At 65.5% G+C, this 54636-nt stretch carries 61 protein-coding genes and 1 pseudogene (2 of these 62 cut by a window edge); 32 read left to right on the top strand and 30 right to left on the bottom strand.

The features are described from left to right. From H1S04_RS16180 to H1S04_RS16160, 5 genes are all read left to right on the top strand, one after another. A protein-coding gene (locus H1S04_RS16180; protein WP_255435658.1) for a sodium:alanine symporter family protein crosses the window boundary here: on the top strand, positions 1-757 show its 3' portion. The gene continues 680 nt to the left of window position 1, outside the view; only the last 757 of its 1437 coding nucleotides appear in the window; the start codon falls outside the window, past its left edge; the stop codon is at positions 755-757. Between the two features lie 129 nt (positions 758-886). Beyond that, positions 887-1969, top strand: coding sequence for a phenylalanine--tRNA ligase subunit alpha (gene pheS, locus H1S04_RS16175; RefSeq protein ID WP_181746546.1), 1083 nt, complete (start codon positions 887-889; stop codon positions 1967-1969). After that, positions 1966-2640: a hypothetical protein gene (locus tag H1S04_RS16170; RefSeq protein ID WP_181746545.1), complete on the top strand. Its 675-nt coding sequence runs from the start codon at positions 1966-1968 to the stop codon at positions 2638-2640. The genes pheS and H1S04_RS16170 overlap by 4 nt, the downstream gene beginning before the upstream one ends. 133 nt (positions 2641-2773) lie before the next feature. Beyond that, positions 2774-3253 carry a hypothetical protein gene (locus H1S04_RS16165; RefSeq protein ID WP_181746544.1) on the top strand — a complete coding sequence of 160 codons (480 nt, stop codon included), beginning with the start codon at positions 2774-2776 and terminating at the stop codon, positions 3251-3253. A 68-nt stretch (positions 3254-3321) separates the two neighbouring features. Further along, a complete protein-coding gene (locus H1S04_RS16160) occupies positions 3322-3768 on the top strand; it encodes a DUF6173 family protein (protein ID WP_181746543.1) in 447 nt (148 codons plus the stop codon). Here H1S04_RS16160 and H1S04_RS16155 read toward each other — a convergent pair. Next, the gene (locus H1S04_RS16155; protein WP_181746542.1) at positions 3765-4019 is read right to left on the bottom strand and encodes a hypothetical protein; all 255 of its coding nucleotides are present in this window, start codon (positions 4017-4019) and stop codon (positions 3765-3767) included. The genes H1S04_RS16160 and H1S04_RS16155 overlap by 4 nt on opposite strands. Before the next feature lie 78 nt (positions 4020-4097). On the opposite strand from H1S04_RS16155, the gene H1S04_RS16150 reads away from it, so the two are divergent. Both H1S04_RS16150 and pheT read left to right on the top strand, forming a co-directional pair. Further along, a complete protein-coding gene (locus H1S04_RS16150; protein WP_181746541.1) occupies positions 4098-5450 on the top strand; it encodes a sodium:alanine symporter family protein in 1353 nt (450 codons plus the stop codon). Between the two features lie 104 nt (positions 5451-5554). Then, positions 5555-7960 (top strand): phenylalanine--tRNA ligase subunit beta, encoded by a 2406-nt coding sequence (gene pheT / locus H1S04_RS16145; RefSeq protein ID WP_181746540.1) that lies wholly within the window; start codon positions 5555-5557, stop codon positions 7958-7960. Between the two features lie 109 nt (positions 7961-8069). On the opposite strand, the gene H1S04_RS16140 is transcribed toward pheT, so the two are convergent. The 6 genes from H1S04_RS16140 to H1S04_RS16115 form a co-directional block, all read right to left on the bottom strand. Continuing rightward, positions 8070-8243 (bottom strand): hypothetical protein, encoded by a 174-nt coding sequence (locus H1S04_RS16140; RefSeq protein ID WP_181746539.1) that lies wholly within the window; start codon positions 8241-8243, stop codon positions 8070-8072. Next, positions 8240-8566 (bottom strand): hypothetical protein, encoded by a 327-nt coding sequence (locus H1S04_RS16135; RefSeq protein WP_181746538.1) that lies wholly within the window; start codon positions 8564-8566, stop codon positions 8240-8242. Before H1S04_RS16135 ends, H1S04_RS16140 begins: the two co-directional genes overlap by 4 nt. Positions 8567-8676: 110 nt before the next feature. Next, positions 8677-9300, bottom strand: a complete 624-nt coding sequence (locus H1S04_RS16130) for a glycosyltransferase family 29 protein (RefSeq protein WP_181746537.1) — start codon at positions 9298-9300, stop codon at positions 8677-8679. Next, on the bottom strand, positions 9297-10337 hold the full coding sequence (locus tag H1S04_RS16125) for a glycosyltransferase family 4 protein (RefSeq protein ID WP_181746536.1): 1041 nt from the start codon (positions 10335-10337) through the stop codon (positions 9297-9299). Before H1S04_RS16125 ends, H1S04_RS16130 begins: the two co-directional genes overlap by 4 nt. After that, the gene (locus H1S04_RS16120) at positions 10330-11517 is read right to left on the bottom strand and encodes an MFS transporter (RefSeq protein WP_181746535.1); all 1188 of its coding nucleotides are present in this window, start codon (positions 11515-11517) and stop codon (positions 10330-10332) included. The genes H1S04_RS16125 and H1S04_RS16120 overlap by 8 nt, the downstream gene beginning before the upstream one ends. After that, positions 11517-12164 (bottom strand): carbonic anhydrase, encoded by a 648-nt coding sequence (locus H1S04_RS16115; RefSeq protein ID WP_181746534.1) that lies wholly within the window; start codon positions 12162-12164, stop codon positions 11517-11519. The genes H1S04_RS16120 and H1S04_RS16115 overlap by 1 nt, the downstream gene beginning before the upstream one ends. A 147-nt stretch (positions 12165-12311) precedes the next feature. Between H1S04_RS16115 and H1S04_RS16110 the strand changes: the two genes are divergently transcribed. The 3 genes from H1S04_RS16110 to H1S04_RS16100 are packed head-to-tail and all read left to right on the top strand — an operon-like array spanning position 12312 to position 14969. Further along, the gene (locus H1S04_RS16110) at positions 12312-12689 is read left to right on the top strand and encodes a hypothetical protein (protein WP_181746533.1); all 378 of its coding nucleotides are present in this window, start codon (positions 12312-12314) and stop codon (positions 12687-12689) included. Between the two features lie 58 nt (positions 12690-12747). Beyond that, positions 12748-14130 carry a M17 family metallopeptidase gene (locus H1S04_RS16105; protein WP_181746532.1) on the top strand — a complete coding sequence of 461 codons (1383 nt, stop codon included), beginning with the start codon at positions 12748-12750 and terminating at the stop codon, positions 14128-14130. After that, positions 14127-14969, top strand: coding sequence for a C40 family peptidase (locus H1S04_RS16100; RefSeq protein WP_255435657.1), 843 nt, complete (start codon positions 14127-14129; stop codon positions 14967-14969). Before H1S04_RS16105 ends, H1S04_RS16100 begins: the two co-directional genes overlap by 4 nt. Here H1S04_RS16100 and H1S04_RS16095 read toward each other — a convergent pair. The 4 genes from H1S04_RS16095 to rbfA are packed head-to-tail and all read right to left on the bottom strand — an operon-like array spanning position 14959 to position 17581. After that, on the bottom strand, positions 14959-15459 hold the full coding sequence (locus H1S04_RS16095) for a GNAT family N-acetyltransferase (protein ID WP_220185261.1): 501 nt from the start codon (positions 15457-15459) through the stop codon (positions 14959-14961). The two genes, H1S04_RS16100 and H1S04_RS16095, sit on opposite strands and share 11 nt — an antisense overlap. Beyond that, a complete protein-coding gene (truB, locus tag H1S04_RS16090) occupies positions 15459-16361 on the bottom strand; it encodes a tRNA pseudouridine(55) synthase TruB (RefSeq protein ID WP_181746531.1) in 903 nt (300 codons plus the stop codon). Before truB ends, H1S04_RS16095 begins: the two co-directional genes overlap by 1 nt. A 52-nt stretch (positions 16362-16413) precedes the next feature. Further along, a complete protein-coding gene (locus H1S04_RS16085) occupies positions 16414-17178 on the bottom strand; it encodes a phosphodiester glycosidase family protein (protein ID WP_181746530.1) in 765 nt (254 codons plus the stop codon). Beyond that, positions 17162-17581 carry a 30S ribosome-binding factor RbfA gene (gene rbfA, locus H1S04_RS16080; protein WP_181746529.1) on the bottom strand — a complete coding sequence of 140 codons (420 nt, stop codon included), beginning with the start codon at positions 17579-17581 and terminating at the stop codon, positions 17162-17164. Before rbfA ends, H1S04_RS16085 begins: the two co-directional genes overlap by 17 nt. 73 nt (positions 17582-17654) lie before the next feature. Here rbfA and dapB point away from each other — a divergent pair, with 73 nt between their 5' ends. Further along, a complete protein-coding gene (dapB, locus tag H1S04_RS16075; RefSeq protein WP_181746528.1) occupies positions 17655-18464 on the top strand; it encodes a 4-hydroxy-tetrahydrodipicolinate reductase in 810 nt (269 codons plus the stop codon). Between the two features lie 9 nt (positions 18465-18473). Here dapB and H1S04_RS16070 read toward each other — a convergent pair whose 3' ends face one another. Both H1S04_RS16070 and H1S04_RS16065 read right to left on the bottom strand, forming a co-directional pair. Beyond that, complete coding sequence (locus H1S04_RS16070) at positions 18474-19226, bottom strand: metallophosphoesterase (RefSeq protein WP_181746527.1); 753 nt, start codon at positions 19224-19226, stop codon at positions 18474-18476. Continuing rightward, on the bottom strand, positions 19226-20194 hold the full coding sequence (locus H1S04_RS16065) for a diacylglycerol kinase family protein (RefSeq protein ID WP_181746526.1): 969 nt from the start codon (positions 20192-20194) through the stop codon (positions 19226-19228). Before H1S04_RS16065 ends, H1S04_RS16070 begins: the two co-directional genes overlap by 1 nt. 112 nt (positions 20195-20306) lie before the next feature. On the opposite strand from H1S04_RS16065, the gene H1S04_RS16060 reads away from it, so the two are divergent. Both H1S04_RS16060 and H1S04_RS16055 read left to right on the top strand, forming a co-directional pair. Next, a complete protein-coding gene (locus H1S04_RS16060; RefSeq protein ID WP_181746525.1) occupies positions 20307-23399 on the top strand; it encodes a valine--tRNA ligase in 3093 nt (1030 codons plus the stop codon). Next, positions 23399-23722: a DnaJ family domain-containing protein gene (locus H1S04_RS16055; protein ID WP_181746524.1), complete on the top strand. Its 324-nt coding sequence runs from the start codon at positions 23399-23401 to the stop codon at positions 23720-23722. Before H1S04_RS16060 ends, H1S04_RS16055 begins: the two co-directional genes overlap by 1 nt. 56 nt (positions 23723-23778) lie before the next feature. On the opposite strand, the gene H1S04_RS16050 is transcribed toward H1S04_RS16055, so the two are convergent. Then, the gene (locus H1S04_RS16050; protein ID WP_181746523.1) at positions 23779-24480 is read right to left on the bottom strand and encodes a response regulator; all 702 of its coding nucleotides are present in this window, start codon (positions 24478-24480) and stop codon (positions 23779-23781) included. Continuing rightward, a complete protein-coding gene (locus H1S04_RS16045; RefSeq protein WP_181746522.1) occupies positions 24477-25001 on the bottom strand; it encodes a MarR family winged helix-turn-helix transcriptional regulator in 525 nt (174 codons plus the stop codon). Before H1S04_RS16045 ends, H1S04_RS16050 begins: the two co-directional genes overlap by 4 nt. A gap of 146 nt (positions 25002-25147) precedes the next feature. Between H1S04_RS16045 and H1S04_RS16040 the strand changes: the two genes are divergently transcribed. Beyond that, positions 25148-26017: a branched-chain amino acid aminotransferase gene (locus H1S04_RS16040; protein ID WP_181746521.1), complete on the top strand. Its 870-nt coding sequence runs from the start codon at positions 25148-25150 to the stop codon at positions 26015-26017. A 105-nt stretch (positions 26018-26122) separates the two neighbouring features. Then, positions 26123-27247 carry an alkane 1-monooxygenase gene (locus tag H1S04_RS16035; protein WP_181746520.1) on the top strand — a complete coding sequence of 375 codons (1125 nt, stop codon included), beginning with the start codon at positions 26123-26125 and terminating at the stop codon, positions 27245-27247. Positions 27248-27347: 100 nt separating this feature from the next. Here the strand turns inward: H1S04_RS16035 and H1S04_RS16030 are convergent, their stop codons facing one another. Both H1S04_RS16030 and H1S04_RS16025 read right to left on the bottom strand, forming a co-directional pair. Next, positions 27348-28463, bottom strand: a complete 1116-nt coding sequence (locus H1S04_RS16030; RefSeq protein WP_181746519.1) for a site-specific DNA-methyltransferase — start codon at positions 28461-28463, stop codon at positions 27348-27350. A gap of 89 nt (positions 28464-28552) precedes the next feature. After that, entirely contained in the window at positions 28553-29200 is a 648-nt protein-coding gene (locus H1S04_RS16025) for a ribonuclease HII (protein ID WP_181746730.1), read from the bottom strand. A 250-nt stretch (positions 29201-29450) separates the two neighbouring features. On the opposite strand from H1S04_RS16025, the gene H1S04_RS16020 reads away from it, so the two are divergent. Genes H1S04_RS16020 through H1S04_RS16010 form a run of 3 tightly spaced genes read left to right on the top strand, consistent with a single transcriptional unit; the run spans position 29451 to position 32477 of the window. Next, positions 29451-30203 (top strand): GntR family transcriptional regulator, encoded by a 753-nt coding sequence (locus tag H1S04_RS16020; protein WP_181746518.1) that lies wholly within the window; start codon positions 29451-29453, stop codon positions 30201-30203. A gap of 38 nt (positions 30204-30241) precedes the next feature. Beyond that, entirely contained in the window at positions 30242-31546 is a 1305-nt protein-coding gene (locus H1S04_RS16015; protein WP_255435656.1) for a L,D-transpeptidase, read from the top strand. Position 31547: 1 nt separating this feature from the next. Continuing rightward, complete coding sequence (locus H1S04_RS16010) at positions 31548-32477, top strand: extensin family protein (protein WP_181746517.1); 930 nt, start codon at positions 31548-31550, stop codon at positions 32475-32477. Positions 32478-32483: 6 nt separating this feature from the next. Here H1S04_RS16010 and H1S04_RS16005 read toward each other — a convergent pair whose 3' ends face one another. Continuing rightward, positions 32484-33212 carry a Crp/Fnr family transcriptional regulator gene (locus H1S04_RS16005; RefSeq protein ID WP_181746516.1) on the bottom strand — a complete coding sequence of 243 codons (729 nt, stop codon included), beginning with the start codon at positions 33210-33212 and terminating at the stop codon, positions 32484-32486. Between the two features lie 112 nt (positions 33213-33324). Next, positions 33325-34644 (bottom strand): FliI/YscN family ATPase, encoded by a 1320-nt coding sequence (locus tag H1S04_RS16000; RefSeq protein WP_298948200.1) that lies wholly within the window; start codon positions 34642-34644, stop codon positions 33325-33327. A 147-nt stretch (positions 34645-34791) separates the two neighbouring features. On the opposite strand from H1S04_RS16000, the gene H1S04_RS15995 reads away from it, so the two are divergent. From H1S04_RS15995 to gph, 12 genes and pseudogenes are all read left to right on the top strand, one after another. After that, positions 34792-35142 carry a FlgB family protein gene (locus H1S04_RS15995; RefSeq protein ID WP_370470481.1) on the top strand — a complete coding sequence of 117 codons (351 nt, stop codon included), beginning with the start codon at positions 34792-34794 and terminating at the stop codon, positions 35140-35142. Positions 35143-35145: 3 nt separating this feature from the next. After that, positions 35146-35538 (top strand): flagellar basal body rod protein FlgC, encoded by a 393-nt coding sequence (flgC, locus tag H1S04_RS15990; RefSeq protein WP_181746513.1) that lies wholly within the window; start codon positions 35146-35148, stop codon positions 35536-35538. A gap of 11 nt (positions 35539-35549) precedes the next feature. Further along, positions 35550-35834, top strand: a complete 285-nt coding sequence (locus H1S04_RS15985; RefSeq protein WP_181746512.1) for a flagellar hook-basal body complex protein FliE — start codon at positions 35550-35552, stop codon at positions 35832-35834. Then, positions 35815-36102, top strand: a pseudogene (locus H1S04_RS15980) (flagellar biosynthetic protein FliQ); the annotation flags it as partial. The gene H1S04_RS15985 and the pseudogene H1S04_RS15980, both read left to right, overlap by 20 nt. A gap of 2 nt (positions 36103-36104) precedes the next feature. Further along, on the top strand, positions 36105-36824 hold the full coding sequence (locus H1S04_RS15975; protein WP_181746510.1) for a flagellar hook-basal body complex protein: 720 nt from the start codon (positions 36105-36107) through the stop codon (positions 36822-36824). Positions 36825-36835: 11 nt separating this feature from the next. Further along, positions 36836-37621 (top strand): flagellar basal-body rod protein FlgG, encoded by a 786-nt coding sequence (flgG, locus tag H1S04_RS15970; protein ID WP_181746509.1) that lies wholly within the window; start codon positions 36836-36838, stop codon positions 37619-37621. After that, the gene (gene flgA, locus H1S04_RS15965; protein ID WP_181746508.1) at positions 37621-38052 is read left to right on the top strand and encodes a flagellar basal body P-ring formation chaperone FlgA; all 432 of its coding nucleotides are present in this window, start codon (positions 37621-37623) and stop codon (positions 38050-38052) included. The genes flgG and flgA overlap by 1 nt, the downstream gene beginning before the upstream one ends. Then, a complete protein-coding gene (gene flgH, locus H1S04_RS15960; RefSeq protein WP_181746507.1) occupies positions 38049-38783 on the top strand; it encodes a flagellar basal body L-ring protein FlgH in 735 nt (244 codons plus the stop codon). Before flgA ends, flgH begins: the two co-directional genes overlap by 4 nt. Before the next feature lie 9 nt (positions 38784-38792). Continuing rightward, complete coding sequence (locus H1S04_RS15955; RefSeq protein ID WP_181746506.1) at positions 38793-39338, top strand: hypothetical protein; 546 nt, start codon at positions 38793-38795, stop codon at positions 39336-39338. A 251-nt stretch (positions 39339-39589) separates the two neighbouring features. Then, the gene (locus tag H1S04_RS15950; RefSeq protein WP_181746505.1) at positions 39590-40522 is read left to right on the top strand and encodes a glycosyltransferase; all 933 of its coding nucleotides are present in this window, start codon (positions 39590-39592) and stop codon (positions 40520-40522) included. Positions 40523-40705: 183 nt separating this feature from the next. Next, a complete protein-coding gene (rpe, locus tag H1S04_RS15945; RefSeq protein ID WP_181746504.1) occupies positions 40706-41404 on the top strand; it encodes a ribulose-phosphate 3-epimerase in 699 nt (232 codons plus the stop codon). Between the two features lie 7 nt (positions 41405-41411). Beyond that, complete coding sequence (gph, locus tag H1S04_RS15940) at positions 41412-42056, top strand: phosphoglycolate phosphatase (RefSeq protein WP_181746503.1); 645 nt, start codon at positions 41412-41414, stop codon at positions 42054-42056. A 2-nt stretch (positions 42057-42058) separates the two neighbouring features. On the opposite strand, the gene rfbA is transcribed toward gph, so the two are convergent. The 5 genes from rfbA to H1S04_RS15915 all read right to left on the bottom strand — a co-directional run bounded on the left by rfbA (position 42059) and on the right by H1S04_RS15915 (position 47321). After that, positions 42059-42931 (bottom strand): glucose-1-phosphate thymidylyltransferase RfbA, encoded by an 873-nt coding sequence (rfbA, locus tag H1S04_RS15935; protein WP_181746502.1) that lies wholly within the window; start codon positions 42929-42931, stop codon positions 42059-42061. Then, positions 42928-43776, bottom strand: coding sequence for a dTDP-4-dehydrorhamnose reductase (gene rfbD, locus H1S04_RS15930; protein WP_181746501.1), 849 nt, complete (start codon positions 43774-43776; stop codon positions 42928-42930). The genes rfbA and rfbD overlap by 4 nt, the downstream gene beginning before the upstream one ends. A gap of 173 nt (positions 43777-43949) precedes the next feature. Beyond that, a complete protein-coding gene (gene rfbB / locus H1S04_RS15925) occupies positions 43950-44987 on the bottom strand; it encodes a dTDP-glucose 4,6-dehydratase (RefSeq protein WP_181746500.1) in 1038 nt (345 codons plus the stop codon). A 3-nt stretch (positions 44988-44990) separates the two neighbouring features. Beyond that, on the bottom strand, positions 44991-45545 hold the full coding sequence (gene rfbC / locus H1S04_RS15920; protein ID WP_181746499.1) for a dTDP-4-dehydrorhamnose 3,5-epimerase: 555 nt from the start codon (positions 45543-45545) through the stop codon (positions 44991-44993). A gap of 66 nt (positions 45546-45611) precedes the next feature. Beyond that, positions 45612-47321, bottom strand: a complete 1710-nt coding sequence (locus H1S04_RS15915) for a glycosyltransferase (protein WP_181746498.1) — start codon at positions 47319-47321, stop codon at positions 45612-45614. A 189-nt stretch (positions 47322-47510) separates the two neighbouring features. Here H1S04_RS15915 and H1S04_RS15910 point away from each other — a divergent pair, with 189 nt between their 5' ends. Next, positions 47511-50549 carry a calcium-binding protein gene (locus H1S04_RS15910; RefSeq protein ID WP_181746497.1) on the top strand — a complete coding sequence of 1013 codons (3039 nt, stop codon included), beginning with the start codon at positions 47511-47513 and terminating at the stop codon, positions 50547-50549. A gap of 84 nt (positions 50550-50633) precedes the next feature. On the opposite strand, the gene H1S04_RS15905 is transcribed toward H1S04_RS15910, so the two are convergent. Next, complete coding sequence (locus tag H1S04_RS15905; RefSeq protein ID WP_181746496.1) at positions 50634-51146, bottom strand: CAP domain-containing protein; 513 nt, start codon at positions 51144-51146, stop codon at positions 50634-50636. A 219-nt stretch (positions 51147-51365) separates the two neighbouring features. Between H1S04_RS15905 and H1S04_RS15900 the strand changes: the two genes are divergently transcribed. Continuing rightward, positions 51366-51971: a L,D-transpeptidase gene (locus H1S04_RS15900; protein WP_181746495.1), complete on the top strand. Its 606-nt coding sequence runs from the start codon at positions 51366-51368 to the stop codon at positions 51969-51971. Between the two features lie 60 nt (positions 51972-52031). Here the strand turns inward: H1S04_RS15900 and H1S04_RS15895 are convergent, their stop codons facing one another. The 5 genes from H1S04_RS15895 to H1S04_RS15875 all read right to left on the bottom strand — a co-directional run. Continuing rightward, positions 52032-52586 carry a hypothetical protein gene (locus H1S04_RS15895; RefSeq protein ID WP_181746494.1) on the bottom strand — a complete coding sequence of 185 codons (555 nt, stop codon included), beginning with the start codon at positions 52584-52586 and terminating at the stop codon, positions 52032-52034. A gap of 132 nt (positions 52587-52718) precedes the next feature. Next, the gene (locus H1S04_RS15890) at positions 52719-53096 is read right to left on the bottom strand and encodes a DUF488 domain-containing protein (protein WP_181746493.1); all 378 of its coding nucleotides are present in this window, start codon (positions 53094-53096) and stop codon (positions 52719-52721) included. Between the two features lie 23 nt (positions 53097-53119). Further along, on the bottom strand, positions 53120-53458 hold the full coding sequence (locus H1S04_RS15885; RefSeq protein ID WP_181746492.1) for a 4a-hydroxytetrahydrobiopterin dehydratase: 339 nt from the start codon (positions 53456-53458) through the stop codon (positions 53120-53122). Positions 53459-53503: 45 nt separating this feature from the next. Beyond that, positions 53504-54520 carry a ferrochelatase gene (gene hemH, locus H1S04_RS15880; protein ID WP_181746491.1) on the bottom strand — a complete coding sequence of 339 codons (1017 nt, stop codon included), beginning with the start codon at positions 54518-54520 and terminating at the stop codon, positions 53504-53506. Beyond that, on the bottom strand, positions 54517-54636 hold the final stretch of the coding sequence (locus H1S04_RS15875) for a methyltransferase domain-containing protein (RefSeq protein ID WP_181746490.1). Its footprint extends 726 nt past the window's final position; only the last 120 of its 846 coding nucleotides appear in the window; its start codon lies beyond the right edge, outside the window; its stop codon occupies positions 54517-54519. The genes hemH and H1S04_RS15875 overlap by 4 nt, the downstream gene beginning before the upstream one ends.

The following is a 54636-nucleotide window of genomic DNA, read 5'->3' as shown; positions in this document are numbered from 1 at the left end:
GGCGGCGATCATCGTGATGATCCTGAACATCGACCGGGTGCCGGGAATCCTCAGCGGGATCGTGCTGAACGCCTTCGGCCTGCAGGAGACCGTGGGCGGGGTGGCAGGTGCGGTGACCGCCGCGATGCTGAACGGCGTCAAGCGCGGTCTGTTTTCCAACGAGGCCGGCATGGGCTCTGCTCCCAATATCGCCGCCGTGGCCACGCCCGCGCCGCACCACCCGTCGAGCCAGGGCTTCGTGCAGGCGCTGGGTGTGTTCATCGACACCATTCTGGTCTGCACGGCGACGGCGGTGATGATCCTGCTGGCCGATGTGATCCCGTCCAAGGACCTGACCGGGGTGAACCTGACCCAGGCAGCGCTGTTCGACCATTTCGGCAGCTTCGGGCCGCTGTTCGTGGCGGTGGCGATCTTCTTCTTTGCCTTCACCTCGATCATCGGGAACTATTCCTATGCGGAGAACGCCGTCGTCTATCTGGGCGGTGGCCGCAGCGGCATTCTGGTGCTGCGGCTGGCGGTGATGGGCATGGTCATCTGGGGCGCGGTGCAGGCGGTTCAGACGGTGTTCGACTTTGCCGATGCGTCGATGGGGCTGATGGCGACGATCAACCTTGTGGCGATCGTGCTTCTGTCGGGCACGGTGGTGATCCTGACCCGCGATTACCTGTCCCAGCGCAAGGCCGGGATCGAGCCGCGTTTCCATATCGACAAGCACCCCGACATCGCGCCGGGCGTGAACCACGAGATCTGGAATTAAGCTTCTCCTCATCACGAGGATGATCCCGATGACCCGCGCCTGATCCGGCGTGGGCCATCGCATATTCCCCCCACTTTCCCCATCCCCGATCCCATGCTAAGCCGCCCGCATAACGCAGGATGACCGCCGATGACCGATCTCGACACGCTTCGCTCTACCTATCTGGCCCGTGTGGCCGATGCCTCTGACGCCAATGCCCTGGAGGAGGTGCGCCTTGCCGCCCTTGGCAAGAAGGGCGAGATCAGCCTGAAGATGCGCGAACTGGGCCAGATGTCGCCGGAGGAGCGTCAGACCACCGGCGCCGCGCTGAACCGGCTGCGCGACGAAATCGACGCGGCACTGCGCGGCAAGAAGGTCGCGCTGGAGGATGCGGCGCTGGATGCCCGCCTGCGTGAGGAATGGCTGGACGTGACCCTGCCGGGCCGTCCGCGTCCCGCGGGCACCATCCACCCGGTCAGCCAGGTGACCGAGGAAGTCACCGCCATCTTCGCCGATATGGGGTTTTCGGTGGCCGAGGGTCCGCAGGTCGAAAGCGACTGGTTCAACTTCGACGCGCTGAACATCCCGCCCGAACACCCGGCCCGGCAGGAACACGACACCTTCTTCATGGCCCGCGCGGCAGGCGATCCACGCCCGCCGCATGTGCTGCGCACCCATACCTCGCCGGTGCAGATCCGGGCGATGCAGGATCAGGGTGCGCCGATCCGGGTGATCGCGCCGGGCCGCGTCTACCGCATGGACATGGACCAGACCCACACACCGATGTTCCATCAGGTCGAGGGGCTGACCATCGGGCAAGGCATCTCGATGGCGAACCTGAAATGGACGCTGGAGGAATTCTGCCGCGCCTTCTTCGAGGTGGATGAGGTCGAGCTGCGCTTCCGCGCCAGCCACTTCCCCTTCACCGAACCCTCCGCCGAGGTCGACATCCGTTGCAGCTGGGAGGGTGGCACCCTGAAGATCGGCCAAGGCGACAGCTGGCTGGAGATTCTGGGGTCCGGCATGGTGCATCCGAAGGTGCTGGAAGCGGCAGGCGTGGACCCGAATGTCTGGCAGGGCTTCGCCTTCGGCATGGGCATCGACCGGATTGCCATGCTGAAATACGGCATCCCCGACCTGCGCGCCTTCTTCGAAAGCGACCTGCGCTGGCTGCGCCATTACGGCTTTGCTGCGGGTGATGTGCCGAGCGTGGCGGGCGGGTTGTCGCGTTGATTGATTGGGGAGCGATTGGGGCGATTGCTACTATTGTAGGAGTGGTTATTACTATTTTCCTCAGCATTCGAAGACGGTCTATTTCAGACCGTGCCGACATTCAGATGACTAAGGAAAAGACGATAAGCCAAGTGGCGCAGCAATCGCAGGTTGTTAACTTCAATGTGCCTGTCGGTCCCCTGTATTCCCCGGCGCAGCTTCAACTTGCCGAAGCACTTGCAGGGTATTCGGCAAGATTGCAGCGTCTCCTGAAGGCTAACCGGACGCTACTTCCAGAAGCTCCTGCTGGAGATGATCGCTGGACCGATCCACCAAGCTTTCAGCAGCGTCGAGATAACTATCGAAGCGCTACAGCCGATATAGAAGAGTTTCGGCGGATCGCACGTGAACTTGCCTATTCCATTGAGGAATCGTTTATCGAGGACGCAGCTGACAAGATTGAAAGCCTGATAACACAGGTAAAGTTAGCAAATGAACGGCTTATTGGGCGCAGTATTCAAGAAGTTTATGAAAGTAAGGACCATATGACCCAAGCCTTACTTGCGGTCGCAGCTCCGATGGGAGTTTTGATGGTTCGTGACTGCTTGGCGCAGGATATTTCCGCGGCATTCTCTCAAATTGATTATGTGATTGGTGATATTCGGGCCCAGCGGGAGCTTCATCGGCTTTAGTGAGCGTGGAGTGCGTGCTCGCACGCACTGCCGTAGGCCCCCCTGATAACCCCCCACCTCACGATCTTTCAACATGACCGCAGCCCCCATCCTCGGCTAGTCTGCGACAAAGCGCGCTGGGGGGGGAAACGCGGTGGGGAACGATACGGCCAGGCTCAATCTGATCGGCTATTTCACGACTTTTATCGTCACGCTGGGCCTGCTGGCACTGGTCAGCGCGCGGCAGGCGCCGGGCGCGGCCCCGGCGACCACCACCTATCTGCTGCCGCTGCTGGTCATCACCTGCCTGCTGTTTCTGGCGCTGACGGTGATCGTGCTGTCGCGCGGCGTCCTCTCGGGCGGGCGGCGCTGGAACAGTGCCCATGCCGAGGAAACCCTGCTGCTGAACGGGATGCTCGTGGCCTGCGGGATGGGGGCGCTGGCGCTGGCGGGATATGCTTTGGCGGCGCTCGGGCTGGTGAATATGGCGCTGTGGCTGGTGAAAAGCTGGGCGCTGATCTACGCGCTGTGCTTTGGGGCCCTGGCCTATTTCAGCCGCCCGGCGCGGCGCGGGGGCTTCATGGCGATTGCGGCGGTGTTCCTGACCTTCGCGATTTTCGGGATGCTGTTCTAGGCCCGCGCCTTTCCCTTTTGGGGCGATCCGTGCATGCTGCCGGAAAACCGGAAGGGGGGCAGCGCACTATGACCAAGTCGCCGAAATCGAAGTCCAAGGCGAAAAAGGCCGAACCCAAGCCGGTGAAGGTGGAAACGCCGCCTGCGATCATGTCTCCGGTTCCGGCGATTTCCGAAGACCTCTGGCCGCAGGAAGACGCCGCCGATCAGGCCACGCTTCATGCGGCCGAGGAAGTGTTCAACCACCTCATCGCCCGCGTGAAGGATTTTCAGGAAAACCTGCCCAAGGATCACGAACTGGGCATCCAACTGGCCAATTTCGGGGCCGAGCGCGCCGTCCATGTGCGCGGCATGGGCTATCGCAATCCCAATATCATCGAATTTTACGGGCTGCTGGACGGCCGCGCGCAGGTGGCGGTGCTGCAGCATGTTTCACAACTGAATTTCATGCTGGTTGCGGTGCCGCCGGTGGCGGAACAGCCGCCCTACAGGATCGGCTTTCAGGCCAAGATCTAGCGCCGCCAGTCGTCAGAGCGTTCCCAGACCGCATAGAGGAAAAGCGCTGCCATTGCGGTCGCCGCCGCGACGCCGATATTCCACGGCCAGCCGAGGATCAGCCCGGCCAGCACCAGAACCAGCCATAATCCGCCGATCAGCCGCGCCGCCTTGGCCGACCGGTCGGACCACAGCCACAGCATGCCCGCGCCGCCACACATGGCGATTGCGGTCAGGATGACGATGGTGGCTTCGTAAGTTTCGGGGTGCATGTCGGGCTCTCGGATGGGCGGTGCCCTCGACAAGCGGCGCCGGGTCTGCATAGCTTAACGAAAACGTGAGGGACAGCGATGGACACCATCCAAAATTTTGTCAGCTGGCTGAACGGCATCGTCTGGGGCGTGCCGATGATCGTGCTGATCCTGGGGACCGGGCTTTATCTGCAGATCCGGCTGAACTGGCTGCCGCTGCGCAAGATCGGCTATGGCTTCCGCATGATCGCCAAAAGCCGCAAGGCCGATGACATGGCGGAAGGCGAGATCACGCCCTTCGCCGCGCTGATGACGGCGCTGTCGGCCACCATCGGCACCGGCAATATCGCGGGCGTGGCCACGGCCATCGCGCTTGGCGGCCCCGGCGCGGTCTTCTGGATGTGGATGACCGCTTTCGTCGGCATGGCCACCAAATATGCCGAGGTGGTCGTCGCCGTCCATTACCGACAGAAGGACGATCAGGGCGAACATGTCGGCGGCCCGATGTATGCGATCAAGAACGGCCTCGGGCCGCGCTGGGGCTGGCTGGCGGTGGCATTCGCAATCTTCGGCGGCCTCGCGGGCTTCGGGATCGGTAATATGGTGCAGTCGAACTCGATCGCCGAGGCGATGGAGACCGCCTTCGGCCTGCCGCGTTGGGCGGTGGGGCTGGTGCTGGCCGGCCTGACCGGGGCGGTGGTGCTGGGCGGCATCCGCCGCATCGGCGCGGTGGCCGAGAAACTGGTTCCGGCGATGGCCGTCTGCTATATCATTGCCGTGCTGATCGTGCTGGCGCTGAACTTTTCGGCGCTGCCGGGGGCGCTGATGACCATCATCACCTCGGCCTTCACGCCGACGGCGGCAACGGGCGGCTTTCTGGGCGCGACCGTCATGATGGGGATCCAGCGCGGCGTCGCCCGCGGCATCTTCTCGAACGAGGCGGGCCTGGGCACCGCCGGCATCGCGCAGGCGGCGGGGGCCACCCGCGATCCGGTCTATTCCGGCATGATCGGAATGATGGGCACCTTCATCGACACCATTGTCATCTGCACCATGACCGCGCTGGCGATCATGGTCACCGGGGTCTGGACCAGCGGCGAATCCGGCGCGGCGCTGTCGGCTGCGGCTTTCGAATCCGCCATGCCGGGCGTGGGCAAGGAAATCCTCGCGCTGCTGCTGGCGGTCTTCGCCTTCACCACCATCCTCGGCTGGGCCTTCTACGGCGAGAAATGCTGGGAATTCCTGTTCGGCAGCAAGATCGAAACCCCGTTCCGCGTCCTGTGGACCGTCTCGGTCTTCGTGGGCACGGTGGTCAGCCTCGATTTCGCCTGGCTGGTCGCCGATACGCTGAATGCGCTGATGGCGATCCCGAACCTGATCTCGCTTCTGGTGCTGACGCCGGTGGTGCTGATGCTGACCCGCGAATATCTGGCCAAGCACCGCAACGACTGAGGTTTTCGGCGCGCGGGGCTTGACGCCCCGGCCTCTGTTGGATTGAAGAACCACAAACCCCTCACCCGCCCCCGCAAGGGCGGGTGCTGACATGAAGGTGTGCCATGAAATTCACCCTGTCCTGGCTGAAGGACCATCTCGACACGGATGCCTCGGTCACCGAGATCACCGAGGCGCTGACCGATCTGGGTCTCGAGGTCGAGGAGGTCGTCGATCCCGCCGCCAGGCTGGGCAGTTTCACGCTGGCACGTGTGACCCATGCCGAGCCGCATCCCGATGCCGACCGGCTGCGTGTGCTGAAGGTCGATACGGACGAGGGCGAAAAGCAGATCGTCTGCGGCGCGCCCAATGCCCGGACCGGGATCATCGGCGTGCTTGCCAAGCCCGGCGATTACGTGCCGGGCATCGACACTACGCTGGGCGTCGGCAAGATCCGCGGCATCGAAAGCCACGGCATGATGGCCTCCGAACGCGAGCTGGAACTGTCGGACGAGCATAACGGCATCATCGAGCTGCCCTCGGGCGAGGTCGGCCAGCGTTTCGTCGACTGGCTGGCCGAGAACGCGCCCGAGAAGATCGACCCGATGATCCATATCAAGATCACCCCCAACCGCCCCGATGCGCTTGGCGTGCGCGGTGTGGCACGCGATCTGGCGGCGCGGGGGCTCGGCACGCTGAAGCCCCTGCGCGAGGTGGAGATCGAAGGCCGTTTCGACAGCCCGATCGACGTCACCATCGATGCCGAGGTGCTGGCGAAAGCGCCCTTCTTCGCCGGCCGGGTGGTGCGCGGGGTCAAGAACGGCCCGTCGCCCGACTGGCTGCAGAAACGCCTGCGCGCCATCGGGCTGCGACCGATCAACACGCTGGTCGATATCACCAATTTCTTCACCTATGACCTGAACCGCCCGCTGCATGTCTTCGATGCGGCCAAGGTCTCGGGCGATCTGAACCTGCGTGCCGCACGGCCGGGCGAAACCGTCGTGGCACTGGACGACAAGACCTATACGCTGCCCGAGGGCGCGGTGGTCATCACCGATGCCCGGGCCATCGAATCCATCGCCGGCGTCATGGGCGGTGCGGCCTCGGGGTCGTCGGACGAGACCACCGAAGTCTTCATCGAAGCGGCGTTCTTCGACCCGATCGCCGTCGCGGCGACCGGCCGGGCGCTGAAGATCAATTCGGACGCGCGTTACCGCTTCGAACGCGGCATCGACCCCGAATTCACCCTGCAGGGGCTGGAACTGGCGACGCAGATGGTGCTGGATCTCTGCGGCGGCGAGCCCTCGCATATCGTCGTGGCGGGCGAGGTGCCGGATCATTCCCGCGCCTATCGGCTGGACACCCAGCGTGTCGTCAGCCTGGTGGGGATGGAGATCGACGCCGACGTTCAGCGCGACACGCTGCAAAATCTGGGCTTCCGCATGGACGGCGACATGGCCCATGTGCCCAGCTGGCGCCCCGATGTGCAGGGCGAGGCCGACCTGATCGAGGAAATCGCCCGCATCGCCAGTCTGACCCAGCTGGTCGGCACGCCCTTGCCGCGCCCGCGTGCGGGTGTGCCGCAGCCGGTGCTGACGCCCCTGCAGCGCCGCGAAAGCACGGCGCGGCGGCTGGCGGCAGCGCTGGGTTACAACGAATGCGTCACCTACAGCTTCATCGACCAGCCGGCGGCGGAACTGTTCGGCGGCGGGGATGAGGCGGTGCGGATCGACAACCCGATCAGCAGCGAGATGACGCATCTGCGCCCCGACCTGCTGCCGGGCCTGCTGGCGGCGGCGGCGCGCAATCAGGCGCGCGGCTTCGCCGATCTGGCGCTGTTCGAATGCGGGCCGGTCTTCTCGGGCGGCGAGCCGGGGCAGCAGGCGCTGCGCCTGACCGGGCTGCTGGTCGGCAGCACCGCGCCGCGCGACCCCTACGGCTCGCGCCGTCCGGTGGACATTTACGACGCCAAGGCCGATGCCGAGGCGATCCTGCAGGCCATCGGCGCGCCCGCCAAGGTGCAGATCGACCGCAAGCTGGACGGCTGGTGGCATCCCGGCCGCGCGGGCAATATCCAGTTGGGCCCGAACCGGCTGGCGACCTTCGGCGAGGTCCACCCCAAGGTTTTGCGGGCGCTGGATGTGAAGGGGCCGGCCGTGGCCTTCACCATCCACATCCCGAACGTGCCGCTGCCCAAGGCCAGCGTGACCACGCGGCCCGCGCTGAATGCGTCCAGCCTGCAACCGGTCGAACGTGACTTCGCTTTCGTCGTGGACAAGGGCGTCGAGGCGCTGACGCTGGTGAACGCTGCCGCCGGCGCCGACAAGGCGCTGATCGACAGCGTGCGGGTCTTCGACCAGTTCAGCGGTGACAAGGCGGAATCGCAGATGGGCGCCGGCAAGAAGTCCATCGCCATCACCGCCCGGTTGCAGCCGCGCGACAAGACCCTGACCGATGCCGAGATTGAGGCGGTCAGTGCGAAGATTGTTGAAAAGGTTGCGAAGGCCACCGGCGGCGTGCTGCGCGGCTGAGTGTTCGCTGATTCAGATAAAAAGCCCCGCGAGATTTCGCGGGGCTTTTTTTCTTTGACGGGGGCAGCAGGGCCATGGGCTCGGCGATCTGGGCAGTGCGGCGCGAGGCTTACGGTATGTTGGGCAGTTCGGCCTCAGGGCGTTCGTCCGCGCCGATGAAGCTGATCGCTTCCCGCCCCTGCGGTGTTTGCACGAATTGACCGATATATTGGAATTCGGCGTAGAATCCTGACGCTGGGAATCCTCCCGTCGCGTTACCAGCCCTGACCGCGTCGTTATTCATGGTCTGATCGGCTTTATCGCAGAAATGGCGGAATTTTTGACCAGTTCATGCGGCAAGCCGCGGCGAAGGACACAACCTGCCTGCCCCTCATACAGGACATAAATGCCGGATGCGTGGCGATAAAGATTACGTCCCCTCCACCAGCCGGTATCCTCGACAGGATCATTCACCCGCCTTCCCGTGGGCGTCTCAATCGACAGCTTGCGATGCCTGTCGCTATGCAGGCTGAACAACGGGCTGATCATCATGGCAACAGTGGCACCACCTTCGACATCAATCTGCGTGATGCGCTTCAGGTTTGCAGCCAGCCACGGCAGCCACAATCACCAGAAACATGAGTTTTCGCATCCGCGCTGCGCCATCGGTTGCTTGCGCCCGGCGATCTGCGGGTGGCACCGCTCGCAATGGACTCAAAGCGCCCCCCAAACTGCAATTATCCCGGCCGGTGCAGATGCAACCGCTGATCCGTTTTCATCAGCCCCTCGACCCACGCCGCCTCGCTGCTGAAATCATGCGGCACCTGTTCAGCGGATCGGCTGCCAGAGAGCGATTGCGAGGCGAAGAAATCGAAGCCGTACAGGTCCAGCCGCGCCAGATCGGACCGCAGCAACAGGTCGATCAGCATCGCGCCGGTGGTGGGCTGCGCGCCCAGGCTGTCCTTCAGCGCGGCGTAATCCGTCAGTGGATGCAGGTAGAACCCCCGCGATTGGGCGCTGGCATAGTCCAGCCGCTTGCGCTTGTGCGACATCCACAGGATGCGGGCGGGCTTGATGCGGGTCCGCTCGGCGCGGGGCAGGCGCGTGGCCAGCCCAAGCCAGTCGGTGCGGGTTCCGTGGCTGGCCGGGTCCGGCATCGGCGCGAGGTTGATGCGCACCACCACGTCATGCGCGTCGATCTCGGCGCCCTGCCGCGTGTCCGCCAGCGCACGGGCATTGCCGACAAGCGCCACGGTCTTGCCCTTCAGGGGGGCAAGCAGCTCTGCCTGCTGCACGGAAAGCTGGGTCAGCATCCCCTCGTCCCGCAGCAGGCGCGCGGCGATGAAGCGCAGCGGCGTCATGCCAGCAGGCCGCGATAGACATCGACGATGGCGCGGGCCTCATCCTCGATCGAGTGGTTTTCGACCACGTGCACGCGCGCTGCGCGGCCGGCGGCTTCGCGGGCGGTGGGATTGTCCAGCCAATAGGCGAGCGCATGGGTCAACGCCTCCTGATTGTCGGGGGGGACCAGCGAGCCGGTCTCGCCCTCGCGGATCAGGGCCTCATAGGCGCCGACGCGGGTGGCGATCACGGGGACGCCGCAGGCCATGGCTTCCAGCGGCGTCAGGCCAAACCCCTCCCAGCGGGCGGGGGCGGCGAACAGGTCCATGGCCTGATAGTGGCGCACGACATCCTCCCACGGCAATTCGCCGAGGAAACGGATGCGATCGCTCAGCCCGGCGGCGGCAATTTCGGCCGTCAGCGCATCGGTGAATTGCTGGTTGTCCGGGGTGATCCGGCCGGTGAAGACCATCTGCGCCCTGGGGCGGTCGGGGAACAGCCGCAGCGCTGCGCGAACCAGCAGATCCACCCCTTTCTGCGCCCGCACCCGGCCGAAGCAGCCGACCAGCACCGCATCGGGGGCGAGGCCGAGTTCTTCCCGCAGCGCCCGCTTGTCGGGTACGGGCTGGAAAATTTCCGTATCGACGCCGTGCAGGATCACCGTGGCCGGGCGATCCAGATAGCTGGCCGCCTGAGGCGAGGTGGCGATCAGCGCGTCCTGCTGGCGGATCAGCCATTTGGTGAAACCGGTATGGTGGCGCTGCGCCGCCGAGGTGAACAGCAGCCGGTATTTCCGCCCAAGCAGGCGGCGATAGATCAACCCGAGCGTCATTTCCGTATTGCGCCGCGCGTGCCAGACCCGCCAGCGCTCGCGCGGCAAGGTGGCTGCGCGCGCCAGCGGGATATGGGGCAGCTCGGCCGGCAGACCCGGTCCGGTGGTCACGATGCCGATCATCCGCGCCTGCACCGGGATCAGTCGCACCACCGTTGCAGTCACGCCCGACAGGCGCTTTTTCAGATTGGGGGCGACGACCTCGATGGGGTTCGGCTCAGTCATTGGGGGCCTCGGGGGTCAGGAAATACAATGCCAAGCCTAGCGCAAGCGGCAGGGTGAAGAACAGGAACAAGGTCGCATAGGCCTGCGCGGGCGATCCATGCGCGGAAGCCCATTGATAGATCGGGCGCGACCCGAATTGCAGCATGCCCGTCCCGCCGATGGAGAACATGTTGAGGAATGTGACCCCACGGCCCACCAGATGTTGCGGTAGGAAGGCCCTGCCATGGGCGATCAGCAGCACATAGGAAGCCCCGGAAAAACCCACCATCGCCAGCAGCGTGACCGCCAGCGCAAGGCTGTATGCGGTGAATAGCCACAGGCCGCCGATCACCAGAACCGTGCCCGCCGTGCCGATCAGGATGGTGCGGCGCACCGAGCCGACCGCGCGCACCGCCGGCCCGGCCAGAAAGTTGCCGGCGATCATCGCCAGTCCCATCAGCAGCGCGGCGCGCCCGATGGTCTGGCCGGTGGCGTCGAAAACCTCCTCCAGATAGGGGCCGGCCCATAGCCCCCGAATGGCGGCAGAGGCGGCGTAATTCACCGAAAACAGCGGCAGGATGAACCACAGCGCACGCAGCCGCAGAATGTCGGACAGCCGTCCTGTGGGGTGGCTGGCGTCCAGCCGCTGCGGGTCGCGGACGAACAGGAACTCGGCGACGGCCACGCCAAGCGTCACTGCGACCATGGACCACATGGCGATGCGCCAGCCGACCGCCTCGGCATAGGCTTCGAGCGGCGAGGCCGACAGGATATTGCCAAGCGCGCCCACCGCCACGAAGGACCCGGCCAGAGTGCCGAATTCCCGCAGGGTAAAGTTGCGGGCGAAGATGTAATAGGCCGACATCAGCGCGGGCGCGCAGCCCATCCCGATCAGCGCCATTGCCACATGCAGGTGCCATGGCGCGGTCGCCATCGCGAAAACCGCGGCCCCAAGCGCCGCCACCAGCATCAGACCGGATGCCGTCCGGCGCGGCCCGTAGTGGTCCAGCCAGGTGCCGACCGGCACCTGCATCCCCGCGAAGGCGAAGAACCAGATCCCCGAGGAGATCGCCAGATCGCCCGGCCCTGCGCCGATATCGGTCCGCAGGACCGGGCTCAGCACCGCCATGAAGGCGCGGTAGAACTGGCTGAGCGTATAGCCCAGCACCAGCACCCATATTCCAGCCGGGAAACGCCGCATCAGACCCGGACGAACTTTCCTTCAAGCCCGTCATATTGAAGCAGGGTGCCGTCGCCGATGTCGTGGATCAGCCCGTGCAGGGTCATGTCCCCCGATTCCACCGCCTCGCGCACGAAGGGGAAGCCCATCAGGTTTTCCAGCGACACGGTGACAGCCTCGCGTTCCAGCGCCGGGACCTGTTCGGCCTCGGGCAGCGCGGTCACGCGTTCGTAGCCGGGGCGCAGGATGTCCATCCAGCGGCCGACGAAGCTGGATTCCTCCTCCAGCTCGGGCGCGTGACCCGAGCACATGGCATGGCACCCCGCCACGCCGCCGCATTTGGTGTGTCCCATGACGATCAGATGCGCGACCTTCAGCGCCTTCACGGCATATTCCACCGCGGCCGAGGTGCCGTGCTGGTGCCCGTCAGGCGTATAAGGCGGCACCAGATTGGCGATATTGCGGTGAATGAAGAACTCGCCAGTGTCGGCGCCGAAGATCGAGGTGACATGCACCCGCGAATCGCAGCAGGAAATGATCATCGCGCGCGGGCGCTGCCCGTCTTCGGCCAGCCGGTTATACCAGGCGCGGTTCTCGGCGAAGGTGGTCGCACGCCAGCCGTTATAGCGGCTGACAAGATAATGCGGCAGTGGCTTGGCGTTGAGCATCGGCTGTCCTTTCGTCACGCGCCCTCACAAATAGGCCGGTATTGTCTTCAATTCGAGCGATTTTTCCTCAGCCGGGTAAGGAAATCATAACGCCACGCTGCCATCTTTCCGGGACGTGTGGGGACATGAAGGTGTGGAGTGAAGGTCGTGAGCAAGATAGCGCCGCTTGGCGTGGTGGAACCCATTCGCGTCGATGCTGGGCGCATTCAGAATATCGTGAACGAGCTGGGCGAGATCGCGGCCGAAGGGGTGATCCAGATGGCGCTGGAGCAGATGGCAACATCGGTTCAGGGAGTGCTGGACAGCGCCCGGCGCGGGGATGAGGGGGCGATTGTGGCGCAGGCGGAACGGCTGTCGCGTCTGGCATGGCAGGTGGGGCTTGTCTCGCTCGCCGGGGTCGCGATCGACGTGGCCGATTGCGCCCGCCGCAGCGACGCGGTGGCGCTGACGGCGACGCTGGCACGGGCGGTGCGGGTGGCGAACCGCTCGCTGACGGAAATCTGGGATGAGGTATCGGGGCTGTAGTTGCGGATGGGGAAGGGCGGTGACATGCTTGCGCGCGATGCAAGGACCTGAGGCCGATATGACACCCGAATTTGCCGCCCCGACTGCCGATGCCCGCCCGATCTGGCTGGTGCAGGGGGCTTTGCCCGACGATCTGGATCCTGCCGCCCGCGCCTGGGCCCAGGCGACCGGCTTTGCCGGGAAGCCCGGTCAGGTCTGCCTGCTGCCGGGCGCCGATGGGGCGCTTTCGGGGGCGCTTGTGGGCGTGGAGCAGGCGTCTGGCCGCCCCTCGCGCGAACGTTTCGCGCTGGCGAAGGCGGCGATGGCGCTGCCTGAAGGGGCGTGGAGGATCGTCGCTTGGCCCGAGGGCCTCGACCCGGCCGAGGCCGCTTTCGGCTGGCTGCTGGCGCAATATGCCTTTGGCCGCTATCGCAAGGCTGAGGGCGCGAAAGCGCGCCTGGTCGCGCCCGAAGGCGTCGACGCGGCGCGTCTGCTGGCCATGGCCGAGGCAGAGTTCCTGACCCGCGACCTGATCAACACGCCCACCAATGACATGGGGCCGGATGCGCTGGAAGCGGCGGCACGCGCGATGGCCGCGCAGCATGGCTTTGCGGTGAAGGTGGTGACGGGCGATGAATTGCTGGACCAGAACTTTCCGCTGATCCACGCGGTTGGCCGCGCCGCCGCACAGGCGCCCCGCCTGATCGAATTGACGCGGGGGGAGGGCGGACCGGCGCTGAGCCTAGTGGGCAAGGGGGTCTGTTTCGATACCGGCGGGCTGGACATCAAGCCGGCGGCCAGCATGGGCTTGATGAAGAAGGACATGGGCGGGGCCGCGACCGTTCTGGGTCTGGCGCAGATGCTGGCCGCAACCGGCGCGGCCGACGGAATACGCCTGCGGGTGCTGATTCCGGCGGTGGAAAATTCCATTTCCGCCGATGCGTTCCGACCCGGCGATATCCTGACCAGCCGCAAAGGCCTGACGGTCGAGGTCAACAATACCGACGCCGAAGGGCGGCTGGTGCTGGCCGACGCACTGGCGCTGGCGGCGGAAGACGAACCGGACTGGCTGATTTCCATGGCGACGCTGACGGGCGCGGCGCGGGTGGCGCTCGGCCCGGATGTGCCGCCATTCTACTGTGATGACGATGCGGCGGCGGCCGCGATCTCGGCGGCTGCCCGCAGCCATTGGGACCCGCTCTGGCGGATGCCCTTCTGGGAGCCTTATGAGGAGATGATCGAGCCGGGGATCGCCGATCTGGACAATGCGCCCTCGGGCGGGATGGCGGGGTCGATCACCGCGGCCCTGTTCCTGCGCCGCTTTGCCGAAGGCGCGGGGCATTACGCGCATTTCGACATTTACGGCTGGCAGCCGAAGCCCGCGCCGGGCCGCACCAAGGGCGGCGTTCAGCAGGGCGCGCGGGCGCTGCTGGCGGCACTGCCGGAGTTGCTGGGGAAATGAGCGTAAAACTGGACCGCCGCCTGACCCCGGCCACCGACCGGGTGGCGCTGTCCCGGCTGAGGGGCGTGGTCGAACGCCCCGAATACACCGATGGCGCGCCTGCGCGGATCGGGGCGCCGCTGGTAGAGTTGCGGGTGCGCCCGGATGGCCCGCGCGATCGTCAGCTGAATTTCGGCGCCGATGTTCTGGTGATCGACCGGACGGACGGCTGGGCCTTCGTGCAGGCGCAGCGGGACGGCTATGTCGGTTGGGTGGTCGAGGGCGACCTTCACGCCGACATGCCCGCCATCACCCATCGCGTCGCCGCGCCGGCGACCCATATCTATCCCGAGCCGAACATGAAGCGGCACGAAATGGCCAGCCTCTCGGTCAATGCGCGGCTTTCGGTGGCCGAAATCCGCGACGGCTTTGCCGGGCTGGCGCAGGGCGGATGGGTGCCGGTGCAGGCGATTTCCGACCGCTTTGCCGATGATCCGGTGGTGTTGGCGGAATCGCTCATGGGGACGCCCTATCTCTGGGGGGGCAATTCGCGCGGGGGGATCGACTGTTCCGGTCTGATGCAGGCCGCGCTGCATGGTTGCGGGATCGCCTGTCCGGGCGATGCCGATCTGCAGGAACATGCTTTCCAGCCGGTCGAGGATATCCAGCGCGGCGATCTGCTGTTCTGGCCCGGCCATGTCGCCATGGCCTGCGGCGACGGCCGCATGGTGCATGCGACGGCCTGGCAGATGCGGGTGATCCACGAGGATATCGCCAGCGCCATCGCGCGGATCGACGCTTCGGGGAATGGGCCGTTCCGGGGGGCGCGGCGGCCGCCTGCGGTGACGATCAGCCTGTGAAGGCGGGGTGATAGGCGACCTCGCCCTGCGGCACGGGGTCTTCCCAGGTAAGGGCCATGAAATATTTCGGCGGCACGCCCGGATAGGTGATGCCGGGCGTAACGGCAAAGTCGAAACGCCTGTAATAGCCCGGATCGCCCAACACCACGCAGCCCCGGCGGGTCGTTTGCAGGCGCGACAGCCCGGCGCGGATCAGCGCCGATCCGATGCCTTCCGCCTGCCGCGCGGGCAGGACCGAGACCGGCCCGAGCCCGACCCAGCCCCGATCCTGGCCGCCAATCGTCACCTCGGAGAAGGCGACGTGGCCCAGCATCTGTTCGGCCTGCATCGCCACCAGCGACAGCAGCAACGCATCGGCGGCGCGCAGGCGCGCGACGATCTCCGCCTCGGTTCCGTCGCTGTGTTCGGCACCCGCAAAAGCGGCAGTGGTCAGTGCCGAAATCGCGTCGGCGTCGGCAGGTGTTTCGGGGCGGATCCGCAGGCCCGACATCACGCCGTTCCTTGGACGAAGACACGGTCGGGCTGGACCTCGCCTGCCAGATAGCGGCCGATGCAGATCGCGCGGCCCTGATGGCTGACCCAGACCTGTTCGCCGAAATCTGCCATGCCCAGCACCTGGCCGGGGTTGCCGTTCAGAATGCGCACGGCGCCCTGATCGGTGGCGCGCATCTCGGGCAGATCGACAAGCGCGGACTGGATCGGCAGCAGCCGCGCCTCGATCTCGGCCTGATTGGCGCGGTCGATCAGATCGAAAGACACCGCGTTTTCGACCTCGAACGGGCCGGACCAGACGCGGCGCAGGCTTTGGACATGGCCGAGGCAGCCGAGCGCGCGGCCCAGATCGCGGGCGATGGCGCGGACATAGCCGCCCTTACCGCAGACCATGTGCAGGTCGGCCTGATCCTCGCGGGCGGCCAGCAAGGTCAGTTCATCGACATAGAGCGGGCGCGCGGCCAACTCGACCGCCTCGCCCTCGCGGGCGAGGTCGTAGGCGCGCGCCCCCTCCACCTTCACGGCCGAAAAAGCGGGGGGGACCTGCATGATTTCGCCGATGAAGGCGGCCATGGCGGCGTTGATGGCGTCGGCCGTCGGGCGCGCATCCGACTGGCCGATGACCGCGCCCGAGGCGTCGTCGGTATCGGTCTCCGCGCCCCAGTTGACGGTGAAGTCATAGGCCTTCAGCGCTTCGGTCAGCAGCGGGACGGTCTTGGTGGCCTCACCCAGCGCCACGGCCAGAACGCCGGTGGCGTCGGGGTCCAGCGTGCCGGCATGGCCCGCCTTTTTTGCATCCAGCGCCCAACGCACGCTGCCGACCACATCGGTCGATCCCACGCCTGCCGGCTTGTCGACGATCAGCCAGCCCGAGATGTCGCGGCCCTTCTTGCGTGCCATGGCGCGCCCTCCTTAGCAAAGGCGAAGCGGATAGCCCCGGCCTCAGCCGCCGTCAACCGGCGCTGTCCACCAGCCCGATGATGGGACCCATCGACCAGCCGAAATCGTTACGGCGCAGCTGCGGCGCGTAAAGCCGCGAGATCGAGCCATCGAAATACAGCGCATTGCGCGCCTTCAGCCCGTCGCGGAACAGCCGCCCGAATTCGTGGAAAGTCACCGGGCGGTCGGAAATCGCGAACCATGCGGTGCCCCCATCGGCGGAAACGCCGACCCCGTTGCGGATATAGCGGCTGTCGGAATCGACCAGAAAGCGCGGGTGCAGCTCGCCCTCGATGACCAGCATCGGGCCGGACTGGGTGGCCAGCCGGCACTCTGGCTGCGCCTTGGCGAAAGCGCGCGATTCGATGACGCGGAACGGGGCCGAACCGCCGGTGCAGAAGACGCCGTTGGGCAGCATGCCGAAATTTCCGTCCCCACCGGCGGTCACCAGTTGGCCGTGGGTTTCCCCGCCCGATCGGAACAGCCCCACGGGTTCGTAATCGGCATGGAACATGCCCGCGTTCATGGCGAAGGCCAGCACCTGACCTTCGGCCAGCGTGCTGCGGACGCCGCTGAAATTGTTCAGCTTGCGCCCCTTGGCATCGTCCAGCCACAGGCCGAGCTTCGGCTCCTCGGCGGCGTGGACGGTGCAGACCACATAGCCCTGGCCGTCATGAGTCATGCGCGCGCAGTCGGCGGCCGCGACCGGCAGGCCAAGTGCCAGCACCGCGCCCGCGGCCAGCCCCAGGCGGCGGCGCAATTCAGTCCAGATCTTCATCGTCCGTATCGGCCCGGATGTCGCGCTGAACCCGTTCGTCGGCGAACAGGCGGCGGGTATCGTCCATGCGGTCGAAGGTCTCGTCCAGCTGAAAGCGCAGTTCGGGCGCGTATTTCAGGTTGAGACCCTTGGCGACCATATGGCGCAACTCGCGCGAGTTGCGGCGAAGCGCCTTCAGCGCGTCTTCCCTGTCGGTGCCACCCAGCGGCATGACGTAAGCCGTCGCCACCTTCAGATCGGGCGACGTGCGCACCTCGCCCACGGTGATCGAGTGGCGGTTCAGGTCGGGATCGTGAACCTCGGCGCGCAGTAGCAGTTCGGACAAGCGGTGACGGATCAGTTCGCCCACGCGAAGCTGTCGTTGCGACGGACCGGGGCCGGTATGAAAGCGGTTCTGTGCCATAGCTGCAGATGTAGGGGGTTGGGCGGCGCCCCGCAATGGACTAAGCGAAGGGGAAATGGTCAGGAGGCGGGATATGGACAAGCCGGGGATTGTCGTCACGGGCGTATCGGGGCGCATGGGGCAGATGCTGGTGCGCGTCGTCGGCGCCTCGGACAAGGTGCGGCTGGTCGGGGCGGTCGTGCGGCCCGGTAATCCGTGGGTCGGCCGCGATCTGGGCGAGGCGATGGGTGGGCAGCCGAATGGGGTGATCGTCACCGATGACGCGGTCGGCGCGATTGCCGGGACGCAGGCGGTGATCGATTTCACCACCCCTGCCGCGACCGTGGCCTATGCCGAACTGGCGGCGCAGGCCCGTGCCGTCCATGTGATCGGGACCACCGGGCTGGAACCTGCGGATCTGGCCGCGATTGCGCGCGCCGCCCGGCATGCGCCGATCATCCGCGCGGGGAATATGAGCCTTGGGGTGAACCTATTGATGGGGCTGACCCGGAAGGTCGCCGCCGCGCTTGGCACGGACTGGGATATCGAGGTGGTCGAGGCTCATCACCGTCACAAGGTCGATGCGCCTTCGGGCACCGCGCTGATGCTGGGCGAAGCCGCCGCCGAGGGGCGCGGCGTGACGCTGGACGACTTGCGCGGGCCAGTGCGCGACGGCATCACCGGGCCGCGCCGGCCGGGCGCGATCGGCTTCGCCTCGATCCGTGGCGGCGACGTGGTGGGCGAGCATGACGTGATCTTCGCCGGCGAGGGCGAGCGCGTGGTCCTGCGTCATCTGGCGAGCGATCGCGCGATATTTGCGCGCGGCGCGCTTCAGGCCGCGATCTGGGGGCAGGACAAGGGGCCCGGAGAGTATGACATGCTGGACGTGCTGGGGCTGGACTGACCCGGCGGTCTAGTGCCGGCTGGGCAGGCTGACCGGCGGCTCGGCCACGAAATCGGCGCCGTCGCGCGGCGCGATCATGCGGGTCAGCTGAAAGCCGCCCGGCTCCACATCCAGCATGGCGATCTCGTTCGGCGGGTCCTCGCTGCGGTCGCACAGCGCCGATGCGGCATGGATCTGCGTCATGCCGCTGGCCGAGGTCGCGGTGTTGAAGTGATGCAGATGGCCGGTCAGCACCAGATCCACCCCCGCCTCGTCATAGGCGGCAAGGGCGGCATCGGCGTTCAGCATCAACTCCTTCGTCTCGCCCGGCAGCAGGCTGATCGGATGGTGCTGGACGACCATGACCGGCCCCGTCCGCGCCAGGTGCTTCACCCGCGCGATCTGCCGATTCGTCAGCCGTCCGTTGCGCCAGCGATAGGGAAAGGTCGAGTTGACGCCGACGATCTTCAACCCCGGCAGTTCCAGAAGCGGATCTCTCGGGCCGGGGACGGCGGCTTCGTAATCGCGGAACGGCCGCAGCAACCGCGCGGGCAGGTTCATCAGCGGAATGTCGTGATTGCCGGGCACGCATAGCCAGGGCAGGCCGGTCTGGTCCAGGATGGCGGCCGCCTCGGCAAACAGTTCGGGTCGGGCGCGCTGAACGAGATCGCCGGCGACGACGATATGTTCGGGCGCGGCATCTGCAATGGCATCAAGCATGGGCTGGACAAGCCGCGTGCGGTGCATCCCGATATGCAGGTCGGAAAGAAGGGCGATCCGCATCAGTTCGTCGCGGTCCCGGCGGTGGGAGTGCGGGGGTCGTCGGATACCGGATCAGCGGGAACCAGCACCCGCAGCGCGTCCTTGCGGATGGTCAGTTTCAACGGCGCGGGCACCCGCGAGCGTTCGCCGTCATGGGCGACATGGCGGGTCGGGCTGTCGGTATGGATGATGAAATCATCGGCGATGATCAGGTCGAAATCCTCGCCATGCGAGGTTCGGCCAAGCGCCAGCCGCAACGCCGCTGCGATCAGCCCGCGTCCGGTCTTCGCCTTGGCGACGAACAGCGGAAGCCGGTCGCGTTTCACGTCCTCGGCGCCCTGCAGCCCGAAACTCTCAAGCTGGGTCTCGCTCTGGGCGACGAAAGCGAGCGCGGTCTGAAACTCCAGCGTCTCGCCATTCACATGGGCGGTCAGTTGCAGCGGGTGGCGCAGGTCCCTCAACGCGTCCAGCACCGCCCAATAGGCCAGAAACCGGGAACGGCCGAATTTCCGGTACGCCGCCTCGCGCTTTTCGAGAATCTCGGGATAGGCGCCAAGGCTGACATTGTTCAGAAACACCTTTCCGTTCATGTCCCCGACCGAGACCGGCTGGACGCGGGCGTTCAGAATGGTCTGGATCGCCTCCTCGGGCGTATCGCCGACATGCAGGTCGCGGGCGAAATAGTTGAAGGTGCCGCCGGGAATGACCCCCATCACGGTCTCGCCACCCAGATCCGCCAGTGCCTGCGCGACCGCCGCCTGGGTGCCGTCACCGCCCACCGCGATCACCAGATCATGCGATTTCGCCGCATCGCTGGCCAACCGAATCAGGTCCTGACCCTTCTGGATCGGCAGGATATCAAAGCTGCCGCTGACCGGCGCGACCAGCTTTTCCAGAAGCGCCGTGGTATCGCTGCCATCGCTCTTGCCCGAGGCGGCGTTCAGGATCGCGGCCACCCGCGCGTTCGAGAGGTCGAATTTCGCCGTCATGCTGGCCCTTTCGTCATGCCGCAGGGCAACCCGCCCGCGCCGCCATGGTTCCCGGTCTTGGCGTTTGCGCCCGGACGGGCTAGGACAATTCTCAAAGATCAGGGGACCACCGATGAGCATGGACAAGACTTTCGACGCCGCCAGTGCCGAGGCCCGCATCAGCGCCGAATGGGAGGCGACGAACGCCTTCGCTGCCGGGGCCAATGCCAAGCCGGGGGCCGAGGCCTTTTCCATCCTGATCCCGCCCCCGAACGTGACCGGCAGCCTGCATATCGGCCATGCGCTGAACAACACGCTGCAGGACATTCTGGTGCGCTGGCACCGGATGCGTGGTTTCGACACGCTGTGGCAGCCCGGTCAGGACCATGCCGGCATCGCCACCCAGATGGTCGTCGAGCGCCGCATGGCCGAGCGGCAGGAGCCGAACCGGCGTCAAATTGGGCGTGAGGCCTTCGTCGAAAAGATCTGGGCCTGGAAGCAGGAATCCGGCGGCACCATCGTCAACCAGTTGAAGCGCCTCGGCGCCAGCTGCGACTGGTCGCGCAACGCCTTCACCATGTCCGGCGCCCCCGGTGCGCCCGAGGGCGAGGAGGGCAATTTTCACGATGCGGTGATCCGGGTCTTTGTCGATCTCTACGACAAGGGCATCATCTATCGCGGCAAACGGCTGGTGAACTGGGACCCGCATTTTGAAACCGCGATCAGCGATCTGGAGGTCGAGAACCGCGAGGTTCCCGGTCAGATGTGGCATTTCAAATACCCGCTGGCCGGCGGCGAGACTTATGAATATGTCGAGCGGGACGATGACGGCAATGTCACCCTGCGCGAGACCCGCGACTATATCAGCATCGCCACCACGCGCCCCGAAACCATGCTGGGCGATGGCGCGGTGGCCGTGCATCCCGACGATCAGCGCTATGCCCCCATCGTCGGCAAGCTGGTCGAAATCCCGGTCGGCCCCAAGGAATACCGCCGCCTGATCCCGATCATCACCGATGAATATCCCGATCCCGATTTCGGCTCGGGCGCGGTGAAGATCACCGGCGCGCATGACTTCAACGATTACGCCGTCGCCATGCGCAACAATATCCCGCTTTACGCGCTGATGGATACCAAGGGGGCGATGCGCGAGGACGGTCTGTCCTATGAGGAAAGCGCCGAAATCGCCACCCGCGCCGCGCGGGGCGAGGATGTGGGCGATGTCTCGAACGTCAATCTCGTGCCCGAGGATCTGCGCGGCCTCGACCGTTACGAGGCCCGCAAGGCCGTGATCGACCAGATCAATGCCGAAAAGCTGGCGGTGACCTATCTGCACAAGGAAATCGACAAGGAAACCGGGGCCGAGCATCTGGAGATGCGCCCGCTGGTTGATCAGAAGCCGATCATGCAGCCCTTCGGCGACCGTTCCGGCGTGGTGATCGAGCCGATGCTGACCGATCAGTGGTTCGTCGATACCCAGCGCATCGTCGGCCCGGCGCTTGACGCGGTGCGCGACGGCCGCACCCAGATCCTGCCCGAACAGCACCGCAAGGTCTATTTCAACTGGCTGGAAAATATCGAGCCGTGGACGATCTCGCGCCAGCTGTGGTGGGGGCATCAGATCCCGGTCTGGTATGGTCTCGACCTGCAGACGCCGGACTTTGAAGACGACGACGGCGATGGCGCGCTGGATGAGGTCGAACTGTTCGAACTGCTGGTCGAGGGTCTGGTCCAGAAGGGCGATTTCCACCACGCCGCGCCGCATTTCGACGGCGTGGTCGAGAAATTCCGCGACGATATCGCCGGCCTGCCGCAGCCCTTGGAAATCGCCCGCGTGATCGAGGTCGCCGACCGCGAGGCGGCCATCGACGCCTTCGCGCAGGGGCTGGCGGATTACAACCTGTCGCAGGATCCGACGAAACTGGTCTATCCGGTCTGGCGCGACCCCGATGTGCTGGATACGTGGTTTTCCTCGGGTCTCTGGCCCATCGGCACGCTCGGCTGGCCCGAGGACACGCCGGAAATGCGCAAGTATTTCCCCACCGATGTGCTGGTCACGGGCTTCGACATCATCTTCTTCTGGGTCGCCCGGATGATGATGATGCAACTGGAAGTGGTGGGCGACATTCCCTTCCACACCGTCTATGTCCACGGTCTGGTGCGCGACGAAAAGGGCGCCAAGATGTCGAAGTCGAAAGGCAATGTCATCGACCCGTTGGTGCTGATCGACGAATTCGGCGCCGATCCCCTGCGCTTCACCCTGACCTCGATGGCGGCGATGGGCCGCGACCCGAAGCTGGGCCCGAAACATGTCGAGGCGAACCGCAACTTCGTGACCAAGATCTGGAACGCGACGCGCTTTGCCGAAATGAACGGCGTGCGCGGCGGCGGGGACCGCCCGAATCCGCAGCACATGGTGAACCGCTGGATCATCGGCGAGGTTGCCCGCGCCGCCGCCGCCACCGACGAGGCGCTGAGCGCCTACCGTTTCAACGACGCCGCGAACGGGCTTTACGCCTTCGTCTGGGGCACCGTCTGCGACTGGTATGTGGAATTCGCCAAGCCGCTGTTCGATGGCGAATATGCCGAGGAAACCCGCGCCACCATGGGCTGGGTGCTGGATCAGTGCTACGGCCTGCTGCACCCGATCATGCCCTTCGTGACTGAGGAGCTGTGGGCGCTAACCGGCGAACGCCAGAAAATGCTGGTCCATGGCGACTGGCCGGAACTCGGCCCCGACCTGATCGATGCCGAGGCCGACCGGCAGATGAACTGGGTGATTCAGCTGATCGAGAACATCCGCTCGGCCCGCGCCCAGATGGGCGTGCCGGCCGGCGCCAAACTGGACCTGATCGTCACGCAGGCCGACGAGGGCGCCCGCGCGGCACTCGCGGCGAACGCGCCCCTGATCGAGCGGCTGGCCCGTGTGAACGCGCCGCAGGATGGCACGGCCGGCAAGGGCATGATCGCCGTGGCCGCCCCCGGCGCGTCCTTCGCGCTGCCCATCGGCGAGGTGATCGACGTGGCGGCCGAAACTGCACGGCTGGAAAAGAACGCCAGTAAGATCGGCAAGGATGCGGACGGGCTGCGCAAGCGTCTCGACAACCCGAAATTCGTCGAGAATGCCGATTTCGAGGTGATCGAGGAAACCCGCCAGAAACTCGCCGATCTGGACGAGGATCTGGCCCGCATCAACGCCGCGCTGGCGCAGTTGAAGGCGATGTGATGCACTGGTTCGAACGCATCGCCCTGCGCCGCGCCGACGAGGCGGAAGCCAAGGGCGAATTGCGTGGCCTGCGGGGCGAGGGCAAACCCCTCGACCCCGAATATCTGCGCGAAAAGGCCGAGGACGTGCTGCACCGCATGATGGCCGATGCGGGCTTCCTTCCCGAGGAATTTCAGCTGCGCAAGGAGGTCGAGAGCCAGCGCGCCATCCTCGACCAGATCGACGACCCGGACGAACGCCACCAGCTTCAGCGCCGCATCGCGCTGCTGGAACTGCGTGCAAATATCATCACCGACGCCCGCCGCGCCAGCGCTCGGCGCTGATCTCTTTCACTCTGGGGCAAATATCCCGGGGGTGCGGGGGCTGGCCCCCGCAGGCTTCAGTCCGGCATCAGCATGTAGCCGGCTCCGCGTACCGTCTGCAGATAGCGCGGCTCTTTCGGGTCGGGCTCGATCTTGCGGCGCAGCCGGGTGATCTGCACGTCGATGGCGCGATCCGAACTGTCCGTTTCCTCGGAAGGGGTGCGGCCCAGATCCACGGTCAGATCGACACGGCTGACGGCCTGTCCCGGCGTCTCGGCCAGACGGCGCAGCAACGCCGCCTCGGTTCCGGTCAGGTGGATGTGGCTGTCGCCTTCGAACAGTTGCCCACGCTCGGTGTCGTAACGCAGGCCGCCGAGAGTCATGAATTTCGGTCCCGCCGGTTGCGCCTGCGGCACCCGCCGCAGGATGGCCGAGATGCGCAGCAGCAGCTCGCGCGGCTCGAAGGGCTTGGGCAGATAGTCATCGGCCCCGGCTTCGAGACCCGCGATGCGGTCCTGGGTCTCGCCGCGCGCGGTCAGCAGCAGGATGGGGGTAGCGATGCGGTTGCGCAGGTCGCGGGTCAGGCTGATCCCGTCTTCGCCGGGCATCATCACGTCCAGCACGATCAGGTCGAATTCCAGCCCGCGCAGGATCTTGCGGGCATGGCCGGCATCGGTCGCGGTGGACACCATATAGCCGTTCTTGACCAGAAACTTGCGCAGCAGGCTGCGGATGCGTTCGTCGTCGTCGATGACAAGGATATGGGCAGTATCGTTCATTCAGCCGCCTCGGCGCCGCGCATTTCGCGGAACTGGCGGGCGCCCGCATCGTCCATCATCGCCTCCAGCACGGTGCGGAAACCGGCGACGGCCTGCGGCCCGGCGGCGCGATAGGCGGCGCGGACGCGGGCGCGCTGCGCCTCGGACAGGCGGCGTTCCAGATCGATGCCGGCAGCGGTCAGATTCAGCAGCCGCTCGCGCCGGTCACGCTTGCCGATGCGGGATTCGACCAGCCCGTCATCCAGCAGCGCCCGCAATACCCGGTTCAAGGATTGCTTGGTGACCCCCAGAATATCCAGCAGCCCCGATACGGTCAGCCCCGGCTTGCGGGCGATGAAATGCAGCGCGCGGTGATGGGCACGGCCGTAATCTATCCCTTCGAGGATTTCGTCCGGGTCCGAGGTGAAGGCGCGATAGGCGAAATAGAACGCCTCGATCCCGCCGCGAATCTGATCGTCGGTCAGGAACAGCAGGTTTTCCGCGCCCTGACCCGAGACTGGCTTGATCGCCGTTTCCTTCATGACATCTCCTGTCCTGCGGTCAGTTTAAGTCAGCCTTGTTGACATTCCAAGAATCAATCATTAGCGCTTCGCTCAATGAACGCAAGATTAGGTCTGATGATGGTCGTTTTGCGCAAGATTCGTAATGTCGGCACAAGGAGAGCGAGATGGCTGGAAACTACGACGACCGCGACGGCAAGATCTGGATGGATGGCGTTCTGGTCGACTGGCGCGATGCCAAGGTGCATATCCTGACCCATGCGCTGCACTATGCCTCCTCGGTTTTCGAAGGCGAGCGCTGCTATGACGGCAGGATCTTCAAAGGCCATGAACATTCGCTGCGGCTGATCGAATCCGGGCGGTTGCTGGACATGCCCGTCCCCTATTCCGCAGAGGAGCTGGACGCCGCGAAAGAGGCGGTTCTGAAGGCCAACGGGCTGAGCAACGCCTATATCCGGGCGATTGCCTGGCGCGCCTCGGGGCCGGATATGGGCGTCTCGGCGGCGCGCAACCCGGTCAGCGTGGCCATCGTCGCCTGGGAATGGGGCAGCTATTACGGCGATGCGAAATGGCAGGGGGCCAAGCTGGACATCAGCAACTGGAAGCGTCCCGACCCTGAAACCATCCCGGCGGCGGCCAAGGCGGCGGGGCTGTACATGATCTGCACCATGTCGAAACACGCCGCCGAGGCGAAGGGCTGTTCGGACGCGCTGTTCTATGACTGGGAAGGCTATGTCGCCGAGGCGACGGGCGCGAATATCTTCTTCGTCAGGGATGGTGAGATCCATACGCCGCTGGCCGACCGCTTCCTGAACGGCATCACTCGGCAGACCGTGATTCAGATGGCGCGTGACAAGGGTTTCACCGTCCACGAACGCCGCATCCGCCCCGAGGAGCTGGCGGATTTCAGCGAATGCTGGCTGACCGGGACCGCGGCCGAAGTGACCCCGGTGGGACAGATCGGCACGCATCACTATCAGGTCGGTCAGATCACCCGAGATATCGCCGCCGCCTACGAGGCGCTGGTGCGGGCCTGACCGCCGGCCGGCCTTCCACCGCAGGCCCCGAGGTGTTGGAACACGGAAGATGCGGGGCAAGCGGTCGCAGTTCCGGCCTGGGCGGTGGCGGTGTATAAGCGCGCCATGAGCCATTCCTTTCGCACCGCCCTGCCTTTCTGGATGTCGCTCGGCCTAGTGCCGCTGACGATCCTTGCCGCCGCCTGGGGAGGCTGGTGGTGGGTCCTGATGCCGCTTTATGCGTGGTATCTGGTCACCGGGCTGGATCTGGTTCTGGGGCTGAACAAGGAAAACCCCGATACCGGGACGCCGGTCGAGCAGTTGTTCTGGTATCGCGCGATCACGGCGATCTGGTTCCCGGTGCAGTTCTGTCTGGTCTTCGGGTTGATCTTTTATGCCACCCGGTCCGACCTGTCGGGCTGGGAAAAGCTGGGCCTGTTCTTCGGCCTCGGCGTCGCCTCGGGCACCATCGGCATGGTTTACGCCCATGAACTCCTGCATCAGCGCCCGAAATGGGAGCGTTGGCTGGGGGATCTGCTGCTGGCCTCGGTGCTGTATTCGCATTTCCGGACCGAGCATCTGCTGGTTCATCACGCCTGGGTCGGTACGCCGCGCGACGCCGTCTCGGCCCGCTATAATGAGGGGTTTCACCGTTTTTTCTGGCGCGTGCTGACCGAGGGGCCGGCAAGCGCCTGGCGGGCCGAAAGGGGTTTGCAGGCGCGTGCCGGGCGGTCGGCCTTTGACCGGCGCAATCCGTTCTGGCGCTATGCGGCGCTGCAGCTTGGGATGCTGGCGCTGGCGCTGATCCTTGGCGGATGGCAGGGGCTGCTGCTGTTCGTGTGGCAGGCCTTCGCGGCGATCTGGCAGCTTGAGCTGACCAATTACGTCGAACATTACGGGCTGACGCGTCGTCATCTGGGCGACGGGAAATACGAACATGTCCTGCCCCGGCACAGCTGGAACGCGGCGCACAAGGCCTCGAACTGGCTGCTGATCAATCTGCAGCGGCATTCGGATCATCACTACAAGCCCGACCGCCGGTTTCCGCTGCTGCAGACCTATCCCGAAGACGAGGCGCCGCAGCTGCCCTTCGGCTATCCCGGCATGACCTTTCTGGCGATGATCCCGCCTTTGTGGCGACGGAGGATGAACCCGCGTGTGCGGGCATGGCGGCGGCAATTCTATCCCGATATCGCGGATTGGGGGCCTTATAACCGGGCCGAGTTGCCGATGCCGAAAGGGGCGCTATAGGCAAAAAAAAAGCCGCCCATGCGGAACTGGTCCGCGGGCGGCGAAGTCTGTCCGTGCCGAACGAGCGGGGCGCGGACGTGGCGAAACTGTCAGAGAGGTGTCAGTTGGGACGTTCGTCCATCTCGTCGCGGATCTGCTGGCGCAGCGCGTCGATGGGAATCATCTTGCCCTCGCGTTTGAAGTGCCAATAGGTCCAGCCGTTGCAGGAGGGGGCACCCTCCAGCCTGGCGCCGACCTGATGAATGGAGCCCTTGATGTCGCCACCCGCCAGGCTGCCATCGGCGCGCACCTTGGCCTTGTGGCGGTTGCCGATCGAATACAGTTCCTCACCGGGACGCAGCATGCCGCGTTCGACGACCTGACCGAAGGGCACGCGCGGCTCGGCGCGTTTGCCTGTCGAGGTCGCCAGCGCTTCGGCATGCAGGCGGCGGATGCGGTCCAGCCGTCTGTTGGCCGCATCGCGATAGCCGCTTTCGCGCTCGATCCCGATGAAGTCGCGGCCCAGCATCTTGGCCACCGCCCCAGTGGTGCCGGTGCCGAAGAAGGGGTCCAGCACCACATCGCCCGGATTGGTGGTCCCGATCAGGACACGGTGCAGCAGAGCCTCGGGCTTCTGGGTCGGGTGGGCCTTGTCGCCCTTGTCATCCTTCAGCCGCTCGCCGCCATTGCAGATCGGCAGCACCCAGTCGGATCGCATCTGGACGCCTTCATTCAGCATTTTCAGGGCTTCGTAGTTGAAGGTGTATTTCGCCGATTCGGATTTCGAGGCCCAGATCAGCGTCTCATGGGCGTTGGTCAGCCGCTTGCCGCGGAAGTTCGGCATCGGGTTCGATTTGCGCCAGACCACATCGTTCAGAATCCAGTAACCCTGATTTTGCAGCTCGGCGCCGACGCGGAAGATGTTGTGATAGCTGCCGATCACCCACAGCGCCCCGTTGGGCTTCAGCAGGCGGCGTGCGGCCGCCAGCCATTCGCGGGTGAACCGGTCGTAATCGGCGAAGCTGTTGAACTGGTCCCAGTGATCATCGACGGCATCGACGCGGCTGTTATCGGGCCGGTGCAGATCGCCGCGCAGCTGCAGATTATAGGGCGGATCGGCGAAGATCAGGTCGACACTGCCTGCCGGCAGGCTGTTCATCACATCGACACAATCGCCGGCGAGAATCTGGTTAAGCGGTAAGGTTCGCGCGGACGCGTTGGTCTTGGGGTCTGTCATCTCTGCCTCTCGGAACGCCGGATTTTCCCGGTCTGGTATGGCTCGAATGATGAGTCACAGGTGATTCGCCGTCAATTTATTTATTTGAATCAATCTGTTGTGGTTGGGACTTTACACAAGATGTTGTGGACGGGCGCGAAGGAACGCCGATGATATGGGGTCACGCCGAGTTCCAGCAGCGCGCGCTTGTGGTCCGGGGTGGGGTATCCGGCGTTCCGGTCCCAGCCGTAGCCGGGGAACTGTTGCGCCAAATCCACCATCACCGCGTCGCGCGCCGTCTTCGCCAGAATCGACGCCGCCGCAATGCTCAGCGACAGGGCATCGCCCTTCACCACGGCGCGACCGGGGACGGGCAGGTTGCGGGGCAGCAGATTGCCGTCGATCAGCGCCAGATCGGGGCGGGTGGGAAGCTGGTCGATCGCCCGACACATCGCCGCATGCGAGGCGCGTAGAATGTTCAGCCTGTCGATTTCGTCGATCCAGACATGGACGACTGCCCAATCGGCACATGCGCGGATTTCCGCCGCCAGCTTTTCGCGCTGCTTTACCCCCAACTTCTTCGAGTCGTTCAGGCCCGCGGGAAGTCGTTGTGGATCAAGCATGACTGCGGCTGCGGTGACCGGACCGGCCAGCGGCCCGCGTCCCGCTTCGTCCACTCCAGCTACGCGCCGGGCGCCCGCAAGACGCGCATCCAACTCATAGGCATAGTCAGGGCACGGATTCGTGATACTGGGCATGGCAATAATCTCATACTCTGACTGCTCCGTTTTTGCACCGACAGGTTTGAAACGAAGGCGGTTGAAGGCGGAGGTATTGCTATCCATTTGAAAATGAGCGGAAAAATAAACGCATTGTGCGATATCCCGAGATGACGATAGCATCTCACCATTGAGTGAACCGATCGGTTCTCTTTGACCTTATGGACAGCTTTACTTACCTAAACACGGTTTCATATGTCTGCTTACCATCAAGAGGTCCTTTAACACCATGCTGCTTGCAAAAGGTGAATCATCCCTGGCCGAGGGGACTCTGCGACCGGCCGGTCGGCAGGTGCTGAACACCTGGCAGGCCGTGCAGTCGGAAATCCTGCGCCGCATTCGCACGGGTGAATGGGTGGCTGGGCAGCTGATCCCCACCGAACATCAGCTCGCCGCCGAATTGGGTTGCGCGCGCGCCACCGTCAACCGCGCGATGAGCCAGCTGGCCCAGGACGGGATCCTGCAGCGCCGCCGTCGGGTGGGGACGCGCGTTTCCGATACCCGTGTCCCGGAAGCCGGGGTCGAGGCGATGCCGATTCGCACCGAGGTCGAGGCCACCGGCGCCGCCTATGCCTATCATCTGGCCGGTCAGATCACTGTTTCCGCGCCGGAAGATATTGCGTCGATCATGCATGTGCCGCAGGCCGAGCGGCTGATCCGTTATCGCGCCGTGATCACCGCCGATGATGCGCCCTATTGCGTTGAAGTCGGCTATCTGGCCCAGCATGACGCCGCGCAGCTGACCGACGAAATGCTGCAATCGGCCGAGCCGCTGGAATGGATGCGCCAGTCGATCGACCAGATCTCGGGGCGGCTGGAAATCCTCGCCACACGGCTGACGGGCGAATGCGCGGCCGAGCTGGGCGCGGAAAAGGGCCAGCCGGTGTTGACGCTGGACCGCACGCTGTGGTGCGACGGTCGCGCGCTATCACATTCGCGTCGGGTCTATCCGCCGGGGCATCGCGTCAGTTTCGCGCGTTGAATTTGCGCGCCATACTGCGCTACGAGTGACCCGCCCCGATGCTGGAGACCGCGATGATTTCCCCCCTGCGTTGCGCCGCCTGGCTGGCGGCGCTTGCCCTGTCCGTTCCGAACCTCGCCGCCGCCGCGCCGATCAGCGCCGAGGCGATCGAAGCTGCCACCTATACCGGCGGCGCGTTGCCATCGGGCCAGTCGGCGCTGACAGCCAAGGTGCAGGTCATGCTGGATCGCGCCGGCGTGTCGCCGGGGGTGATCGACGGCATCAAGGGCGGAATGAGCCGCAGCGCCATCGCCGCCTTCGAACGCCGCAGCGGGCTGCCGGCGGATGGCGTGATGGACCCGCAGGTCTGGGCGGCGCTGCTGCCCTTCGCGGGCGGCCCGATGACCACCAGCTATACCATCACCGATGCTGATGTGACGCAGCTGACCACGCATATTCCCACCGATTACCTCGAAAAGGCGAATATGACCTCTCTGGGCTATACCAGCGTGGCCGAGAAGCTGGGCGAGCGGTTCCACATGCACGAGAACCTCATCGCCGCGCTGAATCCGGGGGTGCCGCTGACCGCGGGGGCAACGATCCGGGTGATCGCGCCAACGAAACCGCTGCGCGCCAAGGTGACCCGCGTCTTTGTCGAAAAAGGCACCAACCGCGTCGCCGCCTATGATGCCGAGGGCCATATGGTGGTGAATTATCCCGCCACGATCGGTTCGGCCGAGACGCCGTCGCCCAGCGGAACCCACATGGTTCGGGCCGTCGCCATGAACCCCGAATATACCTATAACCCGAATATCAATTTCACCCAGGGGTCCAACAAATCGGTGCTCGTGTTGCCGCCGGGGCCGAACGGCCCGGTCGGAACCGTGTGGATCGCGCTGAGCAAGCCGACCTATGGGTTGCACGGCACGCCTACACCGTCGCGGCTGTTCGTCAGTGAATCGCATGGCTGCGTGCGCATGACCAACTGGGACGCCGAGGAACTGGCCCATATGGTTCAGCCCGGCGTCACCTCGGTCGAGTTTCTGGAAAAGGGCACCTCGCTGGCCGACGTGATGGGCGAGGCGCGGGGAACCTCGAAAGCCGTGCAGGCCGCGGTGGCGGCTTCTGCTGCGCTGGCGGCCTCGGTGCCGCAACTTGCCGCGCAGACCTCGACGGTGCTGGTCTCCTCGGCCGCGCCGGTGGCGCGTCCACCGCATATGTTGCGTTCGCCCGATGCGGTTCCGGCCGCCGTGCCGGCAACTGCGCTGCCGGCGGCGGCCGCCCCCGCAGCCGGCATCGCGCCGCAGGTGATCCAACCGCCCGGCGCAGTTCTGCCCGGTGGCTACGTCCCGCGCGGGCGCTAGGATGACAGGGTGGCTTCTGGCGACGATCCTGGGTGTGGCGATGATGTCGGCGCCATCGCAGGCGCAGGAACCGCCCCATCGGCCCCCCGGCAGCACGGCGCCCGAAGCGGCTGATCGCGGCCAGAATGGTGCGCTGACCGACAGCGTCCGGCCACCCGCGCGCCCCGAAGCTGTGTCAAAGCCGGACGCGACGGATGCCGCAGCCGACCAGCCAAGCGCGACCGATGCGGTGCCCCCCCAGCCAAATGCCGCGAATCCTGCGCCCCCTTCATCAGGCGGCACGGATGCCGCGCCCGCGCCGCCCCCGACCGCGCCCGCGACCGATCCCGTGCCCGCCGGGCCGCCTGCCTGGCAGGCCTTGGCCGAGGGCGCCTTGCCCTATCGCTTCTGCCTGATGAACCTGAACATGCTGGGCGTTGGTTACCGAGAGGTCGCGCCGATGACCTCGCCTGAGGATGCCGATTGCGGCATTGCCCGGCCAATTCAGGTTGACAGCCTGCAGCCCGGCGTGACCATCGCGGGTGGCGCATTGATGCGTTGTGATACCGCCCGGCGTCTGGCGCTGTGGCTGCGTGCCGAGGCCCAACCGGCCGCCGCCCTGCTGCCCGGCGCACCGCGGATCGCCGAAATCCTGCCCGGTTCGACCTATCAGTGCCGGGCGCGAGTGGGCGGCGCGTCGGACAAGCTGTCTGAACATGCGCTTGGCAACGCCTTCGATGTCGCCGGCCTGCGCTTTTCCAATGGCGAGGAGATGCTGATCGAACCGCGCGATGACAGTGGCGGGATCGAAGAAGCGTTCCAGAAGGCCATTCGATATGGCGCCTGCTTGTATTTCACCACCGTTCTCGGGCCGGGGTCGAACGCGGCCCATGACGATCATCTGCATTTCGACGGCGCGGTCCGCAAGGGCGGCTGGCGGCTGTGCGAATAAGCGCGCTCAGCGACTCAGCTGCTCCATGTCCAGATAGTCGGGCTTGAACTGCGCCAGCGCCACCAGACCGCGCCAGTCGAGAATCTCGATTTCCGTCCCGGACCAGCGGATCAGCCCGCGTTCGCGCAGGTCGCGGACGGCGCGGTTGATATGGATGGGCGAATAGCCAAGGATATTGGCCAGGTCGCGCTGCAGAAGCGGCAGGGTAAAGCGATAATCCCGCGCCGCCCCGACCGAGCTGAGGCGGGTGTAAAGCTCGCAAAGCAGATGCGCCAGATGGGCGCTCGACCGCAACGATGCCGCCGCGACCAGCCATTGCCGATGGATGGCGGCGTCGATGGTGGTCGACATCCACAACAGCCGCGTCAGGTGCGGCCAGTCGTTGGTGATCTCCAGCAGCTGATCGTGGCTGACGAATTCGACCTCGGTCGGACCCATGGCGAGGATGGTGTGTTCCAGCCCTGCCAGTACGAAGCCGTGCAGATCGACGAAGTCGCCCGGCACGTGCAAAGCCGAAATCACGCGGTCCTTGCCGCGCGACAGAAAATGCACCCGAGCCGACATGCCCTGCAGCATCAGACAGCTTTGATCGACGATCACGTCGCGCGCGACGATGACATCACCGCCGTTGAAGCGCACCTGCCGCGTCTTCAGCGCTTTCAGGCGTGCGCGCTCGGCTGCGCTCAGTTGATCCCGACGTTCCAGATAGCGGATGAAATAGTCTGACAGTGCCACGGCATTTCCTTGAACGGCTCGCGGACGGTGCAGGATTTGGTCATAAACCGCAATGCCGTGCTGTGATAACATTCGTTAATCCGGCAGGGTTCCGGGCCGTCCCGCGCGCGCCTCAGCTGCGCTGGTTTCCGCCGCGCGGCAAATGCAGCGCGTTGGCCAGCATGGCAAAGCTGGCGGCGGCGCCATCGGGGCTGTTTCGGGCCACGAACGCATCCAATGCGGGATAGAGCTTGACCGCTTCGTCCAGCTTCGGGTCCGACCCCGCCGCGTAAAGCCCGGCCTTGATCATCAATTCCGATTCCGCATAGGCGCCGAGTGCGGCCCGCGCCCTGCCGATCAGCGCGTTTTCCGCGTCGGTCGCAGCGTGCGGCAGCGAGCGGGAGACCGAGCGCAGCACATCGACGGCCGGAAAACGCCCGCGCTCGGCGATCGCGCGGTCCAGCACCACGTGACCGTCCAGAACGCCGCGCAGGATGTCGGCGATCGGTTCCTCCATGTCGGAGCCGGCTACCAGCACGCTGAAGATGCCGGTGATGTCGCCGCCCCCCTCGGGACCGGGCCCGGCGCGTTCGGCCAGCGACATGATCAGATGCGAGGTTGACGGCGGGAAGCCGCGATAGGACGGGCTTTCGCCGGAGGCGAGCGCGATTTCACGATGCGCCTCGGCAAAGCGGGTGATTGAATCGGCGAGGAACAGCACATGCCTGCCGTGGTCGCGGAAATATTCGGCCACCGCCATCGCCGCCCAGGCGCAACGCCGCCGTATCAGCGGCGACTGGTCCGAGGTCGCAGCGACCACCACCGCGCGCGCCATACCCTCCGGTCCCAGCACATTTTCAACGAACTCACGCAACTCGCGCCCGCGCTCGCCGATCAGCGCGATGACCACCAGATCGGCCTGCACGCCGCGCGAGAGGTTTGACAGCAGTGTCGATTTGCCCACGCCGGACCCGGCGAAAAGACCGATTCGCTGCCCCCGCACGATCGGCAGCAGGGTATCGAAAACCGCCAGCCCTGTATCGAGCCGGCTGCCCAGCCGCTTGCGGGTGACCGCAGCCGGCGCGGCTGCGCTGAAGCTGCGCTCCTCGCTTCCGTGGGGCAGGGGGCGGCCGTCCAGGGGCCGGCCGAACGGGTCGACGATACGGCCGATCCACGCCGCGCATGGCGCAAGGCGGGGGGCGAAGGTCAACTCGACCTCGGTGCCGATGGACAGGCCATTCACGGGCGATTCCGGCAGGATTTCCGCTGTTGTCGCCCCCAATGCGACGATCTCGCCTGTCAGGTCCAGTTCCCGCGACAGCAGCACCCGATCCCCGATCGAAGCATGCGCATTCAGGCCACAGACGCGCACCAGCCCGGCGCGGATCTCCTCTACGCGACCGAAATAGCGGGCCGGGCGCAGCCGGCTGATCCTTGCCGCAATGGATTCAATTTTATCCAATTTTTCGCCTCGCTTTGTGCCGGGATCCGCCCGGCTCGAAAGGGTTTTTAAACCAGTTGAGGTTAAGACCGGGTTTATCACAGTGGAGGAGAAGCCTCTTTGTTGGAAAAACTTGAAACGATCCGCATGGCGCGAGCCATGACCGCGCATGCGGCGGAGCGGGCGAAGGTGATCGCCGGAAATGTGGCCAATGCCGACACGCCGGGCTTTCGCGCGAGGGACCTGGCTCCCTTTTCCGAAACGTATCGCAATGCCGCCGCCAACCCGATCCGGGCGACGCGCGCGGGGCATTTCACCTCGTCCGACGGGGGCGCGACCGCGATGCGCGTGACCGAGGATCAGGGTGGCCGGGCGCCCAACGGCAACTCCGTCTCGCTGGAGGAGGAGATGGTCAAGAATGCCGAAACCAAGCGCCAGCACGATATTTCGCTCGCGGTCTACCGGTCCTCACTGACCATGCTGCGCACCGCTCTGGGGCGGCGGGGGTAAGTGATGGAGAACCAGATCTCTGCCACCCGGATCGCCGCTTTCGGGATGCGTGCACAAGCGGACCGGCTGCGGCACGTGTCCGAGAATATCGCCAATGCCGATACGCCGGGCTATCGCCGCAAGCTGGTCACCTTCGATGCGGTTCTCGATCATGGCCGCCCGAATGGCCTGGTCGAGGCGTCGCAGCCGCAGCTTGATCGCAGTTCCCTGGAACGTATCCACGATCCCGCCCATCCGATGGCTGACGCGCAGGGCTTCTATGACGGTTCGAATGTCGACCTGGTGACCGAGATGGCCGACGCGCGCGAGGCAAGCCGCAGCTACGAGGCCAATCTGCGCATCTTCGAGCAGGCCCGGCAGATGTCTTCCTCGCTTCTTGATTTGCTGCGCCGCTGAAAGGATTTTGCATGATTACCCCCACCAATGCCATCACCGCCTATCTGCGTGCGACCGAGGCGACGCCGCCGCAGCCCCAGCAACCGCTCGGGGCCGGCATGAGCGCTGCCGCCCATGGGTTCGAACAGGCGATGGCCGCGGCCGACCAGACCGCCATCGGCGCCATGTCCGGCAGCGCCGACACGAATGCCCTGGTCCAGTCCCTGACCGAGGCAGAGCTGGCGCTCGATGCCGCCGTCGCCATTCGCGACAAGGTGGTCGAGGCCTATCAGGAAATCCTGCGGATGCCGGTGTGACATGGATGAAAACCTCATCTTCGACCTTGTTCGTCAGGCGCTGTGGATCGCGGTGCGGATGTCGGCGCCGTTGCTGGCAGTCGCGTTGATCGCGGGCGTGGCCATCGGCCTGTTCCAGGCGCTCACCTCGGTTCAGGAAATGACGCTGACCTTCGTGCCGAAAGTCGGCCTGATGCTCGCGGTCTTCTGGGTCTCGATGAGCTTCATGACCGCCATTCTGTCAGGCTTCTTCACCGAGGCCGTCATTCCCCTGATCGCGGGCAACTGAGCATGGATAACGCCATCTACGCCTCGCTGACCCGGCAATCGGGCCTGATGCGCGAAATGCGCGTCATCGCCAACAATATCGCCAATGCCAATACCAACGGCTTTCGCCGCGAAGGGGTCGTCTTTTCCGAATATCTGACCGCGACGGGAAAAGGACGCGAGGGCCTGTCGATGGCGAATGCCCGCGGCCGTCTGCTGGACTTGAAACAGGGGGGCATGTCCATGACCGGGGGCACCTATGATCTGGCCATCGATGGCGAAGGGTTCTTCGCCGTCGAGACAGCGCAGGGCACCCGCATCACCCGCGCCGGGGCCTTTCTGGCCTCTGCCGATGGTGAATTGATGACGGCGGACGGTCATCGCCTGCTCGACGAGGGGCTGGCGCCGATCCAGATCCCCCCCGGCACCAAACAGGTGGCCATCGGCCCGGATGGCACGCTGTCGGCCGACGGCCTGCAACTGGCGCGGGTGGGCGTTTTCGCCGCCCCCGACCCGGCCGCGATGCTGCGCAATGGCGGGACCCTGTTCGAAACCGGCGACGCCACGTTGCAACCCGCCGAGGACGCGCGGATCCAGCAGGGTTTTCTGGAGGATTCCAATGTCGAACCCATCGCCGAAATCAGCCGCATGATCGAGGTGCAGCGCGCCTACGAGATGGGTCAGACCCTTCTCGACCGCGAAGACAAGCGCATCCGCGACGCCATCACCGCCCTGACCCGTTAACGGAGTTTCCCATGAAAGCCCTTCAGATTGCCGCCACCGGCATGAGCGCCCAACAGACACGGGTCGATGTGATTTCCAACAACCTCGCGAACATGTCCACGACCGGCTACAATGCCCGGCGAGCGGAATTCGCGGACCTGCATTATCAGCAGGTGGTCCGGCCGGGGACCATTTCAGCAGCGGACGGGACCGTCATTCCCGCGGGGATCCAGCTGGGCCTCGGTGCCCGTCCGACGGCGGTGACGGTCAATATCGCCCAAGGGACGCTGTCGGCCACCGGGGGCGATCTCGACCTCGCGATTGATGGCTTCGGCTATCTCGAGGTCACGATGCCTTCGGGAAGCTCGGGCTATACCCGCGACGGTGCGCTGAAGCGCTCGCCCGACGGGCAGATCGTGACCTCGGACGGCTATCCGGTGGCGCCCGGCATCACCATTCCCGACGAGACGCGCAGCGTCGCCATCAACGCCGATGGCGAGGTCTATGCCTATTTCGACGGTCGCGTCGAGCCGGAGCTGCTGGGCCAGCTGACGCTTGCGGGCTTTACCAACGAAAAGGGGCTGGAGGCGATCGGCTCGAACCTGTTTCTGGAAACCAATGCTTCGGGACCGGCGCTGGTTTCGCTGCCGGGGCAGGAGGGATTGGGCACGGTCAGGCAGGGATACCTCGAGGAAAGCTCGGTCGATCCGGTGCGCGAGATCACCGAACTCATCAAGGCGCAGCGGGGGTATGAGCTGAACGCCAAGGTGATCACCGCCGCCGACCAGATGCTCGGCGCGACTGTGCAGGTGCGGTGATGCGGAGCGGGTTTGCCCTTCTGGCCGTTATGCTGTCCGCGCCCGCGCAGGCCACGGTGACGGCCGCTCGGGATCTGCCGGCAGGCACGATCATCGGCGCGTCGGACGTCGCCTGGATCGAGGAGGTGCCCGGCGGCATCAATGATCCGGCGCTTGCGGTCGGCCAGCAGGCCCGCGTGGCGATCTATGAGGGGCGTCCGGTGGTTGCCGGTGCCTTGCGCGCGCCGGTGCTGGTGTCGCGCAACCAGATCGTGCGGGTCGCCTTCGATGCCGGGCCGCTGCGCATCGAAGCCGAAGGCCGGGCGCTGTCCGAAGGCGCCGCAGGCGACGTGGTTCGGATCATGAATCTCGCCTCGCGCAATACGATTTCCGCCGTCGTCAAACCCGACGGCACCCTTGTTTCAACCTCCAGCAACACGGAGTTCAAATGACGCCGCGCACCCTTCTGCTGGCCGCCCTCCTTCTCGCCGCCACCGCAGCCTGCAACCGGACCGATCATCTTGGCCGCCCCCCCACCATGTCCGAGCCGCAAAGCACCCCCGAATTTGCCGCGATGACCACGCCCGAACTGTTCCTGCCCGAAACCCCGCAGCGTCCTGAGGCGGATGCCTCGCTCTGGGCGGGCGAGCAGAGTTCGCTGGTGCGCGATCGCCGCGCGACGACGCGGGGGGACATCCTCACCGTGGTGATCGAAATCGACGACCGGGCCGAGATCTCGAACAGTTCGAACCGGTCGCGCTCGGCGGCGGATAAGGTCAGCATCCCCGATTTTGCCGGTCTGCCGCAAAGCCTGGACAAGCGGATGACTGCGGGCGCCTCGATGGACAATGCGGTCGATGCGAATTCGTCGTCGACCTACAAGGGGAACGGCAAGGTTTCGCGCCGGGACAAGCTGACGCTGCGGGTCGCGGCCACGGTCATCGACCGACTGCCGAACGGCACACTGCACATCCAGGGCAGCCAGGAGGTTCGCGTCAATTTCGAAATGCGCGAGCTGCTGGTGTCGGGCTTCGTCCGCCCCGAGGATATCGGTCGCAACAACGAGGTCGCCTATGACCGCATTGCCGGTGCGCGGATTTCCTATGGCGGGCGCGGGCAGATGATGGACGTGCAGCAGCCGCGCTATGGCCAGCAGGTCGCCGACATGATCCTGCCCTATTGAGAGGTCGCCATGGTGAAGAAGCTGATACCGCTGCTTGCCATCGTGATCGCGGCCATCGGCGGTCTGTTCGGCGGCGAGATGCTGCGCCCACAGGAGGGCGCAGCCGACCAGCCGCCCTCCGAAGGGGAACCGCAGGGGACGAATGCACAGGACGGCGCGCCGGAAGCGGCGGAGGCTGATCACCGCGCCAAGGGCTCGGCCAAAACCGGTGCCCCGCAAGGCGAGGCGACGACGGCCTATTTCCGCTTTCCCTCGCAATTCTTCGTCCCGGTCATGCATGGCGACCGGCTGGACGGCGTGATGGTGATGACCTTGACCGTCGAAATGCCGGTCGCCCAGCAGGAAGCAATCTTCAAGCAGGAATTTCGCCTGCGGGATGCCTTCCTGCGAACGCTGTTGATCCAGGCGAATACCGGTGGCTTTGATGGTAATTATACCATCGAGCCGCGCATGCGGCGCTTGCGCGAATCGCTGATGAAGACGGCCGCCGAGGTGACGGGCGGCGTCGTGTTGGACGTGCTGATCGAGGATATCGCCCGTCAGGATGCCGCCTGAGATCGGGCCGGGCTGCCATCGGGCTGGCCTGGCATGAAATTGCACCGGGACGGCCGGCCATGCAATCGCGGCCCCGACGGCGCTGCGCACGACGGTGGGGGGCGCGGGCGGCCGGCGGGAAGGGGCATGACAAAAAGCCGGTCTGGCTTGCACTCTGCGGTGGCACGGCTAGATGTGCTGCGCGCGTCTTGGGCGCGTGACGCTGTCGGGCGCGGCCCCATCGCCGCCCCGGCCAGGGGCAGGAGAGTGAATTGGCGCGGGTTCTGATCGGTCTGGCATTGTATAACGGCGCGGCGCATGTGGCGGCGCAGCTGAACAGCATCGCAGCACAGGATCACCGGGACTGGCGACTGGTGGTTTCGGACGATGGGTCCACCGATGCGGGGCCGGCAATTGTGCAGGACTTCGCGGCGGCCTTTCCGGCCGGGCGCGTTTCCCTGATCTCGGGGCCATGCGCCGGCGCGACGCGGAACTTCCTCTCGATGATGACGCTGCCGGCCGGGGACGAATATCTCTCGCTTGCGGATCAGGACGACGTCTGGCGACCCGACAAGCTGAGCCGGGCCCTGGCGGCGCTGCGCGCGCAGCCCGAGGCGGGGCTTTATTCGGCCTGCACGACGATCTGCGATGCGGATCTGACGCCGCTGGCGGGGTCGCGCCGCTTCGCCGGACCCTTCAACTTCAGAAATGCGCTGGTGCAGGCGGTGACGGCGGGCAATACCTGCGTGCTGACGCCCGCCGCAATCCGGTTGGCGCGCGCGGCCGCGCCGCCCGCAATGGAAATCGGGCTCGAGTCGCATGACTGGTGGCTCTATCAGGTGGTTTCCGGCGCGGGGCTGGGGATCATCCGCGACGATGCCGAGGTGCTTCTGTATCGCCAGCATGGTGACAATCTGAAGGGTCGCAATGATACCATTGCGGCGATGAAGGCGCGGCTGGATCAGCTTTTCGCCGGGAATTATGGCGGCTGGGTGCATGACAATGTGGCTGCCCTGTCGGCCGCGTCGGCGTTGCTGACGGCGGAAAACCGGGCAGTTCTGGCAGATTTCGATCATGCCCTGACCCAGCCCGGCTGGCGCATGGCGCGGGATTTCGCTCGGCTGCGGCTGCGGCGGCAGACCCGCTCGGGGACGGCGGCGCTTTATGCCGCCGTACTTGCGGGACGGCTGCGGCGCCCGGCCTAGATTGTGGCGGCCATCCGTCGCGGCCGGGTGGGCGTTGAGGACGGCGCAATAGCGGGCCGTTCTGGCGGGTTTCGACCATGCCACGCACCAGTCGATGCTGCCCGCCGATTTGCGCGGTTGACGCAAGGCCGCATTCGGCCATAACGCTCTGGCCCATTCACCCATTCCCCCGCGAGGCCTGTCATGAGTTTCGACCGCAATATCAAGATCGCGCCCTCGATCCTGTCCGCCGATTTCGCCGATTTCGGCCGCGAGATCCGCGCCATCGAAGACCAGGGCGCCGACTGGGTTCATGTCGACGTGATGGACGGCCATTTCGTCCCCAATCTGACCTTCGGGCCGCCCGCGGTGAAAGCGTTCCGTCCGCATGTGAACACCTTCATGGACGTTCATCTGATGATCGCGCCGGTCGATCCCTATATCGAAGCCTATGCCGAGGCCGGCGCCGATCTGATCACCGCCCATGTCGAGGCCGGTCCCCATATCCACCGCACGTTGCAGGCGATCCGCGCCACCGGCAAGAAAGCGGGCGTGGCGCTCAACCCCGGCACGCCGCTGGAGGCGATCGAATATGTGCTGGATCTGGCCGATCTGGTGCTGGTGATGTCGGTAAATCCCGGCTTCGGCGGCCAGAAATTCATTCACAACCAGGTCGACAAGATCGCCCGTCTGCGGGGCATGATCGGGGACCGGCCGATCCATATCCAGGTGGATGGCGGGGTAGATCCCAAGACGGCAGGGCTGGTGGCCAGGGCCGGCGCGGATGTGCTGGTCGCGGGCTCGGCGGTCTTCAAGGGGGGCTCGGTCGCCGCGCCGCAGGTCTATGGCGAAAATATCCGCGCCATTCGTGAGGCCGCCGAATCGGCGCTGCACCGGGGATGAAACAGGCATGAATATCGCCTTCGACCTCGACGGCACGCTGATCGACAGCGCCCCGGATATTCATGCCACGGTCAATCTGGTGCTCGCCGATGAGGGGCTGGCCGGGGTCGATCTGCCGACGGTGCGCGGCTTTGTCGGGCATGGTGTCCCGCATCTCGTGAACAGTCTGCTGGCTGTGCGCGGCATCGATGATCCGGCCCGCGCCGTCCGCATGGCCGAGAACCTGATCGGCCGTTACGCGGAGGCCGTGACGCTAACCCAGCCCTATCCGGGCGTCGAGGACGCGTTGCAGGTCCTGCAGGCGACGGGTCACCGGCTGGGCGTCTGCACCAACAAGCCGGCCGCACCAGCGCTGGCGGTACTGCGGCATCTGGGGCTGCTGCCCTATTTCGAGGTGATCGTGGGCGGCGACAGCGGCCTGCCGCGCAAGCCCGACCCGGCGCCGCTGCTTGAAACCCTGCGCCGCATGGGCGGGGGACCCGGCGCCTATGTCGGCGACAGCGAGGTGGACGCGGCGACCGCGGAAGCCGCCGGACTGCCCTTCTTCCTGTTCACCGAAGGCTACCGCAAGGCGGCGGCCGACACGCTGCCGCATCGGGCGCTGTTTGCGGATTTCGGCGCGCTGCCGGCGCTGATCCGCGCCTTGGGCTGAGCCTATTTCAGCAGACCGGCCAGATAGCGGCCATAGTCGTTCTTGGCGAAAAGCTGGGCGCGGCGGGACAGCTGCTCGGCGTCGATCCAGCCCTGATCGAAGGCGATCTCGTCGGGGCAGCCGGTTTGCAGGCCCTGACGGCGTTCCAGCGTGCGCACGAAATTGCCGGCATCCAGCAGGCTGCCATGAGTGCCGGTATCCAGCCACGCATAGCCGCGGCCCATCCGCTCGACCGTCAGCAGCCCGTCATGGAGGTAGGTCTCCAACAAGGTGGTGATTTCCAGCTCGCCCCGATCCGAGGGGCGCACCTCGGCCGCGCGGTCCGAGGCCGTATTGTCGAGGAAATACAGCCCCGTCACCGCGAATGGCGACGGCGGGTTGGCAGGCTTCTCGATGATCGAGCGCACCCGGCCCTGGGCATCGAAATCGACCACGCCATACCGTTCCGGGTCGGCAACACGATAGCCGAAGACGGTGCCCCCCTGCGGCTTGGTATCGGCGGCAGCCAGCAGCTCCGACAGGCCATGCCCGAAGAAGATGTTGTCGCCCAGCACCATGGCCGAGCCCGCGCCGTTCAGGAATTGGCGCGTCAGCAGGTAAGCCTGCGCCAGCCCGTCGGGCGAGGGCTGGACGATATAGGTGAAATCCATCCCCCACTGGGCGCCATCGCCCAGCAGGCGGCGGAACTGTTCCTGATCGTCGGGGGTGGTGATGATGGCGATTTCGCGGATGCCGGCCAGCATCAGCACGCTGATCGGATAATAGATCATCGGCTTGTCGTAGATCGGCAGCAGCTGTTTCGAGACGCCCATGGTGATCGGGTAAAGGCGCGTGCCGGATCCCCCGGCGAGGATGATGCCCTTGCGTTGGGTCATGCGCGAAGCTCCTTGATGACGTCTTGCAGCGAAACGCGCCAGTCGGGCCGCGCGATCCCGAAATCGCGGGTGATGGCCGCGCAGTCGAGGCGCGAGTTCAGTGGCCGCCGCGCTGGGGTGGGATAGTCGCTGCTGGGAATGTCCACGACTTCGGGGGTCAGGCCGGATTGGGCGAAGATCTCGCGGGCGAAATCGGCCCAGCTGACATCGGGGGCGCCCGCGAAGTGATAGATGCCCCCCTTGGCGGGATCGGCGGTCATCGTCTGCGCCACGCTCAGGGCAGCGGCCGCGATATCGGCGGCGGCGGTGGGACCGCCGATCTGGTCGGCCACGATGGTCAGCCGGTCGCGTTCGGCACCCAGCCGGCGCATGGTCTTGACGAAATTGTTGCCATGCGCCGAAAAGACCCAACTGGTCCGCATGATCGCGTATTGGCCGCCCGCTGCCTGAATGGCACGCTCGCCCTCAAGCTTGGTCAGCCCATAGACGCCGAGGGGCGCGGTCGGGGCATCTTCCGCCCGCGGCGCGACACCCGAGCCGTCGAAAACGTAGTCGGTCGAGAAATGGACGAAGGGGATGCCCAGTTCCGCGCAGGCCGCAGCCATGGCAGCCGGCGCCTGGGCGTTGACCAGCCCCGCGGTGGCCGCGTCAGATTCCGCCTTGTCGACGGCGGTATAGGCGGCGGCATTGATGACGGCGCCGGGACGCGTCTGGTGGATCAGTGCCGCGCAGGCGGCGGGATCGGTCAGATCGGCGGTTTCACGTCCGGCGAACTGCGCGCCGGGTGCGCGGCGCGCCAGTTCCTGCGCGACCTGTCCGGTTTTCCCAAAGATCAGAAGGGTCATGGATTTTCCTGCAGTTCCAGGCTGCGAGATGCAAAGGCCCGGTGATACGCAAAGTCAGAATCTTTTCCGGGCGGCACGACCGGTTCGCACGCCGGTCTCGCGCCCGGCGCCGACCGCGCAACCTGCGGCCGGCGCGTCCAGATCGTGCGGGGCGGCGCCGCATCCATCAGGGCCTACCCGTTCCCCAGCCGCTTGCCGACACCGTCGCGGTCCAGCAGCGGCCGCCACCAGTCCTCGTTTGCGAGATACCATTCGACGGTGCGGCGCAGCCCTTCCTCGACCGTGACCGAGGGGCGCCAGCCCAGTTCTTCCCGGATGCGGGTGGGGTCGATCGCATAGCGGCGGTCATGTCCGGGACGGTCGGCCACGAAGGTGATCAGCCGCGCATGGGGCGCGCCCTCGGGGTGCAGATCGTCCATATGGGCGCAGATGGTACGCACGAGGTCGATATTCTTCGCCTCGTTCTCGCCGCCGATGTTATAGCTGCGGCCCAGTTGGCCCTTCTCCAGCACGCAAAGCAGCGCGTCGGCGTGATCCTCGACATACAGCCAGTCGCGGACGTTGCCGCCGTCGCCGTAGACCGGGATCGGCTGCCCCGACAGCGCCTTCAGGATCACCACCGGCACCAGCTTTTCGGGGAAATGGAAGGGGCCGTAATTGTTCGAACAATTGGTCATGACCACCGGCAGGCCATAGGTTTCGTGCCAAGCGCGGACCAGGTGGTCGGACGCGGCCTTTGACGCCGAATAGGGGCTGCGCGGGTCATAGGGGGTTTCCTCGGTGAACTGGCCGTCCTCGCCCAGCGACCCGAAAACTTCGTCGGTCGAGATATGGTGGAAGCGGAAGCCCTCGGGCTTGCCTGCACGGGTCCAGTAGGCACGGGCGGCCTCCAGCAGGTTATAGGTGCCGGTGATATTGGTCTCGATAAAGGCGCCCGGCCCGTCGATGGAGCGGTCGACATGGCTTTCGGCGGCCAGGTGCATCACCGCGTCGGGGCGGTGATCGGCGAAGATCCGGTCAAGCGCCGCGCGGTCGCGGATGTCGGCCTGCTCGAAGGCATAGCCCGGCGCGTTCGAGACACTGGCCACGTTTTCAAGATTCGCTGCATAGGTCAGCACATCGAGGTTCACGACCTCATGCCCGGCACGAAGGGCCTGCCGCACCACAGCCGAGCCGATGAAGCCGGCGCCGCCGGTAACCAGAATCTTCATGACTCAATCCTCATAGGTGAAGGGGGATTGCCAGTCGGCGAAGGCCGGCGCGTCGCGGTCTTTGTCCGACAGGATTGGCGCGTCGACGCCCCAGTCGATGCCGACGGTGTCCCAGCGGACCCCGCCGTCATTTGCGGCCGAATAATGCGCGGTGCATTTATAGACGATTTCGGTATCGGGTGCGCGCGTGACGAAGCCGTGCAGAAAACCCGCCGGAATCCACAATTGCCGGCCGTTTTCAAAGCTCAGCTCGGCCCCGAACCACTGGCCATAGGTCGGGCTGCCGCGCCGTGCGTCGACCGCCACGTCATACAGCGCCCCGCGTCCACAGCGCACAAGTTTGCCCTGCGCCATTGGCGGCGACTGGTAATGCAGCCCGCGCAGCGTGCCAACGGCACCGGACATCGAGTGGTTGTCCTGCACGAATTCCGGCAGATGGACGCCGGCATCCTCCAGCGTCTTACGGTTCCAGCTTTCGCTGAAGAAGCCGCGCGCATCGCCGTGGCGGCGCGGCGTCAGCAGCAGCACGCCGGGAAGGGAGGTGGTTTCGATCTGCATCGCCTGATCCTGCTTTTGGGGCCGCCGCCGAACTGCCATAGTCGGCGCCAGCATACAAGCCGCCACTCAGCCGCGCTGGTTGGCCTCGAAGGTGGCGACTTTCTCGACCAGCAGGGCTTCGGACCGGGCGCGCAGGGCGTCGAACTTGTGGTTGTCGGCCTCGCGCAGGGTCGAGGGCAGGCTGGCGCCGTAATCGACCATGAAGGGCAGCGTCGTCACGACGCGCAGATGCGTGGCCTGTTCCATGTAGCGGTCGATGGTGTTGGAAAACGCGTTGTCGTCCTGATCGTCCCAATTCGCCATATGCTCGATCATCCGCGTTCGGTAGAGATTGCAGATCGTCATCACCGCCCGGTCAAGCTGGACCAGGCATAGCCCGTCGCGCCGTTCGACCCCGGACACGACGGCATCGCGGTGCAGATCGACGATCAGCCCGGAAAACATATCGGCGCCGCATTCATCCATATAGCGGCGAACGGTTTCCAGCTTGCTGTCGAAATCCTGCGGAAGGACAACATCGTCCTCGACCACCAGCGCCTCGGTGATATTGGCCTCGCGGAACTGCCGCATGATGTGACGATAGCTGAGCGCGCAGCCCCGCCAACCCGGATTGGCCTTCATGCCGGGCCAGATCAGATAGTCGCCGGCGTCGTTTTCCAGGAATGCCCGCGTGCGGCCGGGTGTCTCCGGCAGCGTCAGGCAGGTGCGCGGAAGGTCCTGCCGCGGATCGAAGACGGCCGGGTAATCGGTGGCAAGGGCCTCGAATGTGTCGGGAGTAATCATGCCCAGACCCTGCAGAGCCCGCAGGAAGCCAAGCCGGAAACGGTCGGGGCCGTCCGGCGCCGAAAGCTGCATGGCGCGCAGTCCGGCCGGATCGTCCAGAAGCGCGCGCAGCGCCGCGATCAGCGCCTCGGCATCGCCTTCGGGCGTGAACAGGACGCGGCCGTCCAGCTCGGGGTATTCGGCCTGATCGGGTGAGGTCTCGCTGACCACGACGCTGCCATGCGCCAGCGCTTCCGAGATGCGCGCGACCTCCAGCAGGCCTCCGGCACGGGAATGGAGGTTCAGCACGATGGTGGCGGCGTCCAGCCGCTCGGCCATGCGCGGACCGAAAAGATTGGTCTCTATCGTCAGTTCGGGGACAGCGCGGGCGATCTGGTTCAGCAGGCGGGCTCGGCGTTCGGGCGTGACGTCGCCATAGAACAGCACCGACGGCGTGGCCGGCTTTTCGGGTGCGGCGCTGATCGCGGGTGTCAGCGGGACATGGAAGATCTTCGAGGTCGGAACCTTGCCCTGAAGCGCCGCAATATTGATCTGGGAATATTCCAGAACCGCCCGGAACCGGCCCAGCTGTTCCAGATATTCTGGAGTCCAGCGGTCCGGCATGACTGATTGCTCGACCTGAAAGGCGACGCAGCGATCCGGGGCGGCGGCCGGGAAATTATGCGGCGCGATGGCGAAAACCGTGTCGAAATCGCGCGCGGCACGGTCATTGTCGGAGAGTTCCGCCGTGATGCCGGCTTCGGCCAGTACGGCCTGCATCCGGCGCGCGAAATGCAGGGTATGTGGGACCGTCAGGATCAGGACCGAACCCGGCCCGCTTGGTCGACCCGTCCGCAGCGCCGGACCCAGGGCCTCCAGCCGCCGTTTCACCCCGGTGGGCCCTTCCTGCATCAGCACGCGCAGGCTCAGCGTCAGCGTGTGGCCCAGGCCGCGCACCCGGATCGCCCGGTCGATCTGGCGAAAGGCATTTATGACGTGATCGCCCAGTTTCATTGCATCTGCCTCGAATTACCCCGGTCGTCTTTCCATGGCGCGCGCCCCCCGGCAAGGCCGCGTGCCGGGCGCTGGGTCAAGTTTTAGGGATATTTCTGCGGCGAGCGCCATTTCCGAGGCCGGCGGGAAGACTTTCTTAATCTTTGTCTGCCAATTTCGCAGGTGGCGCGAAACGGTTGGGAGTGCGGCATGCTGCGATACGGCCATGTGGCCACCCATGTCTGGAAGAAGGTGCAAAACAGCACCAACTTCAAGGACAGCGTGATCGTCGACGGGCCGGCGGGGCCGATCCTGGTGGCCGTGTCGGGCGGCGGTGCGATCATGACCTACAAACTGTCCGGGGCCGAGGATGCTGCGGTGGGCGTCAGCTATCGGCCTGCGGTCGATTATCCGCTCTATCTCGCCGATCCGAACGTGCTGGTCCTGAGCGTGGACGGCCGCATGCAGATGGTTGTGACCGGCATGCAGGGAAGTGCGCAGAACGGCCAACCGCTGGATGGCTCGGGCAAGTTCGGCACGGTGTTGCCGTTGCTGCCTGCGACGCTCGGCTCGGATGTCGTCCGGTTGGAGGCCTTTGCGGTGAACGGACAGGATTACCTGCTGGCCAACCGCAACGGCAGCATGTCGCTGTCCCTGTTCGCGCGGAACGGCGCCGATCTCGTGAAGCTGGGCGAGGCGGCGGGGCCGAAAGTGCAGACGGTCGACGGCGAATATACCGGGATCGACATCATCACAGTCGGCGCCGCAACCTACGCCTATGCCGCATCGGCGCAGGGCAACGCACTGGCGGTACTTTCGGTCGGTCCCGACGGCATCGCCATGAAAGGACAGATCGGCGGGGCGAACACGGTGGGCATCGCCGCCCCGCGCGAGGTGGCTGCGGTCGATACCGCGACCGGGCCGTTCCTGATCGTCTCGGGCGGCGAGAGCGACTCCCTCTCGGTATTTCGCATCACCGCGACGGGCGGCCTCGTGCTGGCCGATCACGTCGTCGATTCCGGTTCGACCCGGTTTCAGGCCGTTACCGCGATGGCGACGGCCGAACTCGACGGGCGGGCCTTTGTCTTCGTCGGTGGCGGCGACGATGGCATTTCGGTGCTGACACTGGATGGCCAGGGCAGACTGATCCTGCTCGCCACGATCGAGGACAGCGACGCCTTCGCCCTCGCCGATGTCTCCACCATCGTGGCGCATGTCATTGACGGCAGGATCTCGGTCTTCGTCACCAGCGCGACCGAGGTCGGGATCAGCCAGTTTTTCTTCGATCCGGGAACGCTGGGCGTGTCGCTTGTCGGCAGCGGACAGGTCGGCGGCGGCGCGAATGACGACATCCTGATCGGCACCGGCCCGGCATCCACCCTGTCGGGCGGGGCAGGCGACGACATCCTGATCGCGCGTGAAGGCGTGGTCGTGCTGCAGGGCGGTGGCGGCGCCGATATTTTCCTGCCGGGCCACGCGACCGAGCAGGTGACCATCGCCGATTTCGATCCCCGGAACGACCAGATCGACCTGTCCGAGCTTGGTTACATCCGCAGCATCGATCAGTTGAATATCATCCCGACCTCGACCGGTGCGCTGCTGGTGACAGGCCCCCTGAAGATTGAGGTTCAGACCATATCGGGGACCATGCTGCAGCCGTGGTTTTTCACCGAATCGATGTTCCGCCTGGCCCATTTCGCCAACAACATCGACTATACCGACCTGGTCGAGCCGGTGACGCCCGATCCGGGAACGCCCTCGACCCCGCCGACAAACGGGGGGCCGACGGGAGGCTATGTTCCGCCTGCGCCGCTGCCGCCGCTGACGGTCAAATCCGACATCCGCTATGGGACCAATCTCGCCGATCGCATGATAGTCACCAAGGCGGGGGCGATGCTGAATGGCATGAACGGGCATGACCTGCTGATCGGCGGATGGGATCAGGACCTGCTGTATGGCGGTAATGGCAACGACCAGATCCATGGCGGCGCCGGGGCGGATCTCCTCAGTGGGGGTGCCGGCAACGACACGCTGAACGGCCAGGCCGGGCATGACCGCATTCATGGCGGCGCGGGTTATAACGTCCTTCGGGGCGGTGCGGGGGATGATCGGATCTGGGGCCACGATCTGACCGACCTCATCGACGGTGACGCGGGCAATGACGTGATCCTGGGCGGCGCCGGCAATGATGTGCTGCGGGGAGGCGCGGGCAGCGATCTGATCTTCGGGATGGAGGGGGCGGACAAGATCCTCGGCGGCGATGGGCATGACAACCTGATCGGAAGGGGCAACCGCACCCAGATCCTCGGGGGGAACGGCAATGACCTGATGCGGGCGAATGGCAGCGACAACATCCTGTTTGCCGAGGACGGCAATGATACCGTGATTGGCGGTCTCGGGGCCGATTTTGCGCTGCTGGGCGCGCGCGATGATCTCGCCTATGGCCGGTCAGGCGCGGACCAGATTTTCGGCGAGACGGGCAATGACACCATCCGCGGCGATGATGGCAATGACCGGCTGTTCGGAAATGCCGGCGATGACCGGCTGTTCGGCGGCCGCGGCCATGACTTCATGCGGGGCGGCGACGGGCAGGACGTGCTGTTCGGCGACGCGGATAACGACCGGATGATGGGCGAGAACGGCCGCGACATCATGGATGGCGGCTTCGGCGACGACCTGATGTGGGGCGGCGCGGATGCCGATCACATGGTCGGCGGAGAGGGCCGCGACGGGATTTATGGCGAGGTGGGGCGGGACAGTCTGCTGGGTGGCGGCGGCAACGACAGCCTTTATGGCGGTAGCGACAACGATGCGCTGGATGGCGGCGCGGGCGCGGATCTTCTGGAAGGCGGAACGGGGGACGACCAGTTGGACGGCAAGGCGGGAGATGACATCCTGAAGGGCGGCGCCGGTAATGACACGCTCGTGGCCGGCGACGGCCATGACACGCTGAGCGGCAGCTTCGGCGCGGATGTCTTCGTTTTCGCGCCGCCGGCCGGGCAAGGGGGCGCCGTCAACGTCATCACTGATTTCCGTAGCGGCGAGGATGTGATCGACATGACCCGCTCTCCCGGCACACCGGTATGGCTGGGCAACTTCACCTTCACGGGAACGGGGGGGACCGAGCTGCGGATGACCGAGTTGCCTGACAGGGTGCGGCTGGATGTCGACATGAATGGCGACGGCCGCGCCGACCTGTACATCGATATCCTTGGGGGGGATTTCAGCCCCTACGACCTGCTGTTCTAGCGCAGGCCCGCGCCACGCCATGAAGAAACCCAGGGCGCAGCCACCGTGGCGGCGCCCTGGGTGCTTTCCTGTTTCGGCGCGTGCCTATTTTCCGGTCACCAGCGTCCACCAGATCTTGCGCGAAGGCTCCTGATACCAGGCCACGCCGAGCGTGGTCGCGCTGGGGTCCATGATGACATCGCGGGTATCGCGCGCCTGCATCCAGGCCTGCAGGGTGGCGATGTCGTTCTCATAGCTTTCACTGATATTCTCGCCCACCAGATGGCCGGAATAGCCAGCGCGGCGCGCCCGGTCGAGCGGCGAGGAACCGTCAGAGCCGAAATGCCAGGCGCGGTTCTGGGCGGCCATGTCGCGCGAATGCGCCGCCGACGCGGCGGCAAGCGCGGGGTCGAGGCGCAGCGGCGCGGCCCCAGAGCCCGCCCGCAGGCTGTTGACCTGCCCCAGAACGCGTTCGGGAATTGCCGCGGCCTCGGCCGCGTTGATGGTATAGGCCACCGGAATCGGCTGGCCGTCCGGCCCAAGCTGCGCGCCCGGATTGCGCGGCGCGCAGGCGGTCAGCGTCAGCCCTGCCAGCGCCAAGATGATGAACTGCTTCATGCTGCCCCTCGTGATCCTCGATCGTGATCCTGCTTGTGTTTTTTGGACCGTGTAACGCGGCGCGATCATGGCGCAAAGCCAATATTGCGTGATTTTCAACACATTTCCGAACCGATCTGGCCGGTTGACAACAGTTTGATTTGTCGACTCGCCGTCGCCGGGCGTATCGCGGATATATAACCGCAAGGCTGCGGAAGATGGCCGGAGCAGGAGACAGAGATGAGTGAGACAACCCGCGGCTTCAGCCGCCGCAATTTCTTGACCACCGCGACCGCGCTTGGTGCGGCCGGTCTGGCAGCGCCGGCGCTGGCGCAGCAGACGCCTGACGCGGGCCAGGTGCAATACGACCCCGAGGCCGATCAGCGCCGCAACATTTCCAGCTTCCGCGCGCAGGAATGGCAGCCCTATTTCAGCAACCTGACCAACGGCGCGATTCTGGCCGACCTGACCTCGCGCGCCGTGCATTTCTGGTCCGAGGATGGCTCAACCTACAAGCTTTACCCGTCCTCGATCCCGGTCTCGCCGGAACTGACACGCCGCGGCCGGACCGAGATCATCAAGAAGGTCGTTGGCCCCAGCTGGTCGCCCACGCCCGAGATGCGCAAGCGCAACCCCGAATGGCCGCCCTTCGTGCCGCCGGGGCCGGACAATCCGCTGGGCACCCATGCACTGTGGCTGAGCTGGCAGTATTACCGCATCCACGGCACCCACGACACGCGCAAGATCGGCCGCAAGTCCTCGAACGGCTGCATTGGGCTGTATAACGAACACATCAAGGAACTGTTCGACCTGACAAAGATCGGCACCCAGGTGCTGCTGATCTAGAGCCGCGCCACGCGATGACGACGACAGGGGGCGCGGCCGAGGGCCGCGCCTTTTGCATGACTAGAATGCGCGGCGGGTGATTTCATAACTGCAGGCGAAGGACGCGCCGGCGACGCGATAGACATCGCTTGCGTCCGCAGGGTTACGCAGAATCGCGTCGCCCGCTTTCGCCACCATCGGCTCGCCCCAGGGGGCGATGAAGCTGTAGGGGCCTTCGCCTTCGGGGATGAGGAAATAGCCCGTCTCCTTGCCGCGCGGGACATAGCTGGTCCAGCCATCGAGATCCGGCGCACCGGGCGAGGCATAGCGTTCGGGGAACCTGGCGGCCTTGATCAGGTATTGCTCGTTTCCGGTTTCCGGGCAGCGGTTGCGCACGACCTGATCGCCGGCCTCGGCTGGTTTGCTGCGGGTTTCGACGCCTTCGCCGGCGATCACCGTCACGATGACCTCTCCGGGGATGGCGGGGCGGGCGTCGACCGGCCTGGTCTTGCGGGCCACCCCGGTGCGCCCTTGCTGCTCGGCGGTGGCAAACATCGCGACCATGTCGACATCTTCCGCCATGGCGGCGGCGGGCAGCGCCAACAGCGTGGCCAGCAGCAGTCGGGAAAACCTCATTACCCTGTCCTTCCGCGGGGAGATCGCGCCGATCCTGCCCTGCGTGGCCATCGCCCGCAACCGCAGCGGTCTCGCGCCCTGATGCGCAGCAGGGGGACGCCTCGCCTCATCCGATTGCGGATCCTGCAAGGCTCAATCATGCCGCTTTCCCAGCAGCACATCGCGCAGGACGACGGCATCGTTGTGGACCTCGTCGCGGGCAGAATAGACCAGCGTGACGATGCCCTTCTGCGCCAGCTGGCGAATTTCGTCCAGCTCGGCCCGGTGATCGGCCAGTTCGGCGCGGTAGCGGGACTGGAACGCGCCCCAGCGGGCCGGGTCATGTCCAAACCATTCGCGCAGCGCGGTCGAAGGCGCGATGTCCTTCATCCATGCGCCAAGGTCCGCGCGTTCCTTGCTGACCCCGCGCGGCCATAGCCGGTCGACAAGGATGCGCGTCCCGTCCGAGGGCAGCGCCGGGTCATAGGCGCGCTTCAGCTGTAGGTTGGCGGCGGGCGGGAATGCGGTCACAGAGGCCCTCCGGTTTTGGGGAATCAGGCCAGCAGGGCATCCAGCCTCGCGGCGCAGATGAAGTCGTTTTCGGTCAGGCCGCCTGCGGCGTGGGTGGTGAAGCTGACCTCGCAATAGCCCCAGCCGAAGCGGATATCTGGGTGGTGACCCTGCTTGTTTCCCAGCCAGGCCGCGAGGTTCGCCAGCTCGACTGGTTTGGCGAAGCCTTTGAATTCAAAGCGCTTGAGGATGCTTCGCCGATCGTCGGACAGCGTCCAGCCGTCCAACTGGACCATCATCTGCCGCGCGGCGTCTTCGGGCAGGGCGGGGGTGCCACCCTCGCAGGGGGTACAGGTTTTCTGGGCAAGCGGGCTGTCGGGCATCGGGTCCTCCTTGCTGCCCAGTCTAGCACCGATTCTGCCTGCGGATCAGACCCAGCCGCTGATATTGTCGCGGATGACGTTCATCATCACCTCGATATGGGCGTCTTCGGCGTTCAGACAGGGGATATAGGTGAAGGTCTTGCCGCCGGCATGGAGGAAGGCCTCGCGGATCTCGCCGTTGATCTCCTCCAGCGTCTCGATGCAATCGGCGGCGAAGGCGGGCGAGATCACGGCGATGTCGGTATGGCCCTGACGTGCCAGCTCGGCGACATGCTGGACCGTGTAGGGGCGCAGCCATTCCTCGGTCCCGAAAACCGATTGGAAGCTGGTATCGAGGATGCCGTCCTGCCAGCCAAGGGCCTCCTGCAGCAGGCGCGAGGTCTTCTGGCATTGGCAATGATAGGGGTCGCCCTCCTCCAGATACCGTTTGGGCATCCCGTGATAGGAGGCGACGAGCTTGGTCGCGGTCTTGCCTTCCAGCGTCCGGCGGACGGAACCGGCGAGGGCCGCGATATAATCCGGGCGATCGAAATAGGGATCGACCGTGCGCACGGCGGGCTGCCATTTCTGCGTCATCAGCGCCCGGAACAGCTGGTCATTCGCCGTGGCCGAAGTCGCCCCCGCATATTGCGGATAAAGCGGCAGGAAGACGATGCGCCGGCAGCCGGCCCTGACCATCCGGTCCAGCACCGCGTCGGTCGAGGGGTTGCCGTAGCGCATGCAGAACTCGACCATGACCCGATCGCCCCATTCGGCGGTGGCGCGGGCGCGCAGCGCCTCGGTCTGTTCGCGGGTGATCGTCATCAGGGGGCTTTCGTTCTGCTCCTCGTTCCAGATCAGCTTGTAATTCGCGCCCGAGGTGAAGGGCCGCTTGGTCAGGATGATGCCTTGCAGCAGCGGCTGCCATTTCCACGCGGGATAGTCGATGACGCGCTTGTCCGACAGGAATTCGGCCAGATAGCGCCGCATCGACCAATAATCATAGCCGTCAGGCGTGCCCAGATTGGCGATCAGGATGCCGGTTTTCGGCTGCGGCGTCTTGGGGTGGTCGGCGGGGATCATGGCGTTCTCGGGGTCAGGGCCTCGGTCAGGGAAAATTTCGCCGAGCCGGGGCGGAGGGGCTTTTGCTGGCTGGCATCGGGGGCCCAGCCGGTCAGGAAGATCATGTCGAAGGTGGC

Origin of the sequence: Paracoccus sp. S1E-3 (genome assembly GCF_013868135.1) — a bacterium.
Taxonomy (GTDB): Bacteria; Pseudomonadota; Alphaproteobacteria; order Rhodobacterales; family Rhodobacteraceae; genus Paracoccus.
Note: the sequence above shows the minus strand (reverse complement) of the source record. Positions and strands in the feature narration are given on the sequence as shown.

Coding starts and splice junctions, on each gene's coding strand:
- pheS (WP_181746546.1), top strand. CDS start 887: ATGACCGATCTCGACACGCTTCGCTCTACCTATCTGGCCCGTGTGGCC.
- H1S04_RS16160 (WP_181746543.1), top strand. CDS start 3,322: ATGACCAAGTCGCCGAAATCGAAGTCCAAGGCGAAAAAGGCCGAACCC.
- H1S04_RS16155 (WP_181746542.1), bottom strand. CDS start 4,019: ATGCACCCCGAAACTTACGAAGCCACCATCGTCATCCTGACCGCAATC.
- H1S04_RS16150 (WP_181746541.1), top strand. CDS start 4,098: ATGGACACCATCCAAAATTTTGTCAGCTGGCTGAACGGCATCGTCTGG.
- pheT (WP_181746540.1), top strand. CDS start 5,555: ATGAAATTCACCCTGTCCTGGCTGAAGGACCATCTCGACACGGATGCC.
- H1S04_RS16140 (WP_181746539.1), bottom strand. CDS start 8,243: ATGAATAACGACGCGGTCAGGGCTGGTAACGCGACGGGAGGATTCCCA.
- H1S04_RS16130 (WP_181746537.1), bottom strand. CDS start 9,300: ATGACGCCGCTGCGCTTCATCGCCGCGCGCCTGCTGCGGGACGAGGGG.
- H1S04_RS16125 (WP_181746536.1), bottom strand. CDS start 10,337: ATGACTGAGCCGAACCCCATCGAGGTCGTCGCCCCCAATCTGAAAAAG.
- H1S04_RS16120 (WP_181746535.1), bottom strand. CDS start 11,517: ATGCGGCGTTTCCCGGCTGGAATATGGGTGCTGGTGCTGGGCTATACG.
- H1S04_RS16115 (WP_181746534.1), bottom strand. CDS start 12,164: ATGCTCAACGCCAAGCCACTGCCGCATTATCTTGTCAGCCGCTATAAC.
- H1S04_RS16105 (WP_181746532.1), top strand. CDS start 12,748: ATGACACCCGAATTTGCCGCCCCGACTGCCGATGCCCGCCCGATCTGG.
- H1S04_RS16100 (WP_255435657.1), top strand. CDS start 14,127: ATGAGCGTAAAACTGGACCGCCGCCTGACCCCGGCCACCGACCGGGTG.
- H1S04_RS16095 (WP_220185261.1), bottom strand. CDS start 15,459: ATGTCGGGCCTGCGGATCCGCCCCGAAACACCTGCCGACGCCGACGCG.
- truB (WP_181746531.1), bottom strand. CDS start 16,361: ATGGCACGCAAGAAGGGCCGCGACATCTCGGGCTGGCTGATCGTCGAC.
- H1S04_RS16085 (WP_181746530.1), bottom strand. CDS start 17,178: ATGAAGATCTGGACTGAATTGCGCCGCCGCCTGGGGCTGGCCGCGGGC.
- rbfA (WP_181746529.1), bottom strand. CDS start 17,581: ATGGCACAGAACCGCTTTCATACCGGCCCCGGTCCGTCGCAACGACAG.
- dapB (WP_181746528.1), top strand. CDS start 17,655: ATGGACAAGCCGGGGATTGTCGTCACGGGCGTATCGGGGCGCATGGGG.
- H1S04_RS16070 (WP_181746527.1), bottom strand. CDS start 19,226: ATGCGGATCGCCCTTCTTTCCGACCTGCATATCGGGATGCACCGCACG.
- H1S04_RS16065 (WP_181746526.1), bottom strand. CDS start 20,194: ATGACGGCGAAATTCGACCTCTCGAACGCGCGGGTGGCCGCGATCCTG.
- H1S04_RS16060 (WP_181746525.1), top strand. CDS start 20,307: ATGAGCATGGACAAGACTTTCGACGCCGCCAGTGCCGAGGCCCGCATC.
- H1S04_RS16055 (WP_181746524.1), top strand. CDS start 23,399: ATGCACTGGTTCGAACGCATCGCCCTGCGCCGCGCCGACGAGGCGGAA.
- H1S04_RS16050 (WP_181746523.1), bottom strand. CDS start 24,480: ATGAACGATACTGCCCATATCCTTGTCATCGACGACGACGAACGCATC.
- H1S04_RS16045 (WP_181746522.1), bottom strand. CDS start 25,001: ATGAAGGAAACGGCGATCAAGCCAGTCTCGGGTCAGGGCGCGGAAAAC.
- H1S04_RS16040 (WP_181746521.1), top strand. CDS start 25,148: ATGGCTGGAAACTACGACGACCGCGACGGCAAGATCTGGATGGATGGC.
- H1S04_RS16035 (WP_181746520.1), top strand. CDS start 26,123: ATGAGCCATTCCTTTCGCACCGCCCTGCCTTTCTGGATGTCGCTCGGC.
- H1S04_RS16030 (WP_181746519.1), bottom strand. CDS start 28,463: ATGACAGACCCCAAGACCAACGCGTCCGCGCGAACCTTACCGCTTAAC.
- H1S04_RS16025 (WP_181746730.1), bottom strand. CDS start 29,200: ATGCCCAGTATCACGAATCCGTGCCCTGACTATGCCTATGAGTTGGAT.
- H1S04_RS16020 (WP_181746518.1), top strand. CDS start 29,451: ATGCTGCTTGCAAAAGGTGAATCATCCCTGGCCGAGGGGACTCTGCGA.
- H1S04_RS16015 (WP_255435656.1), top strand. CDS start 30,242: ATGCTGGAGACCGCGATGATTTCCCCCCTGCGTTGCGCCGCCTGGCTG.
- H1S04_RS16010 (WP_181746517.1), top strand. CDS start 31,548: ATGACAGGGTGGCTTCTGGCGACGATCCTGGGTGTGGCGATGATGTCG.
- H1S04_RS15995 (WP_370470481.1), top strand. CDS start 34,792: ATGACCGCGCATGCGGCGGAGCGGGCGAAGGTGATCGCCGGAAATGTG.
- flgC (WP_181746513.1), top strand. CDS start 35,146: ATGGAGAACCAGATCTCTGCCACCCGGATCGCCGCTTTCGGGATGCGT.
- H1S04_RS15985 (WP_181746512.1), top strand. CDS start 35,550: ATGATTACCCCCACCAATGCCATCACCGCCTATCTGCGTGCGACCGAG.
- H1S04_RS15975 (WP_181746510.1), top strand. CDS start 36,105: ATGGATAACGCCATCTACGCCTCGCTGACCCGGCAATCGGGCCTGATG.
- flgG (WP_181746509.1), top strand. CDS start 36,836: ATGAAAGCCCTTCAGATTGCCGCCACCGGCATGAGCGCCCAACAGACA.
- flgA (WP_181746508.1), top strand. CDS start 37,621: ATGCGGAGCGGGTTTGCCCTTCTGGCCGTTATGCTGTCCGCGCCCGCG.
- flgH (WP_181746507.1), top strand. CDS start 38,049: ATGACGCCGCGCACCCTTCTGCTGGCCGCCCTCCTTCTCGCCGCCACC.
- H1S04_RS15955 (WP_181746506.1), top strand. CDS start 38,793: ATGGTGAAGAAGCTGATACCGCTGCTTGCCATCGTGATCGCGGCCATC.
- rpe (WP_181746504.1), top strand. CDS start 40,706: ATGAGTTTCGACCGCAATATCAAGATCGCGCCCTCGATCCTGTCCGCC.
- gph (WP_181746503.1), top strand. CDS start 41,412: ATGAATATCGCCTTCGACCTCGACGGCACGCTGATCGACAGCGCCCCG.
- rfbA (WP_181746502.1), bottom strand. CDS start 42,931: ATGACCCAACGCAAGGGCATCATCCTCGCCGGGGGATCCGGCACGCGC.
- rfbD (WP_181746501.1), bottom strand. CDS start 43,776: ATGACCCTTCTGATCTTTGGGAAAACCGGACAGGTCGCGCAGGAACTG.
- rfbB (WP_181746500.1), bottom strand. CDS start 44,987: ATGAAGATTCTGGTTACCGGCGGCGCCGGCTTCATCGGCTCGGCTGTG.
- rfbC (WP_181746499.1), bottom strand. CDS start 45,545: ATGCAGATCGAAACCACCTCCCTTCCCGGCGTGCTGCTGCTGACGCCG.
- H1S04_RS15915 (WP_181746498.1), bottom strand. CDS start 47,321: ATGAAACTGGGCGATCACGTCATAAATGCCTTTCGCCAGATCGACCGG.
- H1S04_RS15910 (WP_181746497.1), top strand. CDS start 47,511: ATGCTGCGATACGGCCATGTGGCCACCCATGTCTGGAAGAAGGTGCAA.
- H1S04_RS15905 (WP_181746496.1), bottom strand. CDS start 51,146: ATGAAGCAGTTCATCATCTTGGCGCTGGCAGGGCTGACGCTGACCGCC.
- H1S04_RS15900 (WP_181746495.1), top strand. CDS start 51,366: ATGAGTGAGACAACCCGCGGCTTCAGCCGCCGCAATTTCTTGACCACC.
- H1S04_RS15895 (WP_181746494.1), bottom strand. CDS start 52,586: ATGAGGTTTTCCCGACTGCTGCTGGCCACGCTGTTGGCGCTGCCCGCC.
- H1S04_RS15885 (WP_181746492.1), bottom strand. CDS start 53,458: ATGCCCGACAGCCCGCTTGCCCAGAAAACCTGTACCCCCTGCGAGGGT.
- hemH (WP_181746491.1), bottom strand. CDS start 54,520: ATGATCCCCGCCGACCACCCCAAGACGCCGCAGCCGAAAACCGGCATC.